Source organism: Acinetobacter sp. ESBL14 (assembly GCF_036668815.1).
Classification (GTDB): domain Bacteria; phylum Pseudomonadota; class Gammaproteobacteria; order Pseudomonadales; family Moraxellaceae; genus Acinetobacter; species Acinetobacter gyllenbergii.
This window is the reverse complement of sequence record NZ_JAZEVS010000002.1, coordinates 288,358-346,028: the sequence shown is the minus strand read 5'-3', so window position 1 is coordinate 346,028 and position 57,671 is coordinate 288,358. Positions and strand designations below refer to the sequence as shown.

53 protein-coding genes, 4 tRNA genes and 1 pseudogene (2 of these 58 only partly in view) are annotated in these 57,671 nt (G+C 41.6%); 34 read left to right on the top strand and 24 right to left on the bottom strand.

Annotated elements, in window-relative coordinates:
- Nucleotides 1-1,765: the 3' portion of a penicillin-binding protein PBP1a gene (ponA, locus tag V6E90_RS09770; RefSeq protein WP_332605233.1), read on the top strand. Its footprint begins 836 nt before the window's first position; only the last 1,765 of its 2,601 coding nucleotides appear in the window; the start codon falls outside the window, past its left edge; it ends in the stop codon at nucleotides 1,763-1,765.
- 15 nt (nucleotides 1,766-1,780) lie between these two features.
- Here ponA and V6E90_RS09765 read toward each other — a convergent pair whose 3' ends face one another.
- From V6E90_RS09765 to V6E90_RS09730, 8 genes and pseudogenes are all read right to left on the bottom strand, one after another.
- Nucleotides 1,781-2,599, bottom strand: coding sequence for a putative RNA methyltransferase (locus tag V6E90_RS09765; protein WP_332605232.1), 819 nt, complete (start codon nucleotides 2,597-2,599; stop codon nucleotides 1,781-1,783).
- A 58-nt stretch (nucleotides 2,600-2,657) separates the two neighbouring features.
- Nucleotides 2,658-3,776, bottom strand: coding sequence for a phospho-N-acetylmuramoyl-pentapeptide-transferase (gene mraY, locus V6E90_RS09760; protein ID WP_016542718.1), 1,119 nt, complete (start codon nucleotides 3,774-3,776; stop codon nucleotides 2,658-2,660).
- Nucleotides 3,777-5,174 carry a UDP-N-acetylmuramoyl-tripeptide--D-alanyl-D-alanine ligase gene (locus V6E90_RS09755; protein WP_262756346.1) on the bottom strand — a complete coding sequence of 466 codons (1,398 nt, stop codon included), beginning with the start codon at nucleotides 5,172-5,174 and terminating at the stop codon, nucleotides 3,777-3,779.
- Between the two features lie 22 nt (nucleotides 5,175-5,196).
- Entirely contained in the window at nucleotides 5,197-6,696 is a 1,500-nt protein-coding gene (locus tag V6E90_RS09750) for a UDP-N-acetylmuramoyl-L-alanyl-D-glutamate--2,6-diaminopimelate ligase (protein ID WP_332605231.1), read from the bottom strand.
- A 3-nt stretch (nucleotides 6,697-6,699) separates the two neighbouring features.
- Nucleotides 6,700-8,533: pseudogene (gene ftsI, locus V6E90_RS09745) on the bottom strand (penicillin-binding protein PBP3).
- A gap of 10 nt (nucleotides 8,534-8,543) precedes the next feature.
- On the bottom strand, nucleotides 8,544-8,882 hold the full coding sequence (ftsL, locus tag V6E90_RS09740) for a cell division protein FtsL (protein WP_004657403.1): 339 nt from the start codon (nucleotides 8,880-8,882) through the stop codon (nucleotides 8,544-8,546).
- Nucleotides 8,883-8,884: 2 nt separating this feature from the next.
- Nucleotides 8,885-9,805, bottom strand: a complete 921-nt coding sequence (gene rsmH, locus V6E90_RS09735) for a 16S rRNA (cytosine(1402)-N(4))-methyltransferase RsmH (protein ID WP_016542714.1) — start codon at nucleotides 9,803-9,805, stop codon at nucleotides 8,885-8,887.
- Nucleotides 9,806-10,002: 197 nt separating this feature from the next.
- Nucleotides 10,003-10,998: a sulfate ABC transporter substrate-binding protein gene (locus tag V6E90_RS09730; protein ID WP_016542713.1), complete on the bottom strand. Its 996-nt coding sequence runs from the start codon at nucleotides 10,996-10,998 to the stop codon at nucleotides 10,003-10,005.
- Nucleotides 10,999-11,407: 409 nt separating this feature from the next.
- Between V6E90_RS09730 and V6E90_RS09725 the strand changes: the two genes are divergently transcribed.
- The 20 genes from V6E90_RS09725 to V6E90_RS09630 all read left to right on the top strand — a co-directional run bounded on the left by V6E90_RS09725 (nucleotide 11,408) and on the right by V6E90_RS09630 (nucleotide 24,626).
- Nucleotides 11,408-11,713: a hypothetical protein gene (locus V6E90_RS09725; RefSeq protein WP_016660116.1), complete on the top strand. Its 306-nt coding sequence runs from the start codon at nucleotides 11,408-11,410 to the stop codon at nucleotides 11,711-11,713.
- Between the two features lie 105 nt (nucleotides 11,714-11,818).
- Entirely contained in the window at nucleotides 11,819-13,327 is a 1,509-nt protein-coding gene (gltX, locus tag V6E90_RS09720) for a glutamate--tRNA ligase (protein WP_332605230.1), read from the top strand.
- 58 nt (nucleotides 13,328-13,385) lie between these two features.
- Nucleotides 13,386-13,461: transfer RNA gene (locus V6E90_RS09715), tRNA-Ala, on the top strand.
- A gap of 69 nt (nucleotides 13,462-13,530) precedes the next feature.
- A tRNA-Glu gene (locus V6E90_RS09710) sits at nucleotides 13,531-13,606 on the top strand.
- 108 nt (nucleotides 13,607-13,714) lie between these two features.
- Nucleotides 13,715-15,121 (top strand): amino acid permease, encoded by a 1,407-nt coding sequence (locus V6E90_RS09705; RefSeq protein WP_016542710.1) that lies wholly within the window; start codon nucleotides 13,715-13,717, stop codon nucleotides 15,119-15,121.
- Nucleotides 15,122-15,333: 212 nt separating this feature from the next.
- A tRNA-Glu gene (locus V6E90_RS09700) sits at nucleotides 15,334-15,409 on the top strand.
- A 100-nt stretch (nucleotides 15,410-15,509) separates the two neighbouring features.
- Nucleotides 15,510-15,585 (top strand) — tRNA-Glu (locus V6E90_RS09695).
- 353 nt (nucleotides 15,586-15,938) lie between these two features.
- Nucleotides 15,939-16,187 carry a hypothetical protein gene (locus V6E90_RS09690; protein WP_004909666.1) on the top strand — a complete coding sequence of 83 codons (249 nt, stop codon included), beginning with the start codon at nucleotides 15,939-15,941 and terminating at the stop codon, nucleotides 16,185-16,187.
- Nucleotides 16,177-17,490 carry a replication initiation factor domain-containing protein gene (locus tag V6E90_RS09685; RefSeq protein WP_332605229.1) on the top strand — a complete coding sequence of 438 codons (1,314 nt, stop codon included), beginning with the start codon at nucleotides 16,177-16,179 and terminating at the stop codon, nucleotides 17,488-17,490. Before V6E90_RS09690 ends, V6E90_RS09685 begins: the two co-directional genes overlap by 11 nt.
- A gap of 38 nt (nucleotides 17,491-17,528) precedes the next feature.
- Entirely contained in the window at nucleotides 17,529-17,813 is a 285-nt protein-coding gene (locus tag V6E90_RS09680; RefSeq protein ID WP_332605228.1) for a hypothetical protein, read from the top strand.
- Nucleotides 17,814-17,910: 97 nt separating this feature from the next.
- Nucleotides 17,911-18,156: a hypothetical protein gene (locus V6E90_RS09675; protein ID WP_332605227.1), complete on the top strand. Its 246-nt coding sequence runs from the start codon at nucleotides 17,911-17,913 to the stop codon at nucleotides 18,154-18,156.
- Nucleotides 18,157-18,339: 183 nt separating this feature from the next.
- Nucleotides 18,340-18,489: a hypothetical protein gene (locus V6E90_RS09670; RefSeq protein WP_332605226.1), complete on the top strand. Its 150-nt coding sequence runs from the start codon at nucleotides 18,340-18,342 to the stop codon at nucleotides 18,487-18,489.
- Between the two features lie 17 nt (nucleotides 18,490-18,506).
- Nucleotides 18,507-18,779 carry a major capsid protein gene (locus V6E90_RS09665; RefSeq protein WP_332605225.1) on the top strand — a complete coding sequence of 91 codons (273 nt, stop codon included), beginning with the start codon at nucleotides 18,507-18,509 and terminating at the stop codon, nucleotides 18,777-18,779.
- A 123-nt stretch (nucleotides 18,780-18,902) separates the two neighbouring features.
- A complete protein-coding gene (locus V6E90_RS09660; RefSeq protein ID WP_332605224.1) occupies nucleotides 18,903-20,312 on the top strand; it encodes a virulence factor TspB C-terminal domain-related protein in 1,410 nt (469 codons plus the stop codon).
- Nucleotides 20,305-20,580: a DUF2523 family protein gene (locus V6E90_RS09655; RefSeq protein WP_332605223.1), complete on the top strand. Its 276-nt coding sequence runs from the start codon at nucleotides 20,305-20,307 to the stop codon at nucleotides 20,578-20,580. The genes V6E90_RS09660 and V6E90_RS09655 overlap by 8 nt, the downstream gene beginning before the upstream one ends.
- Before the next feature lie 69 nt (nucleotides 20,581-20,649).
- Complete coding sequence (locus V6E90_RS09650; RefSeq protein ID WP_332605222.1) at nucleotides 20,650-21,906, top strand: zonular occludens toxin domain-containing protein; 1,257 nt, start codon at nucleotides 20,650-20,652, stop codon at nucleotides 21,904-21,906.
- A gap of 30 nt (nucleotides 21,907-21,936) precedes the next feature.
- Entirely contained in the window at nucleotides 21,937-22,086 is a 150-nt protein-coding gene (locus tag V6E90_RS09645) for a hypothetical protein (RefSeq protein ID WP_332605221.1), read from the top strand.
- Nucleotides 22,073-22,810, top strand: coding sequence for a hypothetical protein (locus V6E90_RS09640; RefSeq protein ID WP_332605220.1), 738 nt, complete (start codon nucleotides 22,073-22,075; stop codon nucleotides 22,808-22,810). Before V6E90_RS09645 ends, V6E90_RS09640 begins: the two co-directional genes overlap by 14 nt.
- A 258-nt stretch (nucleotides 22,811-23,068) precedes the next feature.
- On the top strand, nucleotides 23,069-23,698 hold the full coding sequence (locus tag V6E90_RS09635) for a hypothetical protein (RefSeq protein ID WP_332605219.1): 630 nt from the start codon (nucleotides 23,069-23,071) through the stop codon (nucleotides 23,696-23,698).
- Between the two features lie 85 nt (nucleotides 23,699-23,783).
- Complete coding sequence (locus V6E90_RS09630) at nucleotides 23,784-24,626, top strand: tyrosine-type recombinase/integrase (protein ID WP_288399231.1); 843 nt, start codon at nucleotides 23,784-23,786, stop codon at nucleotides 24,624-24,626.
- Between the two features lie 116 nt (nucleotides 24,627-24,742).
- On the opposite strand, the gene V6E90_RS09625 is transcribed toward V6E90_RS09630, so the two are convergent.
- Together V6E90_RS09625 and V6E90_RS09620 are read right to left on the bottom strand one after the other, a co-directional pair.
- Complete coding sequence (locus V6E90_RS09625; protein WP_442881255.1) at nucleotides 24,743-25,678, bottom strand: hypothetical protein; 936 nt, start codon at nucleotides 25,676-25,678, stop codon at nucleotides 24,743-24,745.
- Nucleotides 25,679-25,855: 177 nt separating this feature from the next.
- On the bottom strand, nucleotides 25,856-27,466 hold the full coding sequence (locus V6E90_RS09620; protein WP_332605218.1) for a hypothetical protein: 1,611 nt from the start codon (nucleotides 27,464-27,466) through the stop codon (nucleotides 25,856-25,858).
- 228 nt (nucleotides 27,467-27,694) lie between these two features.
- Here V6E90_RS09620 and V6E90_RS09615 point away from each other — a divergent pair, with 228 nt between their 5' ends.
- Nucleotides 27,695-28,033: a hypothetical protein gene (locus tag V6E90_RS09615; protein WP_005317624.1), complete on the top strand. Its 339-nt coding sequence runs from the start codon at nucleotides 27,695-27,697 to the stop codon at nucleotides 28,031-28,033.
- Nucleotides 28,034-28,064: 31 nt separating this feature from the next.
- Here the strand turns inward: V6E90_RS09615 and V6E90_RS09610 are convergent, their stop codons facing one another.
- The 5 genes from V6E90_RS09610 to V6E90_RS09590 all read right to left on the bottom strand — a co-directional run bounded on the left by V6E90_RS09610 (nucleotide 28,065) and on the right by V6E90_RS09590 (nucleotide 35,396).
- The gene (locus tag V6E90_RS09610) at nucleotides 28,065-29,009 is read right to left on the bottom strand and encodes a cation diffusion facilitator family transporter (protein WP_016542707.1); all 945 of its coding nucleotides are present in this window, start codon (nucleotides 29,007-29,009) and stop codon (nucleotides 28,065-28,067) included.
- Between the two features lie 126 nt (nucleotides 29,010-29,135).
- The gene (locus V6E90_RS09605) at nucleotides 29,136-32,303 is read right to left on the bottom strand and encodes an efflux RND transporter permease subunit (protein ID WP_332605217.1); all 3,168 of its coding nucleotides are present in this window, start codon (nucleotides 32,301-32,303) and stop codon (nucleotides 29,136-29,138) included.
- Nucleotides 32,293-33,525: an efflux RND transporter periplasmic adaptor subunit gene (locus V6E90_RS09600; protein ID WP_332605216.1), complete on the bottom strand. Its 1,233-nt coding sequence runs from the start codon at nucleotides 33,523-33,525 to the stop codon at nucleotides 32,293-32,295. Before V6E90_RS09600 ends, V6E90_RS09605 begins: the two co-directional genes overlap by 11 nt.
- Nucleotides 33,525-34,946, bottom strand: a complete 1,422-nt coding sequence (locus tag V6E90_RS09595) for a TolC family protein (RefSeq protein WP_023271192.1) — start codon at nucleotides 34,944-34,946, stop codon at nucleotides 33,525-33,527. The genes V6E90_RS09600 and V6E90_RS09595 overlap by 1 nt, the downstream gene beginning before the upstream one ends.
- A 54-nt stretch (nucleotides 34,947-35,000) precedes the next feature.
- Nucleotides 35,001-35,396 (bottom strand): cation efflux protein, CzcI-like, encoded by a 396-nt coding sequence (locus V6E90_RS09590; RefSeq protein WP_212749890.1) that lies wholly within the window; start codon nucleotides 35,394-35,396, stop codon nucleotides 35,001-35,003.
- A 153-nt stretch (nucleotides 35,397-35,549) separates the two neighbouring features.
- Between V6E90_RS09590 and V6E90_RS09585 the strand changes: the two genes are divergently transcribed.
- Nucleotides 35,550-36,236 carry a hypothetical protein gene (locus tag V6E90_RS09585; protein ID WP_332605215.1) on the top strand — a complete coding sequence of 229 codons (687 nt, stop codon included), beginning with the start codon at nucleotides 35,550-35,552 and terminating at the stop codon, nucleotides 36,234-36,236.
- Nucleotides 36,237-36,535: 299 nt separating this feature from the next.
- Nucleotides 36,536-36,913: a tetratricopeptide repeat protein gene (locus V6E90_RS09580; protein ID WP_016542701.1), complete on the top strand. Its 378-nt coding sequence runs from the start codon at nucleotides 36,536-36,538 to the stop codon at nucleotides 36,911-36,913.
- 44 nt (nucleotides 36,914-36,957) lie between these two features.
- On the opposite strand, the gene ettA is transcribed toward V6E90_RS09580, so the two are convergent.
- The gene (gene ettA, locus V6E90_RS09575; protein WP_332605214.1) at nucleotides 36,958-38,619 is read right to left on the bottom strand and encodes an energy-dependent translational throttle protein EttA; all 1,662 of its coding nucleotides are present in this window, start codon (nucleotides 38,617-38,619) and stop codon (nucleotides 36,958-36,960) included.
- Between the two features lie 301 nt (nucleotides 38,620-38,920).
- Here ettA and V6E90_RS09570 point away from each other — a divergent pair, with 301 nt between their 5' ends.
- Nucleotides 38,921-40,198: an O-acetylhomoserine aminocarboxypropyltransferase/cysteine synthase family protein gene (locus V6E90_RS09570; RefSeq protein WP_016542699.1), complete on the top strand. Its 1,278-nt coding sequence runs from the start codon at nucleotides 38,921-38,923 to the stop codon at nucleotides 40,196-40,198.
- Nucleotides 40,199-40,447: 249 nt separating this feature from the next.
- Entirely contained in the window at nucleotides 40,448-41,335 is an 888-nt protein-coding gene (locus tag V6E90_RS09565) for an SDR family NAD(P)-dependent oxidoreductase (RefSeq protein ID WP_004657366.1), read from the top strand.
- Nucleotides 41,336-41,397: 62 nt separating this feature from the next.
- Here V6E90_RS09565 and V6E90_RS09560 read toward each other — a convergent pair whose 3' ends face one another.
- Nucleotides 41,398-42,495, bottom strand: coding sequence for an SDR family oxidoreductase (locus tag V6E90_RS09560; protein WP_332605213.1), 1,098 nt, complete (start codon nucleotides 42,493-42,495; stop codon nucleotides 41,398-41,400).
- A gap of 109 nt (nucleotides 42,496-42,604) precedes the next feature.
- Here V6E90_RS09560 and V6E90_RS09555 point away from each other — a divergent pair, with 109 nt between their 5' ends.
- Both V6E90_RS09555 and V6E90_RS09550 read left to right on the top strand, forming a co-directional pair.
- Nucleotides 42,605-42,982, top strand: coding sequence for a MerR family DNA-binding protein (locus tag V6E90_RS09555; protein ID WP_332605212.1), 378 nt, complete (start codon nucleotides 42,605-42,607; stop codon nucleotides 42,980-42,982).
- Nucleotides 42,983-43,608: 626 nt separating this feature from the next.
- Entirely contained in the window at nucleotides 43,609-44,901 is a 1,293-nt protein-coding gene (locus tag V6E90_RS09550) for an MFS transporter (RefSeq protein WP_016542696.1), read from the top strand.
- A gap of 64 nt (nucleotides 44,902-44,965) precedes the next feature.
- On the opposite strand, the gene V6E90_RS09545 is transcribed toward V6E90_RS09550, so the two are convergent.
- Nucleotides 44,966-45,730, bottom strand: coding sequence for an HD domain-containing protein (locus tag V6E90_RS09545; protein ID WP_262756334.1), 765 nt, complete (start codon nucleotides 45,728-45,730; stop codon nucleotides 44,966-44,968).
- Between the two features lie 383 nt (nucleotides 45,731-46,113).
- On the opposite strand from V6E90_RS09545, the gene V6E90_RS09540 reads away from it, so the two are divergent.
- Nucleotides 46,114-47,421, top strand: coding sequence for a CitMHS family transporter (locus tag V6E90_RS09540; RefSeq protein ID WP_065343189.1), 1,308 nt, complete (start codon nucleotides 46,114-46,116; stop codon nucleotides 47,419-47,421).
- Nucleotides 47,422-47,508: 87 nt separating this feature from the next.
- On the opposite strand, the gene V6E90_RS09535 is transcribed toward V6E90_RS09540, so the two are convergent.
- Nucleotides 47,509-48,393, bottom strand: coding sequence for a LysR family transcriptional regulator (locus tag V6E90_RS09535; RefSeq protein ID WP_332605211.1), 885 nt, complete (start codon nucleotides 48,391-48,393; stop codon nucleotides 47,509-47,511).
- 106 nt (nucleotides 48,394-48,499) lie between these two features.
- On the opposite strand from V6E90_RS09535, the gene V6E90_RS09530 reads away from it, so the two are divergent.
- The gene (locus tag V6E90_RS09530; RefSeq protein ID WP_016542692.1) at nucleotides 48,500-49,255 is read left to right on the top strand and encodes an SDR family oxidoreductase; all 756 of its coding nucleotides are present in this window, start codon (nucleotides 48,500-48,502) and stop codon (nucleotides 49,253-49,255) included.
- Between the two features lie 48 nt (nucleotides 49,256-49,303).
- Here the strand turns inward: V6E90_RS09530 and V6E90_RS09525 are convergent, their stop codons facing one another.
- From V6E90_RS09525 to V6E90_RS09515, 3 genes are all read right to left on the bottom strand, one after another.
- On the bottom strand, nucleotides 49,304-49,621 hold the full coding sequence (locus V6E90_RS09525) for an AzlD domain-containing protein (protein ID WP_332605210.1): 318 nt from the start codon (nucleotides 49,619-49,621) through the stop codon (nucleotides 49,304-49,306).
- Nucleotides 49,618-50,331, bottom strand: coding sequence for an AzlC family ABC transporter permease (locus V6E90_RS09520; protein ID WP_032865923.1), 714 nt, complete (start codon nucleotides 50,329-50,331; stop codon nucleotides 49,618-49,620). Before V6E90_RS09520 ends, V6E90_RS09525 begins: the two co-directional genes overlap by 4 nt.
- A 77-nt stretch (nucleotides 50,332-50,408) precedes the next feature.
- Nucleotides 50,409-51,239: an AraC family transcriptional regulator gene (locus V6E90_RS09515; RefSeq protein ID WP_016542689.1), complete on the bottom strand. Its 831-nt coding sequence runs from the start codon at nucleotides 51,237-51,239 to the stop codon at nucleotides 50,409-50,411.
- A 313-nt stretch (nucleotides 51,240-51,552) separates the two neighbouring features.
- Between V6E90_RS09515 and V6E90_RS09510 the strand changes: the two genes are divergently transcribed.
- Together V6E90_RS09510 and V6E90_RS09505 are read left to right on the top strand one after the other, a co-directional pair.
- Entirely contained in the window at nucleotides 51,553-52,476 is a 924-nt protein-coding gene (locus V6E90_RS09510; protein ID WP_332605209.1) for a DUF2167 domain-containing protein, read from the top strand.
- Nucleotides 52,477-53,220 (top strand): hypothetical protein, encoded by a 744-nt coding sequence (locus V6E90_RS09505; RefSeq protein ID WP_332605208.1) that lies wholly within the window; start codon nucleotides 52,477-52,479, stop codon nucleotides 53,218-53,220.
- 31 nt (nucleotides 53,221-53,251) lie between these two features.
- Here V6E90_RS09505 and V6E90_RS09500 read toward each other — a convergent pair whose 3' ends face one another.
- Nucleotides 53,252-53,740, bottom strand: a complete 489-nt coding sequence (locus V6E90_RS09500) for a hypothetical protein (protein WP_332605207.1) — start codon at nucleotides 53,738-53,740, stop codon at nucleotides 53,252-53,254.
- 108 nt (nucleotides 53,741-53,848) lie between these two features.
- The gene (locus tag V6E90_RS09495; RefSeq protein ID WP_332605206.1) at nucleotides 53,849-56,203 is read right to left on the bottom strand and encodes a Tex family protein; all 2,355 of its coding nucleotides are present in this window, start codon (nucleotides 56,201-56,203) and stop codon (nucleotides 53,849-53,851) included.
- A gap of 339 nt (nucleotides 56,204-56,542) precedes the next feature.
- On the opposite strand from V6E90_RS09495, the gene ompR reads away from it, so the two are divergent.
- Nucleotides 56,543-57,307, top strand: coding sequence for an osmolarity response regulator transcription factor OmpR (gene ompR / locus V6E90_RS09490; RefSeq protein ID WP_004657337.1), 765 nt, complete (start codon nucleotides 56,543-56,545; stop codon nucleotides 57,305-57,307).
- Nucleotides 57,308-57,324: 17 nt separating this feature from the next.
- Nucleotides 57,325-57,671: the start of an ATP-binding protein gene (locus V6E90_RS09485; RefSeq protein WP_016542936.1), read on the top strand. Its footprint extends 1,108 nt past the window's final position; the window shows 347 of its 1,455 coding nt (coding positions 1-347); its start codon is at nucleotides 57,325-57,327; the stop codon falls past the right edge of the window.

Sequence of the window (57,671 nt, the reverse complement as noted above, 5' to 3'; positions counted from 1 at the left end):
CGAACATTTTGGTGAACAAGCGGTTGACTCAGGCTACAAGGTTTACACGACTATTGATAGCAAACGTCAACGTTATGCTGAACAAGCGATTCAAAATGGTCTAGAGGCTTATGACCGTCGTCATGGCTGGCGTGGCCCTGAAGCACACGATAAACCATTGAAGCAATTTATGGCTTATGCCAACACCTACCCTGCGCAAGTGGTCAAGGTCAATAAAAACTCTTTTGATGCCTTGATGCAAGATGGCTCAACAGTGACCGTGAATTGGTCTGGTATGTCTTGGGTTCGTCCTTATCGCAACGCCAATAGCGTCGGTGGTGCACCATCGAATGCCTCACAGATTGTCAAAGTCAAAGACATTATTCGCTTGCGTCCAAATGAAGGTAAAACCGTTTGGTCTTTGGTTCAAGTGCCGAAAGTTCAAGGACAACTGATTGCCATTAATCCCAATGACGGTGCAATCGAAGCTGTTGTCGGAGGCTATAACTTTTATCAATCGAAGTTTAACCGTGCTATACAAGGTTGGAGACAACCAGGTTCCACCATTAAGCCTTTTGTCTATGCATTGGCTTTAGAGCGTGGCATGACACCTTATAGCATGGTCAATGACAGTCCTATTACCATTGGCAAATGGTCTCCAAGAAACTCAGATGGTCGCTATCTGGGCATGATTCCTTTACGTCGTGCCTTATATTTATCTCGAAATACCGTTTCTGTACGTTTATTACAAAACGTTGGGATTGAGCGTACTCGTCAATTGTTTATGGATTTTGGTCTACAAGATGATCAAATTCCACGTAACTATACCATTGCCCTTGGTACACCACAGGTACTACCAATTCAAATGGCAACAGGCTATGCCACTTTTGCCAATGGCGGTTACCGTATTCAGCCACACTTCATTAAGCGTATTGAAGATGCAGCTGGTAAGGTCATTTACGAAGCGAAACCTGACTACGCCTGTATCCCGTGTATTAGTAGCGCCAATGTAGATTCAAAACAGCAAGCAGCTGATAAAGATCAATCCAAGGACCAAGTCACCGATGTGACCAATCAAAGCTTAGATGAATCCACTGCTGCTTCCGAAGCACAAATGCTCACAGCGGATACGGCACCAACTACCAAAACCAACAGTGATTACCGTCAAGCCCAACGCATCTTAAAATCGAGCTCTGCCTATGACATGGCCAACATTTTGCGTGATGTGATCCAGCACGGTACAGGTCGAGCGGCACTTAAAATTGGTCGTGATGATTTAGGGGGCAAAACAGGGACAACCAATGATGCCAAAGATGCATGGTTCGCTGGCTTTAATGGCAAGTTGGTCGCGATTGCTTGGGTTGGTTTTGACCAACCGCGTACACTCGGTCGCCGCGAATACGGTGGCGTTGCCGCACTTCCAATCTGGACCAACTTTATGGGGAACTCATTAAAAGATACCCCATCTGCATGGGTTCGTTTGGATAAAGAAGCAAAAGATCCGATCTCTCGTGATAAATTGCAGATTCAGCAAAGCGAAGATAAAAAAGAATATCGTGCTTCTCCACCACTGGCTCGTCCACTGTATCGTCCAGCGCCACCAGCGCCAACACGTTCAGTACAAAATGATTTTTCAGACTTACCTGGAACAAGCTCATCAACTGACGAACAACCAATTGTACCTGCTAAAAAGCAACCACCAGCAATGGGCTCGAATTCATCAAACCCAGCACCTCCACCGAAAGAAAAGGATGGGATTGAGCATTTGATCAATCAAATCCAGTAAATAAAAAAGAAGCCATCACATTGATGGCTTCTTTCTTTTCTGAAACAAATAAATTTGAAAGGCTGCAGTCGCTGTAAAGCCCTGTACCTGCTCTAAGGCGTTACGGCGCTCAGGATTGGCTTTGTAGGCATATGGCGTCATCGCAATTAAGTTCTTTAATGCTTGCTGATCCAATTGCATGGGTGCTTCAACGATCTGTGCTTGCATTAACTCAAACTGAGCATCCAACTGTTGCACAAACTTCTCTGGCTCATGTAAATTAACTTGCTCAAATAAGGCTTCACGCAAATCATAGAGATGTTTTGGTGCAGGGGTCACCACAATTAAATAACCATCATCACGCAATACTCTTACGATTTCATCTTGCGGTATTGGACTAAACAAACTGGTACAAAGATCCAGCACATGATCCCGAACTGGCAATGTTGCCCCCGTTCCCACCACCCAAGTTACCTTGTTATTTAACTTCGCTGCACGTTGTACCGCTGTTTTGGCAATATCGACCCCAATACATTGCTGTGTATAAGCTTGCATAGCACTGGTGTAATAACCTTCACCACAACCAATGTCCAAGACAGCCTTGGGCTGCAATTGTTGTAACAATGCCACAACTGCGTGTTGTAAGGGTTGATAAAAACCTGCCTGCAAAAACTCACGACGTGCCAATACCGACTCTGGCGTGTCTCCTGGGCTTTTACTATGCTTATGCTGGACCACATGCAAATTGACATAGCCCTGTTTGGCTACATCATAATGATGCCCTTTTTCACACTGCCAAGAATTCGCAACCAAATTCAATGATTGGCGACAAACAGGACACATCAACAAACTCATCTATTTTCTCCAAACATAAAAAAAGCTGGTGATCACCAGCTTCTTTTTGAATCTTGGTTTAACGTAATTTTAGCGTCATTAAGCCCAATACCACGAGGAAAATAGTAATGATCCAGAAACGAATCACGACTTGGGTTTCCTTCCAACCTTGCTTTTCATAATGATGATGCAAAGGGGCCATCAAGAATACGCGCTTATTGCGCATCCGCAATGAACCGATCTGCAAAAACACCGAAACCGCTTCCATCACAAACACACCGCCCATAATGGCAAATACGATTTCCTGACGAACCATCACCGCAATCGTACCAAGCATTGCACCAAGCGCCAAGGCACCAACATCACCCATAAAGACTTGGGCTGGGTGCGCATTGTACCAAAGGAAAGCCAAACCCGCACCGACCATAGCTGAACAGATCACTACCAGCTCAGAGGTATATTTAACATAAGGAATGTGCAAATAATTGGCAAAACGGATATCACCAGATAAATAAGCAAATACCCCTAAACCTGCGGCCACCATCACAATCGGCATAATCGCCAAGCCATCCAGACCATCGGTCAAATTGACCGCATTAGATGCGCCATTAATCACCAGATAGGTGAATCCAATAAATGCCAAACCTAATGGGATCGCTGAAAGTGGAATAGAGAGATTTTTAAAGAATGGAATCAACAAATCCAGCATATTCGCGGTATGAACCACGCTATCTTGCTGTTTTGCAATGACATATAGTGCAATACCTGCACCAAGCGAAGCCACTGAGGTCCAGAAAAATTTCTTACGTGCAGGCAAACCCGCATTGTCTTTATAACGAACTTTAATCCAGTCATCCGCCCAACCCACAGCACCGAACACCACCATGACGCCCAGCACAATCCAGACATAAGGATTGGATAAATCCGCCCACAATAGCGTACTGATTCCAATAGAAAGCAGGATTAAAATCCCGCCCATGGTTGGGGTCCCCATTTTTTTGGCATGGTTTTCAGGGGCAAAAGAGCTCACCGCCTGACCATATTTTAATGCTTGTAATTTACGAATCATGACAGGGCCTAGCACCAGTCCGATCGTCAAGGCCGTCAGCAAACTCAATAAAGAGCGTAATGTTAAATAACGAACAACTTGAAACGAACTGTTATAGTCCGCCAATTGTTCAAATAACCATAACAACATTTAAATTTTCTCCATCAAGTCAGCCATCAACGTTTCCATATGGGTATAACGAGACCCTTTGAAGAGGAAACTCATTGACTGGGGTTGATGTGTTTGGACTAAATTAATTAAAAACGGTAATGCTTCTGTTTGAGAGGCAAAGGCATGTAACTTTGCTGCATTGGCTGAGCCCTGTTGTGCAGCGGTTGCAAACTCCCCGACCACAACCAATTGATCCAGCGGCAACATTGCTAAGTCGTGCCCTAAATCATGATGTTCTTGCCAACTGCTGTCACCGAGTTCCCCAATATCTCCCATCACCATGACTTTTAAGCCTTGCTGCTGCAACAAAACCTGTGCTGCTGCACGCATCGAAGTTGGATTGGCATTATAGGTATCATCAATAAATAAATGATTTTGGTGTTGAATAAAGTTCAACCGACCTTTCGCCCCTTGCGCTTGCTCCAGACCTTGTACAATATCATCCAGTGCAATACCAAGCGCGAGTGCAAAAGCAGTCGCTGCAGCGGCATTCTGGACATTATGCGCGCCTGCAAATGGCAAATTCACTGCACGCATCCCCTGTGGTGTATGCAAATTAAATTGCGCCGATTGAGGATGCAGCTGAACTTCGGTTGCAAATACATCGCCACCTTCACCAAAACTCAAGCTTGAATGTGCTTGTGCATTTTGGCGAATGGTCTCACTAAAATCATCCTGCGCAGGGACGATCGCAATCCCTTCAGGCAAGATATGCGCATAAATTTCAGACTTGGCACGGCAAATGCCCTCGCGTCCACCAAACTCACCCAGATGTGCGGTACCAATATTCAAAATGCCTGCCACATGCGGCTGCACCAAATTCGAGGTGTAATCAATTTCACCTTGATGACTCGCGCCCAACTCCATCACAGCATATTGATGCTCAGGACGTAGCTCAAGCAACATCATCGGCACGCCCAAATCATTATTCAGGTTGCCACGGGTAATTAAGGTCGGTGCCAAACCAGATAAAATACTGCCCAACATTTCTTTGGTGGTGGTTTTGCCACTACTACCTGTCAAAGCAATCACTTTGAGCTGTGAATTCTGTTGACGGCGATAAGCACCGAGCTGCCCCAACGCCAGACGGGTATCTTTTACGATCAACTGTGCAATATCTGCATCAACAGGATGTTCGACAATGGCAATTTGACAACCTTGCTTCGCAACTTGCGCGACAAAAGTATGCGCATCAAAACGCTCACCTTTTAAGGCAAGAAAAGCATCACCAGCTTCGGCATGACGTGAGTCGGTTAAAATACGTTTAATTTCACCTTGTGGAATATTGTGCTGAAACCACTCGCCTTGGGTCGCTTGTTGTAATTGTTCTGCGGTCCAAGCTTGTAATGGAACGGTACTGGTCGTTGAAGTATGCATATGCTTTATTTACCTTTTAAGCTTATTGCGCAGAATATGCTGAATCGACAGAATGTGGCTGTGCAGCAATCGCAGACTGCACCTCAACCACATCATCAAACCAGTGACGAACCCCATCAATCTCTTGATAGTTTTCATGTCCCTTACCTGCAATCACCACAATATCACCCGCTTGAGCTTGTGCGACTACAAATTTAATCGCTTCACGACGATCATGGATTTCATGCATCACATGTTCTGTAAAGTGAATCCCTTGTTTCATGTCTGCAAAAATCTGTTCAGGATTTTCAGTACGCGGATTGTCTGAGGTGAGAATCACAGGATTCGCATGATCTAGTGCAGCCTGTGTCATCAATGGACGCTTGCCACGATCCCGGTCGCCACCACAACCAAATACCACCCAAAGCTGCCCCGTGACATGACGCTTTAATGTCGTCAATACCTGAATCAAGGCATCAGGGGTATGTGCATAATCCACCACAAATAAACGCTCTGCATCCTGAATCACCTGCATACGCCCCGGTGCACCTTGGAGCTGCGGTACAAACTGGACTAAATCCGCCAAGCTAAAACCGGCATACTCTGCCGCAATCAGGCTGGCCAATAAATTCTCAACATTAAACTGCCCAAGTAATGGACTTTGCACCACATAGTGACCTGTCGGAGCAATTAACGTAAAACTAGCTCCACTCAAACGATATTGCAAATCCGCAATATAATAATCCGCTGTCGTCTGAGTCAAAGAATAAGTCAGAATTTTAGGTTGTGCTGGATTGGCTTTCGCAGCATTCAACATCAGATGTGCATATGCATCATCAAGATTAATGACCACAGCCTTTAAAGTTGTGAATTTGAATAACAAAGCTTTAGCTTCGGCATACGCCTCCAAAGTCCCGTGATAATCCAAATGATCACGGCTTAAATTGCTATACACCGCGATTTCAAGTTCACAGCCATTCAGGCGGCCTTGCTCCAAACCATGAGAGCTGGCTTCCAATGCCACAAAACTTGCCCCCTGTTTAGCATAATCATGCAGGGCGAGTTGTAATTGTAAAGCATCCAAAGTGGTATGTGTTGATGGGGTTAAATTCGGCAAAATCCCATTACCCGTGGTGCCCATGACTGCGCAACCCTTGCCTTGTGAACTCACCAACTCTGCGATTAGACGTGAAATCGTGGTTTTACCATTGGTTCCTGTAACTGCAATTCCACGCAATGTGGTTACAGGATCAACTGCTTGCAAATATTGCTTTTGCCACTCACCCATCAAATAGCGCACATCTGGACAAACCCACTCATTCGCAAAACCTAAAGCAGTCTCGCTAATGATCGCCAATGCACCTGCATCCAAAGCATTTTGTGCAAATTGGCGGGTTTTTTCAGGTTGGCTATAACTACTCAGTGCAATAAAAATCTGCCCTTGTTCAACCTTGCGACTGTCTAGACAAAAGCCTTGAAAAGGCTGTGTATACCAAGCCGCATCGATGTTGATCGGATGTATCTGTTGAAAACGAATCGACATAATCTACCTACGGATTGGATTTTATAGAAGTATCAAGGGGCTTATCTAAAGGTACGTTCAGTAAACGTAAGGACTCTTGCATAATACGTGCAAATACGGGTGCTGCCACCAAACCACCGTAGTAGCGACCTTGTGGATTTTCAACCACCACAATCATGGCTAAACGAGGATCACTGATCGGCGCAACCCCTGCAAATAAAGCACGATATTCGCTGTTTGAATAGCCTTTACGGTCGGCACGTAATTTATGTGCCGTCCCTGTTTTACCGCCGACACGATAACCAGGGATTACCGCTTGTTTCGCGGTTCCGCCTGGCATGGTTACTTGTTCAAGCATGGTCAGTACTTGATCCGCAATTTTAGGGGCTAAGACTTGCGTACCTTCAGGGGCTTTGTCTAACTTACGCAAGCTCAAGGGCATTTGCACACCATGATTCGCCAACATGGCATAACCTTGTGCGACCTGCAAAATGGTCGCATTCAAGCCATAACCATAGGCCATGGTCCCTAATTGAGACGGATTCAGCTTATCGCCTGAATAAAGTAAACCAGCACTTTCACCCGGGAACTTCACCGCCGAACGATGCCCAAAGCCCGCACGCCTAAAGAAAGACGGTACCGTATCTTTAGGTAAAGAGAGTGCAATCTTGGCCGAACCGACGTTCGAAGATTTAATAATCACGCCAGAAACTGTTAAGGCACCATAGTTATGCGTATCACGAATGGTATGCCAACCTAAACGCATTGAACCTGGTGAAGTGTTGACGATGGTATTTGGGGTATATTTACCACTTTCCAACGCCGCAGCCACGGTAAAAGGTTTCATGGTTGAGCCTGGCTCAAACATATCAATCGCGCCACGGTTACGCATCGCATCTTTGTTGCTAAGACCATTTTTATCGTTCGGGTTATACGATGGCCAACTGGTCATCGCCAAAATTTCACCCGTTTTGACATCCACCGCAATCGCCGTTGCTGAGCGGGCATTATTGGCCACACCTGCCGCAGTCAATTCACGGTACATAATATATTGCAAACGCGAGTCGATACTCAGGGTGACATTTTCACCCGACTCGACTTCTTTAATGACTTCAGAAACTTTGAGGCGGTTGCCCTTTTTATCCCGAATAATTTTTTGCTCGCCATCAACACCTGACAACTGTTTATTCAGCTGCATTTCCAAACCTTCAATCCCCACCCCTTCACTATTGGTCAACCCAATAATCTGAGCATTCGGTTGTGGCTGCGGATAGTAGCGCTTATAGCTTTTCTCTGCATAAACACCTTGGAAATTACGCTTAGTGATCAAGTCCGCTTGTTGCGGTGGAATTTCTTTTTGTAAGACCAAATAGCGTGAGCGTGGACGCGCCTGCATTTGTTTTTTCAAATCTGCACGATCAACCCCAACAGCATCTGCCAACTCATCAAGATTCAAGTTTTTATCAGGCAATTGGCGTTTTAATTTACGGTTATTCGGATCTTTTTTCAGCTCCGCGGTAATTTCATCAAATTGCTGTTTCGTGTCCCAATAATCTCTCGGGTCAATCACAATTTTCATGATCGGCGTACTAATCGCCAAAGGTACGCCGTGACGATCACTGATCACGCCACGCATCGCCTCCAATCGCTCCGTCCGCAGAATATTGGCATTGGCTTTATTTTGCAGAAAGTCTTTATTGACCACCTGCACATAGAAAGCACGCGCAATCAGCACCACAAAGCACAGCAGCACAGTGCCCCAAAGCAAGTAAAATCGCCACATATCTAAAGTAAGGGTCGGTCTTTCAGAAATGGACTGCTGTTTTTTTCGTATTGGTTTGCTTCGCTTATCTGCCATACAGCATGCCTTATTTATCTTGCTTTGAAGTCATAGGTAAAGAAATCACAACCGTCTGTGTCGCTGGTGGTGAGAACATACGGAGTTGCGTCACTGCGCGTGAACCGATCTGGGCGGTTGCCCCAAAGGTTTGCTGCTCAATCAATAAACGCCCCCATTCTGCGTTTAAATCATCTCGTTCACGCATATATGCACTCAAGTCACGATAATCATGACGATATTCAAATACCTGAAATACCACCATCATTGCACTGGTGAACACCAGTGCAACGAGTACAGCATAAACAGCAACCTTTTTCAGTCCCTTTCTGCTACTTGATATCACGTCATCATCATTGTTGTTGTTCATTCTCAGCCTTTTTGCTCTAAACGCTCTGCCACACGTAGCCACGCACTACGTGAACGAGGATTTGCTTTTACTTCTGCTTCACTCGCACGAATACGAGAGACTTTCTTTAAACGTCGAGTATCCACCTGTGCTTGAGGCATGCCCCAACCCGAATCTTCAGGTAAGCTCGATTCTTTTTGGATAAACTGCTTAATTAAACGATCTTCCAAAGAATGAAAGCTAATCACGGCCAATTGCCCCGTTGCTTTTAACAAACTGACAGCTTGCGGTAAAAAGCTCTCGATATCATCAAGTTCTTTGTTAATGGCAATACGAATCGCTTGGAAGGTTCGTGTGGCAGGATGCTTATGCTTTTCCCACTTTGGATGTGCTGTTTTGACCACCTCTGCCAGTTGTGCCGTTGTGGTCATTTCCCCTGCCAGTTTAATCGCTTTGGCAATACGGCGGCTATAACGTTCTTCACCATATTGGTAAATAATATTTGCGAGTTTTTCTTCTTCGATTTCAAGTAACCATTGTGCAGCTGTTGGGCCTTGCGAATTGTCCATACGCATATCCAGTGGCCCGTTTTGCATAAAGCTAAAACCACGTTCTGCCTGATCGAGTTGTGGTGATGAAACCCCAAGATCAGCCATGATCCCATCCACTTCAGTAATGCCAATGTTGGCAAGTTCTGTTTGAATATCGGCAAAACTGGCATGAATGATTTTAAAGCGCGAGTCTTCTTGTTCTAATTGTGCAGCAACTTCAAGGGCTTGTGGATCTTTATCGAAAGCATAGACACGCGCATTGGCATCTAATTTGGACAGTAATAGCTGGGTGTGTCCGCCACGACCAAAAGTCGCATCAACAAAAATACCAGTATCGCGACCTGCCAATACGCCATCAACGGTTTCATGAAGTAAGACAGAAATATGCGACATAAGAAAAGAATCAACAGCTGAAAATGTAACTGCACATTATCACCTTGTTTTATGCCAGTACCAAACGACTTTTTGTAGAGAATTCTTAACTTTTCATAGATAAAACCGTTTTCTTATCATTTTTCAGTCAATAAAAAAGCAAATACAGTTGGTATTTGCTTTTTCAATTTTTGCAATATGTTGAGTACGGATTTGGTTTATGGTTTTTCCGCATAGATTTGGTCAAATATCGCACCATTTACAAAATGGGTTTTTTGCGCCTTTGCCCACCCACCAAACACGTCATTAATTTTGAACAATTGAATCTTTGGAAATTGTTGTGCATATTTTGCCGCAACTTGAGGATTACGTGGGCGGAAATAATATTTCGCAGCCAAATCTTGTCCTAATGGTGAATAAAGGAAATTCAAGTAACCACGCGCTAGCTGACGGTTGCCATTTTTATCGACGGTTTTATCAACAATCGCAACTGAAGGCTCTGCCAAAATCGAAATTGATGGATACACAATTTCATACTTATCTTTACCTAAGCCTTGAGTTGCCAATAAAGCCTCATTTTCCCAAGACAACAGCACATCACCAATACCTCGCTCAGCAAAAGTGGTTAAGGAGCCGCGCGCACCTGAATCCAAGACTTTGACATTTTGATAGAGCTTTTTCACCAATTCACGAGCTTTCGCATCGTTACCACCCGGTTGTTTAAGTGCATAACCCCATGCCGCCAAATAAATCCAGCGTGGCGCTCCACCTGTTTTCGGGTTCGGGGTAATGATTTCAACACCTGGCTTGGTCAAGTCATTCCAATCACGAATATTCTTTGGGTTGCCTTTACGCACCAAAAACACCACTGTTGAAGTGTATGGTGCTGAGTTGTCTTTAAATTGTTTTTGCCAATCTTTACGAATTAAACCTGCATTGGCAATTTCATCAATATCATTGGCCAAGGCCAAGGTCACCACATCCGCTTGCAAGCCATCGATGACTGAACGGGCTTGTTTACCCGAACCACCATGCGACTGCTTGAAATCAACCTCTTGCCCTGTTCTTTTTTTCCAGTACTGACCAAATGCCTGATTATATTCTTGATAAAATTCACGTGTCGGATCATAAGACACGTTTAAAAAAGTGGTTGCCGCTTGCGCCACACTATTTAGACCCAGCGCCAGCAATGCCGCTGCAATAACTGTTTTCATTTATTCTTTCTCATTTCGCCCCGTTTGTCACCACTATATTTCTTTAAAAATAATTTACAATCATATAGTTATATCAATTAATTTATTACTATTCTGTTTTTAAGATATAGCCACAGCCTGTATTTCCTGCATTAAAAAAAATACTCAAGCAGTTATTTTTATGTCAAAATGAGAAAAATTATCATTCTCCACTTTTTCTACACATTTGCTTGCTAAATTCCACTTGTATACAAAGTAGTCGTTTTGCTATAAATACATGGCAGCATGTGTCAAATTTTAATATTTTTGTAAAAAGTGTGACGTAGTTATACTTTTTTATTAAGATTTATGTTTAAATCGTATTATTAAAGCAATACTATAGTTGTTTGGTTAGTCTTGTAGACTCAAAATCATGAAGGGGATGTGAGCAATGCGAGCATTAAAATTGAAAAAAGCACTGAGCCTAAGCATATTTCTAGCAGCGTCTGTTCAAATGGGACATGCAGCGGCAATTAAAGAAACGAATAACATAAAAACCATTGATAAATCTTCTTCGAGCCTGATCGTAAAAGCGCTTGATCAGCAAAAACGCAATACCAGCATGTTGCCATCGACAGATGATGAATTAAAAATGCTGAATACGATTCGTACCACACCGACACAAACCTTCTTTGCAAGTCAGCATGAACGTTTTTCCCGTTTCGTTCAAACTATATTCCAACCGCATACCTCTTAAATTTTAAATATGTGCCCCTTCACATATTTAAATCAAGCCTAGTCATGCCGTGACTAGGCTTTTTCGTTATAATCATTTCAATTTAAATTTAAGCTCCGATCATTTATGAAAGTTCGTACCCGTATTGCGCCGTCTCCTACTGGTTTTCCACACGTAGGCACAGCTTATATTGCGTTATTTAATCTATGTTTTGCCAAGCAGCACGGCGGTGAGTTTATTTTACGTATTGAAGATACGGATCAACTTCGCTCAACACCTGAATCTGAAAAAATGATTTTAGATTCTTTACGCTGGTTGGGTTTGAATTGGTCAGAAGGTCCAGATGTGGGTGGTCCACATGCCCCTTATCGCCAATCTGAACGTATGGGAATTTATAAACAGTACGCTTTGGAATTAGTTGAAAAAGGTCATGCTTTCTATTGTTTTGCAACCGCAGAAGAACTGGACCAAATGCGTGCTGAACAACAAGCGCGTGGTGAAACACCGAAATACGACGGTCGTGGATTAAAACTCTCACAAGAAGAAGTACAACGCCGTCTTGCTGCTGCTGAACCGCATGTGATTCGTATGAAAGTGCCTGAAGAAGGGATTTGCAAAATCAATGACCTACTGCGTGGTGAAGTGGAAATCCCTTGGGCACAAGTGGATATGCAAGTGCTGCTCAAAACGGATGGTTTACCGACCTATCACCTTGCCAATGTGGTCGATGACCACTTAATGGAAATCACCCATGTCTTGCGTGGTGAGGAGTGGTTACCCTCTGCACCGAAGCATCAATTACTGTATCAATATTTCGGTTGGGACATGCCAACGCTGTGTCACATGCCACTATTGCGTAACCCAGACAAATCGAAACTGTCTAAACGTAAGAACCCGACCTCAATCAATTACTACCGCGATATCGGTGTTCTACCAGAAGCCTTGTTGAACTATCTCGGTCGTATGGGCTGGTCAATGCCAGATGAGCGTGAAGTGTTCACCCTAGAAGACATGATTGAAAACTTTGATGTGCAACGTGTTTCACTAGGCGGACCAATTTTTGATGTTGAAAAACTCAACTGGCTCAATGGTCAGTGGATCAAAGGATTGACACCAGGACAGCTTTTAGACCGTTTATTGACATGGAAAAGTGATCGTCAAACGCTTGAAGATATTGCGGCTGCGATTCAGCCTCGTATCAACTTACTCTCTGAAGCCGTCAATTGGGCAGGTTTTTACTTCAACCATATGCCACAAATCAGCAAAGAACAGTTTGAAAGCAAAAAATTGACCGAAGAGCAAGTGCGTCAAAGCTTGCAATTTGCGATTTGGCGTTTAGAAAGTCAGTTTAGTTGGAATAATGACACAGTTAGCCAAACCTTGATCGACTTGGCTAATCAAATGGAAATCAAATTACGTGATTTCATGCCAGCCTTCTTTATTGCGATTGCAGGTTCGACCAGTTCAACGCCTGTGATGCAAGCGATGGTCTCTCTCGGCCCTGATTTGACTTTTGCACGTTTACGTCATGCCCTAGAACTTGTGGGTGGACCAAGCAAGAAAGAGCTGAAAGTTTGGGAAAAGCTAAATGAATCACTAAAATTGCCGAAAAATGATGCAAATAGTGAGACTTAATCCAGTTTAGTGATTGACGTGTGAGCGCATTCCCCCTAATATTGCGCTCACACATTCTGGGGTCATAGCTCAGTTGGTAGAGCGCTACAATGGCATTGTAGAGGTCAGCAGTTCGATCCTGCTTGGCTCCACCAGATTCTCGAAATCACAACACGTGACCGAGATGAAGTTAGACTTTTAGTCATTTGTGTGTTGCCTCATCTGTCCCTATCGTCTAGAGGCCTAGGACATCGCCCTTTCACGGCGGTAACCGGGGTTCGAATCCCCGTAGGGACGCCATATTCTTATCTAATAATTATATTTTTCTCACAATCTTTCTCAATCAGATTGCACATTTTCGAATTTTCCATAAAATAGCCGCTTCTCTATGCTTGGACAAATTGTCGTATGCAATCTTCCAACTCGAATACGCATTCAGAATCAAAAACATTAAAACGTGCCATGAGCACTCGCCATTTAGTTATGCTTTCTTTAGGCGGTGCAATCGGTACAGGTTTATTTTTAGGTTCTGGTGAAGTTATCGCTCAAACTGGCCCTGTGGGCGCAATTATCGCCTATGTGTTAGGTGGTTTAATTGCCTATATGGTCATGCTCTGCTTAGGTGAGCTTGCTGTACACATGCCTGTTGCTGGATCTTTTGGTGCATACGCTCAAAAATATATTGGTCCAGGCACAGGTTATATGATTTCTTGGGTCTACTGGCTCACGTGGACCGCAACCCTCGGCACAGAATTTACTGCCGCTGCCTTGCTGATGCAGGAATGGTTTCCACATATTTCGATGTGGATTTGGACCATTATCTTTGCAGTCACCATTTTAGGACTCAACCTCACTTCAACCCGAATGTTTGCCGAATCCGAATTCTGGCTGGCACTGGTTAAAGTCGTGACCGTGATTGCCTTTATCATTTTAGGTTTGTTGGCAATTTTCGGTTTGATTTCATTCAATGGTTATGAGTCAGCACCGTTATTCCATAACTTGACCGCACACGGCTGGTTCCCGCAAGGGCTAATCCCCATCTTTACCACCATGCTGATTGTTAACTTCGCCTTTTCAGGTACAGAGTTAATTGGTGTGGCTGCAGGTGAAACCAAAGATCCAGCTGAAAATGTGCCAAAGGCCATCAATGCCGCAATCTGGCGTTTATTGATTTTCTTTGTGGGGACCATTATTGTGATCAGCGCCCTATTGCCATTCCAAGTCGCTGGCTTAGGGGGAGAAGGGGTAAGTAGCAGTCCTTTCGTCACGGTATTTAACTACATTGGTATTCCTTATGCCGATGATATTATCCGTTTCGTGATTATTACCGCACTCCTTTCTGCTGCCAATTCAGGTCTCTATGCGGCATCACGCATGATGTGGTCTTTGTCAGATCAACGCCAGCTCCCAAGTGTTTTCTCACGCTTATCAAAAAGTGGTACACCGATTATTGCATTGGTCGTGACCATGTTTGGCGCGATTCCAGGTCTGTTATCAGAGCATTTTGCGCCTGAGACGATTTTTAAGAACTTATTGGGCGTTGCGGCATTTACCATGGTCATCGTGTGGATGAGTATTTGCTGGAGTCAATTTAACTTCAGACGCCAATGGTATAAAGCGGGTCATACAGCAAAAGATTTAAAATTTGCTGCTCCCCTTTATCCGATTGTACCGATCTTAGGCTTTATCTTCTGTTTTATTACAGGTTTAAGTATGGCAGCAGACCCTGAAATGCAAGCGGGCTTTATTGGCTGCTTATTATTTATCGCAGCTTGCTATTTAAGCCATTACGTTTTTTATCGTCATCGTAAATAAGCAATACGCAAAAAAATGCAGCTTAGACTGCATTTTTTTATGTCTGTTAAAACCCACATTTTCTCGGTATTTTTTGCTTAACTGCTTATTTTTGATTATTTATTCCGCAACATGTTTTATTTTTAGACACTTATCCGCTTTTTTTAGATTTTATTGAGAAAAGTGTTTGACACCCTATCTAATTCACCCTAATATACGCCCACCTCTGAAACGTCCCTATCGTCTAGAGGCCTAGGACATCGCCCTTTCACGGCGGTAACCGGGGTTCGAATCCCCGTAGGGACGCCACTAAATTCGAGGAAAAGCAAAGACAAAATCTTTGCCGAGAATTTAGGCCTAGCGATCAATATGTTTTACATACGACGCTCAGGTAAATTTCCTCAAATATGTCCCTATCGTCTAGAGGCCTAGGACATCGCCCTTTCACGGCGGTAACCGGGGTTCGAATCCCCGTAGGGACGCCATTTTCTCCAAAGCTCTGCGTTATTCTTGTCGATTTCTTCCATGACTAAGCAGAGTGTTTGGTACTGATCAAACCCAGCATATTCAGCCATTTGCATGACTTGAACTGTGTTGGGTTTTCTTCTTTTTGCTCTCCAGTCAGAAATTACTGATGGTGTTAGTTCTAACTCCCAAGCTAGCTTCTCATAACTTCCAAAGCGTTCTTTACACTTCTCTATAAGCTCGTTCAGCATTTTACACCTCTTGATTTTTCGCATTTATGCGAAGTATATTCACTTCGCATAATTGTAAAGATTTTTTTTGCCATTATCTTCGCATTTTTGCGAAGTTAAACAAAAAGAATAAGGGACAGTACATGACTGAACAAGAAATTAAGTGTTACGAAAACATATCACGACATATTCACGGCAAAGGCGTTGAAATGCTTCAAGGTGGAAATCCTTGTTCTTCTGTTGTATCTGTCCTCTTCTATGTTGAGGACATACTCCGCCATCAGGGAATTGAATCTGCTGTTGTATCAGCATTATGTGATGATCTAGAAAAACACAATCGAGAATCAATCGAAGCATTACGTGAATTAGGAGATTCGACCTATGGCTACTAATTCACTGCATACAAATGGCACTTTCTCCACATTCCCATTGTGGGGGAAGTTATTTGCAGAGGCTGGTGTTAGCCCCCTTAGTAATACGGGGGAAAAGTTGGAGCTGGCTCAACAAGCATTAACCAATCTACGAAAAGCAAAATTAGAACAAATGGTAGCTATTGATGATGACAGAGAAAAAGCTGTACTCATTGCAAAATTTGACCATGAGATGGCATTAGTCAAAGAAGCCATCAAAACAGGATACCGTGATTACCCATTACTTGATACCAAAATGGTGTTAACTGATGATGGTGAAAAACCAATTTTATTTCGTAGGCCTGCAAATAATGAATTAGCTGTCATTGATTGGCTTAATTTTACTATTCATAAAAGTACGTTTGATTCAATGAAACGTGAAAAGCTTCAAGGCTACCGCCATTTAGCAATAGATAACTGTTTAGTGACAAATTCAGATTATGTATATGCCTGTGGTGAAGTCATACAAGACATTTTCGGTTTTGGTATTGAATGCAAAATGAAAAACGGCATCAACTACTACAATGAAGCTTACAAGCTTGAAAATGGTTGTGGAACAATCTGCATCGGTGGTCAAAACGATACCATCATGATCACTATTACTGGTGTCGGTTGCACACTTGGTAAATATGGCTGGGAACAAGACTTACATGCATGGCTAAATCTTTTTGCTCATCGTCCAAAGATCACACGTATAGATTTTGCTTTCGATGACCTAGAGTCAAAAGTCGCTTCAATCCAATGGGGTTATGAACAAAAAGATTTAGGTGGCTATAAGTCAGGTGGACGTCCACCTGCATTTAATATTATCGGTGATTACTGGTCACCTGATGGCTCTGGAACCACGATATACATTGGTAAACGTACCTCTTCCAAGTTTTGCCGTATTTATGAAAAAGGTAAGCAACTCGGTGATAAAGAATCTGACTGGACACGTGTTGAAGTCGAATACAAAGCCCATGACTTTCATATTCCATTGGATGCCCTATTACATCCCACTCAGCATTTTCTAGCAGCTTATCCATGCTTTCATGCATTTGACCATGAAACAGCACCAGTCAAATTTGAAATGATTAAAAAAGCTGCTGAAATCACTTGGGAAAAAGCTATATCAATTACTCGTCATCAGTTCGGAAAATATCTATCTGCATTCCGCTCATTCTATGAAGATGACAGCTTTTTACTCGACATCCTCACTGAAGAAAAATTTGATTACCCAACTCGGTTAAAACCACTTTATCTCGATTATTCACAATCCATGCCCCCTACGCCATTGCCAGCGTAGGACACGGCTCTAACTTAGGCTATTTAAGGAAAAATAATATGAAATTCACAACTGAAAGTTTAATCACGGGTGCAAAAGCCTACAACAACACAATTGATGGTGTACAGCATAACTTTACTAAGTTATTTGTTATGACAGACCTAGCAGATCAGTCAGGTGTAGGGGCTGCTACTGTTGAGTACAAATGGGGTTCTGCGGACAACATTAAAAAGATTATTGATCTTGATTTTCCATTAAAGGCAAAACTTTCAATGGAAATTGTGACCACTGGAACTCGTCAAACAACAATTATTCATGACGTTACACCACTGATTCAAAAGTGAGTTTTTTAGTTTATTGCTGTGACAAATGTGGTGCTTACTTCTTCTATGAAGAGGTACTAAAACAGCATGAAATACAATGTGATGGATGATCTTAATAATGACTCAATGTGAATTAGCTTTAGAGCTATCTAACACTATAAGTTATGTATATCTAACTCTTGGTTTCTTCGGTGGTTTTTTATTTTCAATGTTTTTGGTTTCTAAAGTTAAAAAGAAACCAAAGTTTATTGATTTTTGTACAGGTCAAGGCATCAAACGTCTTTATCGAATAGGTCCACACTATTACACGAAAGATGATTACGACAAAAATTTAGATGCTAGAAAAACATACGGGGAAATTTAAGTGATGAAAATTTACTACGGTTATAAGTTTTCAAAACTTACTCGTGTTTATAAAAAAACTCCATTTAAACCTTTGAATTTGGTTCGGATAGAAACTTATCTCAAGCCAATTAATGATGGAATTTAAGAAATGCACGTTTGCAAGACTTTATCACAGCCAAATGAATCGGGTCTGCAAACATGCGTGGAATGGGCAACCTTTACTTACCTTGACCTTTTCGAATCGCTAGCGATTACGAAAAGTGAAATGGTAATGATTGGTAGCTCATTAATCGGTATAGCTGCTGTTTTCATTGCCTATGCAGTGATTGCAAAAGCTGTAAAACAATTCTAACCAACGGGAATAATACCATGGAAAAATTAACAGTCATCAAAAAACGTGGTGCTTTACAAGTAGCACATCAACCAACGCTTGCTACGCATATTAAGCAGGCACTAATCATTGCTACTGGTTCAGCTTTAGCATTTCATGCCAATGCAGCAAGTTCTATTGATGCACAAGGTCTAACAGATGAGATTGAAGGGGCAAAAGCAATTGTACAAGCGTTGTTCGGTGCTGCATTAGTAGTTCTTGGCGTGTTTGCAGGCTGGCGTTACTTAAAGCGTGGTGCAAACTCAGCTTAATCTAAAACTAAACAATTACCGCAACTTTCAAGCAGTTGCGGTATCTCAATTATTTAAAGGTGACGTGATGGAAGAAGCAAGCGTTGTTAACTGGATACCAATTGTTATTGTTTTGGTGGCATCATGGATTGTAATAAGAAATTTTTAAGAAGAATTCTTAAACGCTCATATATTTGTTTTTTATCTTTGGTAGTTGCAATATCTCCAGCATTCGCATCAGCATCTGCGTCTTATACCTACAATTCTCGCCACAAGATTGATCAAGGCTGGAAATTTGTACGTTCGATTGCCTCATCAAATCTTGTAAAACGTAATGTTTATGGCTTAGTTATAAGTACAGCAGTTGTTTATTCGGGAGATAAGTTAATTACTGAATATAAAGCGGGTACCTTTGATGCTTCTATTGAAAATTTAAAACATGCAGTAGCCTCTATGTACGTTGCAGGTATAACTGCAACAGGTAAATTAAAAGAGTTATTTGATACTCTTGCTACAAAATATACCTGTGATACCAATAACAACTGCCAAACTGCAACTAATATTTATAGTGCTAAATTTACTGATGGTACATTCTTCAAAACTCAAAATGGCACTAAAAAGTATTACTCTGTTAATGATTTTGCAAAACAAGAAATATTTGATGCTTCGGCTCATACATCATTTAGTATCGTTGGTTTTCAAGAAGGCGCTAATGCTTTAGAAAACTTACTTGCCATGCCTACTAACGGTGGTTCTCTAACACTACTTGTTCAAGTGAATTGTAAAATAGATGGAGCTTGGTGTGGTCTCGATACTCAAGGCAACCCCAAAACTGAAGATGTTATTTCAAGTACTGTTTTAATTATAAAACCAAACGATAAACCATCATCTATTCCTACTTCAGGCTCTCAAGTTACATCCACTGAAATTGCACAAGATGTGATTCTTGACAATTCTCAGGATCAAGCACAAAACATTGTAAATACCTGCTTTGCAACGAATTGCTCTGAAATTCCAATTATTGCCAATCCTCCTTCAAACGTTCCTATTTCGACTACGGTTGGAGGTGTGCTTGTTCCCAACTATCCAGCACCAGATATTATTTATAATCCTAAAACAGGTGAATGGATCGACTCAAAAACAGGTGAAAATATTACAGATGTGGTTGCTGATCCAAATAACAATACATCTGTTAATCCTGTTGAATACTCTTTATTTTGTGAATGGGCTTCATCTGCATGTGAGTTTTTTGATTACGTTAAAACAAAAGTAAATTCAGCTGAAAACTACTTCAAAGATGTACCTGAAAATAATACAGAGTTAGATATAGGGGCTGTCCCTCCTGTTGATATTGATACTAATATTAAATTTAACGGTCAATGCCCTACACCACTGACGTACGATTTTACCTACGGTGGGCAAACACAGTCTTTTGGTATACAAGACTTCACCCCTTTTTGTTCAATGCTAAATGACATATTTAAACCAATATCCATAGCTGTTTCCTCATTTGTGGCAGTACTTATCATCGCTGGAGTACGAACCAATGAGTAGCCTAGCGACATTATTTTCATCTTTGCAAAAAGGCTTTTTAAAAAATGTGCTTACTGGTGCAGGTATTACTCTAGGCACAAGTGCAGCATTGTTGATTGTTCTTAATACAGCGGTTACTACGTTTAAAAGCTCATTGGGTGGTATTCCTGTGACTGTCCTTAATCTTGCTGGATTAGCAGGCTTTGACTATGCCTTTTCCATCATCTTAGGAGCAATTGTCACCAAATACGTTCAAAACTCATCAAAACTAACTCTAAGAAAAATGTAGGTGCAGTATGAGGACGACGAGGAGCTTCGACGAGGAGGACGATTGCTGCACCAAAGGAATTATTGAACTATGGCATTAAATCTAGTGACTGGTGTTCCAGGTGCAAGCAAAACCGCCTACGTTGTGACACAGCTTGATAACATTGAACGCCATAATAAAATCAACTTGCAAAAAAATCAGTTAATCTTTCAACATAATGAAAAGCTCTTTAAAAAATATAGCGATGATTTTTCTTACTATGAAATTGAAGTCGGTTCAGGTCATGAATTAAAAAATGAAATTGAATTTTTACCTGATAATTATTTTGATTTTTTGAATCAAGACTTTGATGACTTACGCCCTGATTACTATTTTCTTCGTTCTATTCGATACAATGAGATTATAGAAAGGATTGAAGATCGGGAAGGTGAGCAAGGGTTTAAAGCATTTCAGCCTGTTCGAACGATTTACAGTAATATTAAGGCTTTAAAAATTGATTATGTTAGAGCCAATGTCTATGACTGGCGGGACTGCCCTGATGGTTCAATTATCGTTATTGATGAGGTACAGCTTGTAGAACCATATTCAAATACCAAAGTTAAAGATGAAATCGTTATGGAATTGACGACACATCGACATCGTGGTTTTGACTTCTATTTTATTACTCAAGCCCCAAGCTTATTACACCCAACAATTAAAGAACTTATTGGCTGTCATTTCCACATTACACGTCCATACGGACGTACACCAAAGATATATCGTTTTGGATCTTGTAGACAATATCCCAATACATTAGTTAATAAGCTGAATTTTGAAGCCAAATTTGATTTCAAGCCCCAACAGCGAATTTTTAAACTCTATAAATCAACCACGATTGATACCCACAAACCAAGACACCCTAAAGGTTTGATTCTCTGGGGTTTATTTATTCTTGGTGCCTGCTGTTTATCTCTATATTCATGTTCAGGTGTTACTAAATCATCATTATCGCCTTTCAAGAGTGATAAGCCCTCTTCTACTTATGAAAATAAACAAAATGTTGATACGTTGGATTTAAAAAAACCGTCAGATTCAATTCAGCCTATTTCTGATCCACAAATAGTTGAACACAACAGAGTTGCTATAGTCGTGGAGTCTTCTGATGATTGTATTGCCAAAAATTCGTTCGGCGATAGAATAGATATAACAGTTGAATCATGTAGAAATTTATCAAGAAAAAATAGTTTGATGTCTTTTTCTAAGTTACCACGCCAGATGCCTTATGACCCATCAGAAAACAATTTAGATTATAGTCAACAAACTCAGATAGAATATCGAAAAGATACTATTTCTACCCCTAATATATAAATTTGCCGATCGGCAACTTTTGGAGCTTTCATGAAAGATGATCACTTTCTAACAGAACAAGAAATAAGTGAGTTGAGAGCAGATGCAAAGAAAGCATCAGAACTAGCTAGAATCTTATTTAAAGAGGCTACTAAATTTGAGAATTCAGAAGAAAAAGTAAATGATCATGAAATTAAATAATTTTATACCTGTTGTATTGTTGATGACATCTGGATTTTCATCTGCTGAACAACCTATTAGCTTGGAACAGTATAGAAAAAGTATTGAATTTAAATTAAGTACTTTTGATGATTATCAGAAAAAAATGGATCAATTTGAAAAAGAAAAAAGAAACTTAACAAGGCAAGAAATTTATGATCATTCTTGTTATATTCGTGATTTTTATGAATCGACATCATCATATATAAATAAATTTCCAGAATATAAAATTCAAAGTAACAACTATGAATTTAAAAATGGTTCTAATTTCTCTCAACTTGAATCTGCTTATTCTAAATATCAAGATTTAATCACTACCAACAATATTAAATGCTCTGATGGGTTTGTTCCACCACCCTATGCTTATAATCTAGCAAAGTGGAAAGAACTTCCCAAAGTCACAGGTGCAAGCAATTTAACACTTAATTATATTGATAGCGAAGATATAAGTATAATATCTTGGAAGCCATTAATTAAATCAGTAAAGACTCGTGAGATTTTTAAAAAATATCCCGATGATATTTATATAGAAAATGACTACATCTTTTATTGTGAGACTAAAGAATTCTCTACAACCCGCTTTAAAATTTATAGGCATGTCAAAGGCGAACCATTAATCAACAATGAAACAAAGTATCCATCTCCTTACAAAAAAGAATCTGTTACGGGTACTATTACCCCAGTTTTTGATTTTACATGTAAGTAAATTACAAAAAGGATCACCTGTGGTGATCCTTTAAAAACTGAATTATTTTGTTACAATACTGAATTTTTCATTTGTGGTATATATTATAAAAAAACATAAATAATATAATTTACAACTCGTTATTATTGAAGAAATTTAAAATATAAAATCAAATAAAAGTATTGCAAATATCTACATAACACTCCAACAAACAACAATATTGTCAATAATTTAGAGTGGTATTACGATAATTTAAATTCATCCAAATGGGCATTCAACATGAAAAAATTGAAATATGATTTATTCTTATCTGAGAAAAACTGGAATTTAACTCACTGTGAAATAACTTATCATGACGAACTTAATAATTCTTTTTATGGCTATGCACATATACAATCAGATTCTCATATGTTCATTAATGTAGATTTCTTAATTAGAAAGCAAAATATTGATTTTAATGAAATACGGCTATATGACAGCGAAAAAAATGAAGTGCAACTAGTAGATTATGATCAATCAGATTATCACATTTACAGCTTGGTTGAAGATGCAGTTGAATCGACCAATATTCGTTCAAATATTTCAAGATTAAAATATGAAAGAAGCACTAGAAAAATAAAAAGTATTAGTTTTAATAAAACCCAAGAAGCTAATTTATTAAAATTTGTAGAATCTTTACCAGATTTCTCCTCATTTGTTAAAGAAAAAATTTTAATAGAAATAAAAATAGAGAACTCTTATTCCAACAATTTATGCTTAGATTTGATTGATGCAATTGATTATCTTAACCTAATTCATGAATGTCTACAGAGTGAAGATGTTTTACTTAGAAAAAATTTTGAAAATTTAAAAGATAATTTAGAGCTTATTTTAATAAAAGCTAGAGCTCAAAATCTACCAACACCATAATCTTTACTTAAGAATCCAACCATCAACCTACTAATGAATAGCGATAACACGCTATTCATTTAGTCCGACTTTTTTAAAATTTACTATGAATATTCAAGAAATTATGATTTTTTATTTGAGAAATGGTTTGTTCCAATCAAAACATGAATATCTCGAAAAGTTTAAAAATTTAGAATGGTTTTATCAATTTGATGAAATAACAATTGATATTGTTCATGATTACTGTACGTACAGACAACTTGATGGAGTTAAAAATTCAACGATTAATAGAGAGCTACATGTTATAAGATCAGCTCTAAACTATTATTTAAAACATAAGCATAATGCTAATTTTAAAAATCCATTCAATAGATTCAAATTATTTGAACAAGATTTCATACCTCGATTTTTAAATGCAAATGAATGTGTACAGATTTTACAAAGTACTAAAAAATATAATAATCATAGATTACATGACTATGTACTTCTCCTTTTAAATACAGGCTGCCGTTCTGGAGAATTATTATCGTTGACTTGGGATAATGTCTTTATTAATGAAAAATATTTTATTGTTCGAAACTCATTATCCAAGAATAAAAAAACAGTCTACAAACCATTAAATGATGCTTCTATTTATGCCCTACTCCGACTGAAAAAGCATAAGAAGTACGTATTTTATAATGAAAATACCAATCACCATGTTAAGAGTTTCCGAAGAGGTTGGAAATGTGCAGTGGATCGAGCAGAGATTGGACATGTACGTATACATGATCTAAGACATACATTTGCGAGCTTTCTAATTAAACAAGGCATTCCGCTTTATCATGTTTCTCAACTTTTGGGACATTCCGATACGAGGATTACACAACGTTATGCGCATTTGGCACCTGAGAATTTGCATGAATGCTTAAATGTTTTGCCACAATTGACGCAAGATTACAAATCTTAACAATTATATTTTTAATATGGTGCCATCCCCTTTCACGGCGGTAACCGGGGTTCGAATCCCCGTAGGGACGCCAAATTCTGAAAAAGCCACTGCATTGACAGTGGCTTTTTTATTGCCTATTCAGTTCCAATCCCGACCTGAACTTCTAGTCGTCCAGACTGTACTCGTAGGCCACGGATCTCGAATTGATCAACCAGTTGTTGTACCAATTCACGGCTTTCTTGCAAGATATTTAAACCTGGTAAAATACTAAAATCGGTCAGGTTTAATAACTTATCTACCATCCACGAACGGTTATTAATGAAATCAATAAAGCCCGCTTCTTCCAAGTCGATATACCATAAGCGATGCCCTTCTTTTTGAATACCAGGCACATCACGAATCAGATGATTGATTAAGAATGGAATCGGTAAAGAATTAATTAACTCGAAGCTCACATTCCCAACACGACGTGCCGCCCAATTAGTTAAAGTGCCGCCATGGCGAATTTGTAGATCAAGATGTTCATCAACTTGGCGCAAACGTAAATACTTTTCCTGTCCAATACGACACTCTAAGACATTAAATTCGAGTGAAAGACGATACAGAAAACGCCGATAGTGCCCATCCAGTTCGATATGGAAGCGGTCATTACCACACTCAATTTTAATATCGTCAATTTCGCTACGATCCATGCGTTTGCGAATCTGATTATTCAGCAAGATCTCAGGTAAATATAGGGTCAGACTGCTTTTTCCCAAAGAAGCTCTGGCCATGGCTAAAGCAACCTGACGTGCCGCTTCACTGGTCTCCGAGACCATATCACGTACAGTATTGCGCACCCCTTCGACACCGCGTTTGGTGTGATGCGTGACATGATCCAAGGCATCTAGTGCTGCATCTGCCACCCCCGCAATATTACGTGAAGTATCGCTGGCAAATTCCACCGCATCCTGTGCATGCTGCAATGTTTTATTAATCAGTCGACGTGATAATGATGGTTTCTCAGCAGAGACTTCCGCATCCGCTGGCATAATATCGAACATCGCCTTTTTATCATCTTGTCGATTCAAGATGCTCTCCCTCTTCCCTTTCTTACCAGCTCATTTCTTATGAGCATCAATCTGCTTTCTGAACTTATTAGATGTTTTTCTGTAGATTAGCATGCTCTGCACTGCGATTTGCGTCTTTTTGTTGCATCGCTTCAAATTATTTACTACTTCAGAGCAACATCACTTTTACATACAATTCTATGGCTCATCAGCTTCACTAGGTATTGATCGATCTTCAGCACTCAGCGTCTGCATCTGACTCAAACGCAGCGCTTTATAGTGTGCCAATGCTGATTCAAGCTGCTGTACTTTCTCTTGTCCAATACCAAAATTAGGGAGTTCACGTAATGCCACCCATGCGGCTTGCATCTGCTCAAACTCACTGCCTTTCACCAGTTTTAGCGCCATCCAATCAGCGAGATCCTGCACGCGTTTTTGCATTTCAAACTGCAAGGCAAATAATCCACTGCTTAAGGCCGATACATCCAATAATCTTAATCCATTCCGCACTTGCTCAAACTGCTGGCTTTGTTGTTGCAAATATGCAGCTAAAACCTCTTGATTGAACCAGACGGCAAAAGCAATCATATTCTGAACAACCACATCACGTTGCTCATAGAGTGCATTCCGTTCAGGATGCTGTTTATTCAAACGGATATCACCTAAATATGCCATCAAGCCTTGTTGCAAGATGATCTGAATATAGCTCAGATCAAAATCATAGTTTGACTTCGATTCAATTGGAGTCAGTTGAGTAAGTAACACTTCATACTGAACAGGTTGCTGTAATAAGCACAAAATCTCTGCATTCTGTTGGATGGCTTGCCATAAACAAGTCAGCGGTAGATCAACTTGCTCTGTACTGCTCGTACCCTGTTCCAGAAAACGCTGCCATGCGGCTTGCATCGTGTTCTGTTGAACTAAACTTGTGAGTACACGCTGTGCTGTTAAAAGCTGTGGTGCAGTTGCAATCACGTCCCGACTATAAGGAATATGCGATGGCTTAGCGCCAAAAATGCCATTTAAGGATTTCCCCAGCGAATTTAGACCACGTCCCATATCTGCCAATAAATTGGTATTTGAAGCTCGTGTCCGCAGTATCGACTCGGGTAACAACAAACTGACCGCATGCTGTAATCGTTGGGCCTGGTTGTTCTGGTCAATCGGTTTCAGATGATGGAGCAACAGATGCAACGCATATTCAACATCACTCAGCTGCGACAGATATTCAGGCTGATTGCGACTTAACAGACAATCAATATAAGCATAAAAAGCAGTTTCATTGCGTTGCGGTGATTGTTGTGCCGCCCATTCATAGTATTCAATTGCTTGGCTATATTGTGCAGCCCCTGCGTAGGCTTTGGCCAGTGCAATCGCATGTTGCGCACTTGGATAATGTTGTTGGAAATAATGCAAAAGATCAATTTTCGGTTGTTGATCGAGACAGCGATCCAACTGACGTAGATAACCATTGATATGCTGCTGATTTGGCTGTTTCACAATGAAATTCAATCGATAGACCAAACACTGCTCATACCATGCATACTTGCGCGCATGCGACTCGTAGACGCTCAGCAGCTCATCTTCAATTAACTGAATTAATTGGCTGGCATAAAGAATGTCTTCATCATTCTCATGTCTGAATTGCCATTGCTTGGGTAAGGTCACCTTAAATAAACGCAGCAGAAAATGCGCACTGAGATCAGGACTTTGCATCGTCACCAACATTAACTTATCTTGGCTGGATAAATGCTCTTTGCCCTTCTGAATGCGGGATAATCGCAATTTTAGAATCTTGGTGTTTAACATGCGTTTCCTTTCGCATTATTCAACCCACTCATGTTGCAACTTAACAGACTGTCCTGACTTTTGCGAATGGCTTTAGACGAGCTGTCGCAAGGTTTTTAGGCAAATCTAAACGTCGGCTTGGGGACAGGATAAACAATAAAATAAGTAAATTTATGTATTTGAAAGGCTCAAGATTTTTGCTTTTGCATAATTTTCGCTAAAATGGACAAAACAGAATAGGAATCCTCTATGCAATACCGCTGCCCTAAATGTCAAAGCGTGAAAATTATGCCTGCCAGTCAGGGTGCTAACAGCCCTCGTCCGAATGTACCTAAAAGTTTAGTGCTTCTGGTTCCTGCCATTTTTATTTTATTAATTTTGGTCTTGATTAGTGTTGCAATGTGGATTTTTGGTAATGGTGCGGGTCAAGGTCTGCAAATCGCAACCGTTGTGGTGTTTGCGATCTGTGTGATTGCAGGGGTTCTGTTCTGGCGTGATCTACCTGATTTTAAAATTTCAATGCAAGCCTTTATGCAGGCACAAAAACATTGGAAATGCCGTGACTGCAACAATGAATGGCAGAATTAATTATTATTCCAAAACAAATCTTCACATCAGCTTAATGCTGATGTGAAGGATCTTGTTCAGCTTTCTCATCATGTTGATGGGTATGCTGGCAATTCATTTCTTCATCATCTTCAATTTGCAAGGTCACCTCAGCAATACCATGCTCATGCGATAACATTTCAATCGCAGCACGGTGCAATTGATTACGATCAACCTTCGGTGCAAACAGATGCACAGTCAAATGAATATTCTTCGAGGTAATCGCCCAAACCTTCAACTGATGGATACTCTCAACGCCATCCAATCCGAGTAAATCATTGCGCAGCTTTTCAATGTCGACCTCTTCTGGAACACCTTCCAGCAAGATATTGATACTTTGCTTGAGCAGAATCCATGTTCTCGGCAATACCCAGAAACCAATCGCAACCGCAAGAATAGTATCAACCCAATACCAATTGGTGAAATAGATCACCACAGCGCCCACGATGACGGCCACTGAACCGAGTGCATCACTCAACACTTCTAAGTATGCACCTTTCATATTCAGGCTTTCAGCAGCACTGGACATTAACAGCTTCATGGAAATGAGATTAATAATCAGACCCAAGCTCGCCACAATCAGCATGCCAACACTCTGAATTTCAGGTGGCTGAGTGAAACGTTGGTAGGCTTCGTACAGAATGTACATTGCTACAAAAAACAGCATCGAGGCATTAAATAAGGCGGCAAGAATTTCAAAACGCTGATAACCAAAAGTCCGTTTGTTATCTGCTGGACGTTTGGCAATTTTAATCGCCACTAAAGCAATCGCCAATGCAGCAGCATCGGTAAACATATGTGCTGCATCAGACAGTAACGCTAAACTCTGGGTGATTAAACCCGCAACCACTTCGACCACTAAGAAAGTTGAAGTCAGTATCAGCGCAATGGTGAGTTTTTTGATATTACCTTCAGTGACCGCTGCATGACTATGGTCATGCCCTTGATGTCCACCCATGTTGGACTCCTTATCATCATTAAATAAGACCTGTTGCAGTCTTAAAGTCAGCCAAAGCGAAAATCGCTTTGGCTGGTTCAGATTCTTCTTAATAAAGTGCTTCATTAAGAAGATAGCATAAACAGATTAAATTGCACTTTCCTGACGTTTACTTTGTTTCGCTTCATTCATCCAACGATACACCACTGGCAAAATCAGCAAGGTCAGTAAGGTGGATGAAATAATCCCGCCAATCACTACAGTGGCCAGTGGACGCTGAACTTCTGCCCCTGTACCAGTGGCAATCGCCATTGGGATAAAGCCAAGCGATGCGACAAAAGCGGTCATCAAGACAGGGCGCAAACGTAATACCGCACCATGCCATGTGGCGTAATGGACATCATATTGCTCTCGCAATTCTTTAATGAAGCTCAGCATCACCAGACCATTCAGCACTGCAACACCAGAGAGCGCAATAAAACCGACACCTGCTGACATCGACAAGGGGATATCGCGTAACCACAGCGCCACCAAACCGCCTGATAGGGCAAATGGCACGCCACTAAACACCAGCAAGCTTTCTTTAAAGTTATTAAACACCGCCATCAACAGAATGAAGATCATCAGCAATGCCAATGGCACCACAATCTGCATTCTGGCTTTTGCTGAGGCCAGATTTTCAAACTGACCGCCATAACCGAGCCAATAACCACTTGGTAATTTTTGCTGAGATAATTTCTGCTGCATCTCCCCCACAAATGAACCTAAATCACGGTCGCGTACGTTGGTGGTGACCACAACACGGCGCTTGCCATTTTCACGACTGACTTGCGCCAAGCCTAAAATATTCTCCACTTTTGCCACATCTTGCAGTTTAATCAAACCACCATTTGGCAGTTGAATTGGCAGCATGGCCAATTGCTGCGGCGTACGCATCACATCATCCAAACGCACCACAAAATCAAAACGACGGTCACCTTGCAAAATCTGTCCAACACTTTGTCCACCAATACTGGCAGCGACCAAGTCCTGAATGGATTTCACTGATAAACCGTATTGCGCCGCCAAAGCATGATCGATATCCACATTGAGTAAAGGTAAGCCATCGGTCTGCTCGACCTTGACTTCACTTGCACCCGTGATGGTTCTCAGAGTTTGAGCAACTTTTTCAGCCTCTTGGTTCAGAACCTGCATATCGTCACCAAAGATCTTGACCCCAATATCACTACGGACACCTGAAATCAGTTCGTTAAAACGCAATTCAATCGGTTGTGAAAACTCACTATTGTTGCCTGGGATTTTCTCTACATAGGCCAACATTCGAGTCCGAAGTTCATCGATGGTTTCCGACTTATCTGGCCATTGATCACGCGGTTTTAATAACACCACGGCATCTGAAATATTGGGTGGCATCACATCTGTTGCCACTTCGGCTGTACCCGTACGTGCAAAGATTGCTTTGATTTCAGGGAACTCTGCTAACAATTGTTTTTCAACACTTTCCTGAATTTTCAGTGACTCTTCAATTCCGGTACTTGGAGCACGCATTAACTGTAAAGCAAAGTCGCCTTCACTCAGTTGTGGCGCAAACTCACTACCGACACGCGAACCAATCGCAGCCGTTAAGACCAGAATGGTAATCGCACCGGCCACGACCACATAACGGAATGCATAAGCTTTATCCAGTAGGCTTTCATAACTGCTTTTTAACGTCGCCATCCAGCGACTTTCTTTCTCTTTGACCTCACCAGTAACAAATAGCGCCACTGCTGCTGGAACGAAAGTCACCGATAAAATAATCGCACCAATCAAGGCCAAGACCACCGTCATCGCCATTGGATGGAACATTTTCGCTTCCACACCCGCTAAGGCAAAGATAGGCAAATACACCACCATAATGATGATTTGACCAAAAATAAGTGGACGTCGTGCTTGCTTGGCCGCCAAGAAGACTTCGGTAAAACGTTCTGAACGGGTCAGGAGTCGACCTTTATGGTGCTGTGCCTCTGCCAGCCGTCGGATACAGTTTTCGACAATCACGACCGCACCATCGACGATAATCCCGAAGTCCAATGCCCCTAAACTCATCAGGTTGGCACTGATTTTCTGCTCCGCCATACCAGTTAAAGTGAACAACATGGATAAGGGAATAATACAGGCGGTAATCAATGCCGCACGGAAGTTCCCTAAGAATACAAACAGGATCACAATCACCAAGATTGCGCCTTCAATCAGGTTCTTCGCCACCGTTTTAATGGCTTTGTCGACCAAATTACTACGGTTATATACCGTTTCGACCACCACCCCTTCAGGCAATGAACGTTTGATTTCCTGCATTTTGCTGTCGAGTGCTTGAGCGATGGATTTACTGTTCTCACCCATCATCATCATGGCAATACCCAGTACGGTTTCTTCACCGTTATAGGTGGCACCGCCTGTTCTCAGATCATGTCCAATCGAAACCGTTGCAACGTCGGCAACACGGATTGGCAAACCATTCTTGGTGCTGACCGTGACATTCTCAATATCTTGTACAGTTTTCAACATCCCCGGAATACGCACCGTAAGTTGCTGACCATTTTCTTCAATAAAACCCGCACCGCGGTTTTCATTATTTTCAGTGAGTACGGTTTGTAAATCGGTTAACGGAATTTGCAGTTGTTGCAAACGTTTCAGATCAGGAGAAACCACGTAGGTCTTGTTATAACCGCCAATGGTGTTGATTTCTGCAACACCTGGCACACGTTGTAATTGAGGACGAACAATCCAGTCCTGAATTTCACGTAGGTCCATGGCCTGATAAGGCGTCCCATCTGCTTTTTTGGCATTCGGTTCAGCCTTGATCACCCATTGATAAATCTCGCCTAGACCAGTTGAAATCGGTGACATTTGTGGATCAATATCATCAGGCAAGGCGCTCTTGGCTTCCTGTAAGCGCTGGTTAATCAGCTGGCGCGCCCAATAGATATCAGTCCCATCTTTAAAAATCACCGTGACTTGCGATAAGCCATAACGGGAGATCGAGCGGGTTTGCTCCAAATTTGGAATACCCGACATGGCATTTTCAATCGGATAGGTAATCCGTTGTTCAACTTCAGGTGCGGTGAATCCACCCGCTTGGCTGTTAATTTGTACCTGTACGTTGGTAATGTCAGGTACTGCATCAATCGACAATTTTTGGTAGCTATAAATCCCGACCCCGATCCATGCCACTACAAACAGCATGACCCAAATCGCATTGCGGATTGAAAACTGAATAATCCGATCAAACAGACCTTCCGCGGGAGGAAGCTGCAGCTTATCGTTAGTGTCCATGCTCAGCCTCTCCCTTCTCGATCTCTGATTTCAAAAGGAAACTACCTTGACTGACATATTGTTGCTTTTCAGTCAGACCCGATTGGATTTCAACCCACAACCCATCACTTGAGTAATTACCCAGTTGTACTGGCGTTGGCGTGAAATGCATTTGGTCTTTTTCTTGCTTAGCAACAAAAACTGTGGCTTTGCCCTCGATCTGCTGAATCGCCGCTTTGGCAACACGGAGTACAGGCTTGTTGTCCGTGCCATCTAATAGTACATTCACCATCAAATTCGGTCGTAATTCTTTGGCTGGGGTTAACACTTTGGCACGTACCTGTAAACGACCCGTTTGTGTATCTGCTGCTGTGGTTAAAGTCTGGATTTGTGCTTTAAAGCTATTATTGGTTTGCAACGACTTAAACTCGATCTGTTGATCGGGTTGGACATTGATGTTATTCACACTTGGTAAAATAAATTCAATCCAAAGTTGATCTAGCTGATCAATCACAAATAACTGCTTATCTGCCGTAATTTGCTCACCCACCACAATATCTTTCAGACTCACCACACCGCTTAAAGGCGCGGTCAAGACATAGCGGCCCTGACTACCATTGGATGCACCCAAGGCAGATAAACGGCTACGCGCAGCTTGTACCTGAATCTGCGCCTGACGATAGGCATTGTAAGCACGTTGATAATCCTGACGTGCAGAAACCCCTTGCTCCCAAAGTTGCTTTTCACGTTGATAATCTTGCTGAGCGAGGGTTAACGCTTCCTGAGCAATACTTAAATTGGCTTGCTGATCCACCAAATCAGGAATAAATAGCGTGGCTAACACTTGTCCCTTCTTGACTTGTTGACCGAGTACCGCATTGACACTTTCCACACGTCCAGCAAAGGTCGCTGAAACATGCGCTTGCTGATCGGTATTGGTGACCAACTTGGCAGGATAGGCGAATTGCTGTCCGACTTCGCCCACACCGACCTGAGCCAGTTTAACCCCGTATTCAGTCATCTGTTTTGGACTAAGATTTAAACTGCCTTCCTCACTTTCCTCAGCATGCCCTGCTTCACCCTCAGCATGCCCTGCCTCACCTTCGCCATGGCTATCAGCCGTAGCAGCATCACTACTGGTTTTGTTCTTGCCTGTGAAAAATAATAATGCGCTGAGGACTAAGCCAACAGCAACAACCAGAATGACCCAAAACCACTGCTTTTTAGATTTATTTGTCGACATTATTCTGCTCCTACTACAGCGGGAAGGCTATTGGTATCTTTCCAAAGGGTTTGATTAATCTGATTTAATGCGTCACTCGAGCTCACCATGCTCGGCTCAATGCCCAGTGCTAAACTCTCTGCATCAATTTGTTTTTGCCATGCACTTTTAAGTAACTGCACTTTATTTAAACGTTGATCTTGCAATTGCATAGTGGCTTGCTGCACATCGGTAATGGCATATTTACCGACTTTAAAACCAAGCAGCATTTTCTCTTGTACCGTTTCAGACAGTGGAATTTGTCGTTGATTGACTAAATCGAACTGTTGTTTTAACCCTGCCAACTCTGCCGTTAAGGTCTGAATCGCATTTAGGTTTTGTTGCTTATAAAACTGTTGCTGCTTGACCAATAAATCTTGTTTGGCATTGGCAATTCGCAATGAATACTGTTGACGATTAAAAATATTCAAAGGGATATCGATGCCCACCCTGAACTTGTTATCGGTCGAATTGGTTTCGGCGCTTTTACTTTGCACCATGCCTAAATTCACGGTTGGATTCGGTCGATTAGATACTTTTAAATAATCGATATTGGCTTTTTGACGCACGATATCGAGTTGAATAGCACGCTCAAATAAGTTGTTCTGCAAATAATCTTGCAAATCTTTTTGTTGAGGCCAGACATTGCTTGCTTGGGTAGAGAAGCGATTATCGGTACTGCCCCACAGATTTGCCAACTGACGCTTTGCTGTGGCTAAAGCCAACTCGGTCTGCTGGAATAAACGCTGATTTTCAATATGTGCCATCAAAGTACGATCTAAATCGACTTGCGCAATACTGCCCGCTTTGAGTCTTAAACGTGTCGCGTCTAAAGTGGCTTGACTGGTTTTTAACTGCGCCTGAACCACATCATGTTCCAGCTCTAACACGACTACCTGCGACCACAGATATTTCACTGCCAACTCAAGTTGCGCATTGTATAGCTCTTGGTTGAGACCGACTTGAGAGGCTTGTACATTGGCAAGCTTCACCGCAGCACGGCGTTCCCCAAAAATATCAAGCTTCTGCGAAACACCAAACTCCAATTCCTTGTCTTTACCTGACCTGAAATCAGTTTGCTGAATCGAGATACTTGGATTCGCCCATAAACCCGCCTGTTTGACATTGGCCTCAGCAATTCCTTGCTGTGTTTGCCACACCCCCGTGCCAGCCTGATATCGTTTCACATCCTGCAAGATTTGCTCAAAATTCACATTGCGTTGTGCAGCCTGAGTTACAGGCTGCTGATTGGCATCCAGTAAAGATTCTGCGGCAATGGATGGACTCAAAATAGCAGTGCTCAAGGCAAGAGCCAAGACTGACCACGGCAATGACAATTGAGTAGGATTTTTTCGCGTACGCTGCTCAACTGCATGGATACGCTGATTTAAACTAGAAGACATATAAAGCCCCGCAAAGTAATAAGATTGCGGTGGGCTATTTTTCGGCTACCCCACCTATAGCGGGGTCAATACAGGGGGCGGATTGAGTCCTGTGAGATGTGGTGACTGGTAGGAATTAGACCAGTAATATTTTTGTTCTATGTCTTGGCTATGCAACATCGGTTCATTCACACGTTGCTGAACTTCAGCCACCACCACATGAAAACAAGATGGCAGATGATCATGATGATCTTGCAAGCTTAAGGGCATCGGCAAATCTGCTGCCACTTTATCAAATGCTGCACGATGTTCCGCTATTGGTTTCTTTTCAGAAGCATGATGCCCAAAATGATTCAAACTACTGTACTCACTGACCGTTTCATGCGCACAAAAAGCTGCCGCCACATTCCAGAAACTTTGGAACATGAACAAACTCAGCAAGACGGTCACGAAAACAGTTGAGCGTTGCAACAGCACACCCTTACAGTAAATTGCACAAAGGCACTATAGCAGGCTATGCCAATGTAATAAAATTACAAAACAATTTTCAGTGAGTTTCTCACTGATTTAAAACGTTTTTTGATTTTGATTCATGACAATAATGTTCTCTCTTACGGGTATCTTATGTATAAAACCTTCTCCCTTCTGGTCTTAGCCATTGCTTTAAGTGGATGCGCAACCACGCTACTTTCCACAGCCCTGCCCAATGAAAGTACTCAGGTTCAAACCACCATACTAAAAACCGATCAAATTCTGGCGCTGGGACAAGCCATTCATAATGAGAAAAACCAAGGGTTGGTCTTTATAGGCCAAGATTTTAACTATTTAATGACTGATGGTAGCACCGAACTCCTCAAGCTTTTACATGCCATTCCAACGGAACAACGCAGTCTAACCAGCCCTTCACCCTTGGTGTTGACCATGGATGACCCAAATCATTTTCACGGCGTATTACAAATTCGCTACCACACCCGTATGGTGGATCTCAATCCAAAGCAAAAAGAATTATTAAAATCTCTAGGTTTTAGACAAAATTTTGATTTGATTCAAAATCAAGAAACTGCGCCATATCCTTATATGAATGTGTTTTTTAAAGGACAACTCTATCAAGCGCTTGATCAACAAAAAATCCAACAGAAATTGGCACACCCCTATCCAATTACCCTACAACAAGAAACCACCCTCACCACCAAACATCCAGTCAAACGAGCAACCCGCATGGTACTCTACCCTTTGGCGATGGTCTTCGATGTGGTCACTGTTACACCACTCCTGATGTGGTCTGATTTACGGGGTGACTTTAATAAATAAATTCATCTTTAAAGCAGACGAGCACTCTGGAATAGTTAACTTTGCAAATCATCATTTAATCTTTATTCATTCTTATTACATAGCGCCTTGGTTATTTAAATCGCCCCGAAAAGGCCAAACGATATGAATAGAATAGAGGTTAAATACCTAAATTCATTTAAAATCTGATATACAAATAAAATCTTTACATAAATTACATTTAAATCTGATTTTATCTATAAATAAATCAACACAAGCTAATAAAAAAGATTTATATTCAAATCACAATAAAGAAAAAGCTTAAATGAAAGGAGACGGCTATGAACATCAATATCGTAAAACAACAATTGCGCTCATGTTTCCTGAGTTTTAGGAATAATGACCTTCTTTCTGAATCAAAACAAGAAATTAGTAAAGCTCAGTTTTTTGAAAATTTGGCTATTAATGAACATATTAAAGAGGATCATTACACCATTTCCTCAAATGACCGCAATGCTGTTTGGTATTTTCTACGTGCAGCCCTACGTGGTAATGCAGATGCAGCCTTTAAACTAGGCGAGAGCTATTTACATGGCGAGTTTGGTTTAGATAAAAATTATGGTAAAGCACAATATTGGCTAGAACGCGCAGCCCATTTAGGACATCCTGAAGCCAAAGGCTATTTATATAGCGCCTTTAGTGAATTAGCGTTTTCATAAGCATAAAAAAACCAGCTCGAAAGCTGGTTTTTTTATATCAGGACTTAACCTGTAATTTTTTTGTACTTGGTACGTTTTTGAGCCGCATCATCACCTAGACGTGATTGGCGGTAAGCTTCGTATTCTGCATAGTTACCTGTGTAGAACTCTGGCTGTTCATTCTCAAAAGACAAAATGTGCGTTGCAATACGATCCAGGAACCAACGGTCATGCGATACCACCATGACCGTACCTGGGAAGACAAGAATTGCATCTTCAAGTGCACGCAAAGTCTCGATATCCAAGTCGTTCGATGGCTCATCCAGCAAGATCACGTTTGCACCCAACTGTAAGATCTTGGCAAGCTGTAAGCGGTTACGCTCACCACCAGACAATTCACCTACACGTTTTTGCTGATCTTGGCCTTTAAAGTTAAAGCGACCAATATAAGCACGTGATGCAATTTCGTAATCACCAATTTTTAAGATATCCAAACCACCAGAAACTTCTTCCCAAACGGTTTTATTGTTATCTAAGGTGTCACGGATCTGACCGACGTAAGCCACTTTAACTGATTCACCCAACGTCACCGTACCTGTATCTGGTTGTTGTTCGCCAGTCATCATACGGAATAACGTGGTTTTACCTGCACCGTTTGGCCCTACGATACCAACAATCGCTGTAGGCGGTACAGTAAACGTTAAGTTTTCGTAAAGTAAGCGACCATCAAATGATTTGCTGATGCCTTCAACTTCTACAACTTTATTTCCTAGGCGTGGACCAGGTGGAATGTAGATTTCAGAGGTTTCATTACGCTGTTGGAACTCACGAGAGTTAAGCTCTTCAAAACGCTCCATACGCGCTTTGTTTTTCTTTTGCTGACCTTTGGCATTTGAACGAACCCATTCAAGTTCTTTCTTCAATGCTTTGGCAAAAGATTCTTCTTGTTTGTTCTCTTGCTCTAGGCGGGCATTCTTTTGTTCCAACCAAGAAGAATAGTTACCTTGATAAGGAATCCCCATGCCACGGTCAAGTTCAAGAATCCACTCAGCCACGTTATCCAAGAAATAACGGTCATGCGTAATCGCAACGATCGTACCCGGGAAATCTTTCAAGAAACGCTCTAACCAAGACACTGATTCAGCATCTAAATGGTTCGTTGGTTCATCAAGAAGTAACATGTCTGGCTTAGACAGCAATAAACGGCACAATGCAACACGGCGACGTTCACCACCTGAAAGCAATGATACATCCGCATCCCAAGCTGGGAGATTCAATGCATCAGCAGCAATTTCAAGCTGGTTATTCAGGTTATGTGCATCCCATGCATGGATGATTGATTCTAATTTTTCTTGCTCTTTCGCAAGTGCATCAAAATCTGCATCTGGTTCAGCATATTCAGCAAAAACTTGATCAAGACGCGCTAAAGCATCCAGTGCTTCGCGTACACCATCTTCAACGTTACCACGAACGTCTTTGCTTGGATCAAGTGGCGGCTCTTGTTCTAAATAGCCGATTTTGATTCCTGGTTGTGCACGAGCTTCACCTGAGAAATCTTTATCTACGCCAGCCATAATACGGAGTAAGGTTGACTTACCTGCACCGTTCAAACCAAGCACACCAATTTTTGCGCCTGGGAAAAATGATAAAGAGATGTCTTTTAAGATTTCGCGCTTCGGCGGAACCATTTTCGACACTCGGTTCATCGTATAAATATATTGGGCCACGCAGGACTCCTCAATTGAAAAACCAATACATCGCAAATAAGCGAATAAAATAATCGGGCGTATTATACGCTGAAAACCCAATTGACTTGAAGTTATGTTGGGATTTGTTTGCCTCGAACAAAGGATTTTCTTTTTCAAGACATTACAAGCTTGAATGATTTCACTTTTCCTAAAACCGCGACCAGAGCGAAAGCATGGTCTATATCACCCAAAATGCTATACAGCGCAAAAAATATGCACCATTTTGAATAAAATATGCGCTAGACTCGATCAGTATTTAACTCACGTAGATGATGTAATCATGACCTATAAAGATGAAACTTTAGCCATTCATGCGGGATATTCACCAGAAGCAACCACCAAAGCCGTGGCGGTACCCATTTACCAAACCACGTCTTATGCCTTTGATAATACCCAACATGGTGCAGACTTATTTGACCTCAAAGTGCAAGGTAATATCTATACACGGATCATGAACCCGACCACAGCCGTACTTGAACAACGTATTGCGGCACTTGAAGGTGGAATTGGTGCATTGGCTTTAGCCTCTGGTATGGCTGCAATCACTTACGCGATTCAAACCATTGCTGAAGCGGGCGACAATATTGCCTCAGTTTCGACCTTATATGGCGGAACGTATAATCTGTTTGCTCACACTTTACCAAAGCAAGGCATTGAAGTGCGTTTCTTTGATTATCAAAATCCAGAAGCACTGCGTCAGATTATTGATGACAAAACCAAATTGGTGTTTGTTGAATCCATTGGTAATCCGCTTGGCAATATTATCGATTTAGAAGTGATCGCCAAAATTGCGCATGAATATGGTGTGCCTGTGATCGTGGATAATACCGTAGCAACCCCTGCACTGCTGAAACCTTTTGAATTTGGTGCCGACATTGTGATTCACTCACTCACCAAGTATATCGGCGGGCATGGCAATAGCATCGGTGGCGTGATTGTCGACAGCGGCAAGTTTCCTTGGGGCAAATATCCTGAACGCTTCAAAGCTTTAAATACACCTGACCCAAGCTATCATGGCGTGAATTATGTCGAAGTATTGGGTGAAGCCGCTTTTATTGCGCGTGCGCGCGTGGTGCCTTTACGTAATACTGGTGCAGCAATTAGTCCATTAAGCGTATTCTTGATCCTACAAGGACTGGAAACCTTGAATCTGCGAATGGAGCGTCATACCGAAAATGCCATCAAAATTGCTGAATATTTAAAACAACATGCAAAAGTAAAATGGGTCAATTACGCAGGTCTATCTGATCATCCACAGCATCATTTGGCACAAAAATATGTGAAAGGTAAACCTTCTGCCATCCTTTCTTTTGGTGTTCAGGACGGTTTAGCCGGCGGAACACGGTTTATTGATGCATTACAGCTATTTACCCGTTTAGTAAATATTGGGGATGCCAAAAGTTTGGCTTGTCACCCTGCCACCACCACACACCGCCAACTCAATGCCGAAGAGCTGAAATCAGCAGGCGTCAGTGAAGACTTAGTGCGCTTGTCGATTGGTATTGAGCATGTAGATGACTTAATTGCGGACCTTGAACAGGCCCTTGCACACGTTTAATTTAAATGAAATCAATAAGCCCCTCTTTAGGGGCTTATTTTTTGTGCAAAAGCTAAAAAATATAATTGCTTTTTCAACTATTACAAGATCTTGTTTTAGAGCTTTTACTCTAAAAAAGACATTATTTTTCAAATATTTACACTGGACAAACAAAAAATATCGGTTAATATTACAGCAAAATAAAGTGCAGTGTTTAATCGTAATAAGAAGGCATTGCAAACAACAGCGTGATTAATGTAGGACACTTACATGAATGCAAAACTCAAAAAACTTTTTCAGCAAAAAGTCGACGGTAAAACGATCATTGTCACTGGTGCGTCAAGTGGTATTGGTTTAACGGTTTCAAAATACCTCGCACAAGCAGGTGCTCATGTGCTCTTGCTTGCTCGTACCAAGGAGAAGTTAGATGAGGTAAAAGCAGAGATCGAAGCGGAAGGTGGAACAGCCTCTGTTTTCCCATGCGATCTCAACGATATGGAATCAATCGATGCGGTTTCAAAAGAAATCTTAGCGGCGGTTGATCACATTGATATTCTTGTAAATAATGCAGGACGTTCAATTCGTCGTGCGGTACATGAGTCGGTTGATCGTTTCCATGACTTCGAGCGTACCATGCAGTTAAATTACTTTGGTGCAGTACGTTTAGTCTTGAATGTTTTACCACACATGATGCAGCGTAAAGACGGGCAAATTATTAACATCAGCTCGATTGGTGTACTTGCCAATGCAACGCGCTTCTCAGCTTATGTGGCCTCTAAAGCTGCGTTGGATGCATTTAGCCGCTGTTTGTCTGCTGAAGTTCATTCACACAAGATTGCGATTACCTCTATTTATATGCCTTTGGTCCGTACACCAATGATCGCGCCGACCAAGATCTATAAATATGTACCAACACTTTCTCCTGAAGAAGCGGCAGACCTGATTGCTTATGCTATCGTGAAGCGTCCGAAAAAGATCGCGACGAACTTAGGTCGCCTTGCTTCGATTACTTATGCCATTGCACCAGACATCAACAATATTTTAATGTCGATTGGTTTCAACTTGTTCCCAAGCTCTACCGCCTCTGTCGGTGAACAAGAGAAGTTGAATCTGATTCAACGTGCTTATGCGCGTTTGTTCCCAGGTGAACACTGGTAATCTTGTAAATTCAGAAAAGCAGCCCATCTTTTGATGGGCTGCTTTTTTATTTGAAATCGGTTCTAGCTGGTTTGATTGATCCAGTCAGTGCTTTTCCGAATCGCTGCATCAAGATCGCCCATTGAGATCTGCCAGCGCTGTTGAAATTGCGTCAATCGTTCTCGATCCAACTGTTCTGTTCTTAGAAAGCTCAGCATTTCCGTAGACATTTCTAATTTTTTCGCCAACCATTGCCATTTTAAAATAAACCTCAATACAGCAAGTGGCACATGTCGTGTAGGCGCTTTGACCTGCAATTGATCTGCAATCATACGGGTCAGTTGATGCAAAGCCAGATTGTCTTCACTCATAACCAACATTGCTTGATTCGACAAAGCCATATCAGCAGAAGCACTGACCATTATCCGACATAGGTCATCGACACGCACTAAAGGTAGATAGTGCTGAGCCGTTGCAGGGATTGCACTCATTTTTCCTCGCTTGAGTAAATCAATCATCTGCGCGATCGGTTGATTGATTGGAATTTCACCAGATTCCTCATCGCCAACAACTGTTGCTGGATGAATAATGGTCCAATCGACTGATAACTGTTGCGCCTGCTGTATCCATGCAAAATGCGCTTCTATTTTCGATGCCTCATAAGCACCTAAATGTTGGTATACAGCTGGCCAGTCGGTATTGTCCGGCTGCTCAAGGCAGACTCCCGCTTGCTTTAAATGACTTAAAATCGTCAACATATAACCCGAAACGTGCACAGCGCGTTTTAAATCACACCGCCGATGCACACAATCTAATAAATTCAATGCACCTTCAACATTGACTGCCCGTGCTTGCTGCAAACTCAGGTTCCATGCAAATAATGCACTGCTATTATATAAAGTGTTGACGGACTTTAATTTTTCCCAATCCCCACTGCTAATAGCTAAATTAGCTTGTGTTACATCTGCTTGAATAAACGTCAGTTGATTCAAGGCAACACCCTTTTGACCGAGCCAATCACTGAGTATTACTTGTTGTTTCGCTTGATTTCGAACCAAGGCAAAGACCGCGTGGCCCTGCCTCAAGAGTTCTAAAATTAAATAACGACCAATAAATCCCGTTGCACCTGCCACCAATGCGACTGGTTGATCTGGCTGTGTTTTTAAGTTGTTATGCTCCATCTGATACGCCCTTTTTAATGCATGTAGGCAGAGGCTAAAGGATGGAGTACACTCAATGGTCAAGTGATTTATGCACTACTTTTTTATAAAATAATAAAGGATACCGACCATGTTGATTGGACAATTAGCAAAACAGGCCGATCTGAGCCGAGACACCATTCGCTTTTATGAAAAAATGCAGTTGATCCAATCCATCACCTGTAATAATGGCTATAAAGATTACCCAGAACAGACACTGCAACAACTGCAATTGATTCGTACTGCCAAAAATCTAGGTTTTGCCTTGAGTGAGATTAAGCAGATTTTAGCAATGACAGCACAGGATGAAATTCCCGCACCACAAGTCCAAACCATCCTCCAAGAAAAGCTCAACATGATCGATGAAAAAATTGCACAGCTTCATCAAATCAGAACAATGCTGAACAAGCTCACGCAAGGAGAAGCATGTCCATTAAGAGCAGACTGCCCTATTCCAGCATTCAATTAATTACTTTGAAAACAGGCATAAATCGCAACAACTGCTCATGTGTATAAACTAGAACTTATCCACAGCTTTGCTGTTTTAATCAACGAACTAAGCTCTGATGACTTGTATGACCGAGATGTTCATTCTAGCCATTAACAATATCTAAGGTCGATTACTTTCATTCTATTCTCGAATTCAACTGCTTCTTGGAGCAAACCCGATCAATTCGATCTGAGCAAATAGACACAAATCCTCTTTTTCTCTAATTTCAAAATCGGTCTTTTGAATAGTTTGTTTGAGAATATAAAATTCATCATTTCATCTTGATGATGTAGGATGCACCTCTTCAAGCAACTTACAAAAAGCAACTTAGCCTTTTCAAAAAGAGTGTCATCGTTAATAAATCAATTAATTACTTTTCTAAATATTCAATTTACTGCTTTTAAAAACATTAAATTCTCAACATTGACTATTTTGACATGCTTTATCTGTCAAAGGGTTAGCAAAAAATAAGGGGTTTTCTCCCAATCTAAAAATGCATTCATAAAAAACATACAAAATAGTGCCATTTTCATGCTTTTTTAGCGGTATATAACATTCTGTAAAGATTCAGTTACAGAATCTTGCTTGGTTGAAAAGGAACATATATGAGTCAGACATATAGCAAGGAAGAAAAAAGAAGTCGCATCAAAGGTATTGTGGGTGCGGCATCAGGGAATTTAGTTGAGTGGTTTGATTTCTATATTTATGCTGTGTTTGCTGCCTATTTTACGCATGCATTGACTGCCCCAGATATGGAACCAACCACGAAAGCCATTTATGTGTGGGGTGTGTTTGGTGCCAGCTTTTTCATGCGCCCAATCGGCAGTTGGCTGTTCGGGCGTATTGCTGACCGTCAGGGCCGTAAGCAATCGATGGTCATTTCGATATGCTTAATGGCACTCAGTTCATTCCTCTTTGCGGCCTTACCCACTTATGATCAAGTCGGCATGTGGGCACCCTTTTTACTGCTCATGGTACGTTTACTACAAGGTCTTTCCGTTGGTGGTGAATATGGTGCCGTTGCCACCTACATGAGTGAACTGGGTCTAAAAGGACAACGTGGCTTCTTTGCCTCCTTCCAATACGTCACCTTATCAGGCGGGCAACTACTTGCCAGTTTACTTGGGGTGATCTTGCTGGGCTTTATGAGCGAACAACAACTGAATGATGGTGGATGGCGTATTCCATTTGTGATCGGTGGTGTTGCTGCATTATTGTCTTTACTCGCACGTAGTCGTTTAGAAGAAACTTTGTCACATGAAGATGCTGAGCGTGAAGAATCAGGCAGTTTAATTGCCTTACTGAAGCAGCACTGGAAAACCTTCTTATTGGTGGTGGGCTATACCTCAGCAGGTTCACTCACCTTCTATGTAGTGACCGTCTATTCAAAAACCTATCTCACCAACATCGGTATGGATGGTAAAACGGTTGGCTTTATCATGACCACGGCGCTATTTGTCTTTATGCTGGCACAACCGTTGTTCGGTATGCTTTCCGATAGGATTGGTCGTCGTGCGTCCATGTTGGCATTCAGTTTACTCAGCGCCATCTTTATTTATCCTGTCATGGTCACAGGCATGCGTAGCTTTGCTGACTCCCCTGTCATCATCACCCTGTTACTGATCTTCTTGATGATGTTGCTGAGCTTCTATACCTCGATCAGTGGTCTAGTTAAAGCTGAAATGTTCCCACCGCATGTCCGTGCTTTAGGTGTCGGCTTTTCTTATGCTGTGGGTAATGCCTTATTTGGGGGTTCCGCGCCATCGGTAGCGTTATTATTTAAAGATGCAGGCATTGAAAATACCTTCTTCGTATACGTCATTATCATGCTGTTAATCTGTTTCATGTGTAGCTGGGCCTTACCGAAAAAGCCTGAATATCTGGAACATGACCACTAAATAAATTGTGTCCTAAATCTAAACCACTTTTGTAAAAGCAAAGGTGGTTTTTTTATTTTGAGCGTTATTGCAAATAAGGATTGAAGTGCACCAACTGCTTAAGTCCACTCTGTACCAGCATGGCGGTACGGGAGCGAGGACGCTGCTGTGCTTCTTGTTGAATAAATTCAATCATACTTTGGCTGAAATCCAGACGGGGATATTGCTGCTGTAATTGCTGTCTAAACTGTTTAGAAAACTCAAAACCTCGACTGCCGATCACATCACAACTGGCCGCTTGTTGCAGCAAATGCGCTTCTACTCCCTCATCGAGTCCAACATAAGGATTCATATGCAGACTGATCACATCAAACAGTTGATCTGCACGAGGCAATTGCCACCCCTGTTCAAGCGACCAATCTCTTGCCGCATAAGCGCCTTGACCAGCAAAGCAGCGGCACTGTGCATGATGCTGATAATGTTGTTCTGTCATGCCTAAATCATGCAATAAACAGGAAACCGCTAATAATTCATCATCTGGTTTTAAATGCTGCATTTGGGCAAATGCTGTGGCATAGCACCATGTTCTGAGACAATGATTCTGTAAAGTCTGCGAACTGCAATCCTGCATTTTCTCCAAGGCCTGTCGCACATCTGAACTGTCTGGCAGGCTCAGATCATCCACCTCAAGTTCATGCTGCGTAGCAGGTTTATCCCGATAAGCCAAACTGTACATTTTGATGCTTTGCTTAAGCACAGGTAAAAGACTATCGCTCAAGAGTGCCATACGATCTTTTAAGGATAAATCCCCCGAAGTCTGCGCCATCCAAGCTTGTCGACCGATCTGCATTTTCATTCAACCTTAAAATTAGAGCAATTACTCTAATTTATCTTTTACTGCAAAAAAACACAGAAGTCAAAATCAAGTCACGTCCTTCAGATTGTTCTCGGCACAGCATTTTTAGAAAGTTGGTGATTAAATCTACCCCGCTCATCTTCAGATATCACTCCAAAATCTGGCTACTTTTTCGGCAATTCATTATTTCGCTCTGACCTATTTTCCGAAGAAATTAAACAGAATGTTCATTTATTGGTCTAATCGTTTAGTTTTTCTTCTTAAATTTAAGAACAAATTAAGTTTTTATGCATAATGGTCGGCGCTTTATTTTTTATTTTTGGTGTATTTTTAACACTTTTTTTATGGCAAGAGGTTACAACTTTAGGGAGTAAATAATGCTGACGCTGATAGGTATTCTAATTATTGTGACAATTGTTGCGCTACTGATGTCTGGTAAAACCAGTCCAATTGTTGCAATGTCGATTGTTCCTCTTATTGGCGCGCTCATTGCTGGTTTTTCGATTAGCGAGATTTCTGGTTTCTTTGAAGCCGGTCTAGCCAAAGTGACCAAAGTGGCGACCATGTTTTTATTCGCCATTTTGTTTTTTAGCATTTTAAAAGAATTACATGTCTTTGACCCCATGATTAAACGCATGGTGCAAATGACCCGTGGCAATGTCGTGATCGTTGCCGTGATGACCACCCTGATTGCTGCGATTGTACATTTAGATGGATCAGGCGCTGCCACTTTTTTAATTATTATTCCTGCTTTATTACCACTTTACCGTAAATTGGGTATGAGTCCCTATCTGATGCTATTACTGATGGCAGGCAGTATGGGCGTAATGAATATGGTGCCATGGGGCGGACCTTTGGGACGTGCTTCAGCCGCAACAGGTTTAGATGCTGCCACACTCTGGCATAGTCTGATTCCCGTTCAAGTGGTGGGTGTTGCAGGGATGATGGTATTTGCCGTATTCATGGGATTACGTGAGAAAAAACGTATTCTCGCGGCCCAAGCCCTTGGCACTACACCATTTGAACAAGACTGTATGGCCAAAGATCTGGCAGAAGACCTGCAAGAAGATGCCAAACCAAAAAATCTATGGTTTAACTTGGGGCTAATCGTTGCTGCCATTGTATGTTTGGCTTTTGGTCTGTTCTCTGCCCCTTACGTATTTATGATTGCCCTTGCCTTGGTCTTGATCGTCAATTTCCCACAGCCGAAAACACAGATTGAAGTGATTGGTCGTCATGCACCGCAAGCATTGAGCATGGTTGCCATTATTTTTGCAGCAGGTGCTTTCCTTGGGATCTTGTCTGAATCTGGTATGCTGCAATCGATTGCTTTGGACCTCATTAAAATTCTGCCAAGTACATGGATTGCGAGTCTGCACATTCTGGTCGGAATTTTGGGTGTCCCGATGGACATCTTTACCAGTACGGATGCCTATTACTTTGCCTTACTACCAATTGTGCAGGAAGTCACTGCCACAGCTGGGGTGAATGCCGATTCAGTAGTGTACGCCATGGCGATTGGCAACAATGCAGGAACCTTTGTCAGCCCATTCTCACCTGCAACTTGGCTTGCAGTCGGATTGACTGGCACCGACATGGGGCGCCATCTACGCTATTCGTTTGGCTGGATTTGGCTATTTAGCTTCTTTACCTTAGGCGCTGGTTTCTTGCTGGGCCTCTACTGATCTTTAAAATAGGAAAAAGCATACTCAGGTATGCTTTTTTTATTGACTATTTGCTTTGCCCACATACATTGGGTCTTTCCCTTCCCATTACAATTTGGTTTTTAATAGCCTATCTAACCAGTCAACAAAGTCCTGAAAATATTGCGGACGGTACTGACGATCTGTCAATAAAAGACTCACAGCTAATTGCAAACATGGTGTATCGGTAAATAAACGCTGTAACCGTCCTTGCTCAACATAAGGCGCTGCATCAAATTCAGGAATCTGAATGATACCAAGACCTGCTAAACCCGCCTGAATATAAGCCTCAGTATTCTCAACCAATAAACGATACGGCATTTTAATCCGATGCGCTTGGAATTCCAGCTCACTCCATTCCCGATAATGTTTGGCCACATGATAATCCACCGCAAAATGCTGTTGTAATTGATCAAACTGTGTCGGTTCTCCAAATTCAGCCAGATAATGGGGCGCCACCACTGTCCAGATTTCGGTCTGGCAAATCGGTCGAATGAGTAGATATTCATCCTGTACCTGCCCAACACGCACGACACAATCCAATTGTTGTTCAATCAAATTAGAAAAATCATCACTGCCATTGATCAATACTTTGACCTTGGGATAGCGTTGATAAAAGGAGGATAAATGTGGAATCAGAACTTGAGTCGCTAAGCGTTTTGGCAGACCAATACTGATCTTGCCTTCTTGACTGCGTACTTGGCTTTTAAAACGATTGAGTTCTTTAAGCTGAGTAACCAAGCGCGTGGCTTCTTGGTAAAACAAGCTGCCCTCATGAGTTAAAGCCACTTTACGTGTAGTGCGATAAAACAATAATACTTCATATTCTTTTTCAAGCGTTTGGATCGCATAAGTGACATTGGAACGTGGTAGCCCCAATTGCAATGCAGCTTGGGCAAAAGATTGTTTCTCTGCGACCAAGCAAAAGATTCTTAAACGATCGATCTTGTCCATTTTATTGTTCAACTTTTTTGTACAATCAATTCAATACTAACAACTATTTCAAACAAATAAATTCCACTAGGATGATTTTTATGCAAAACAACCCAAGGGAAATCCCATGTCACAGCATAATCTCAATGGAAAAACCGTATTGATCACGGGCGGTGCAAAAAACTTAGGTGGTCTAATTTCACGTAAATTTGCAGAACAAGGCGCAAATCTACTCATTCATTACAATAGTGCTGCCACCCAAGCCGATGCTGAACAAACCTTAAAGGATGTACAAGCACTCGGAGCAAAAGCGATCTTGGTACAAGCCGATTTATCCGATATTCAAAATATCGAGCAACTATTTCTCACTGCCAAAGAAAACTTTGGTGGTGTCGATATTGCGATTAACACGGTAGGCCGTGTGCTGAAAAAACCCTATTTAGACACCACCGAACAAGAGTTCGATGGCATGAATGACATCAACAATAAAATTGCCTATTTCTTTATTCAATCAGCAGGTCGTCATCTGAATGACAATGGCAAGATCTGCACCATCGTAACCAGTTTACTTGCAGCGTATACGGGACTTTATTCAACCTATGAAGGCTTAAAAGCACCCGTCGAACATTATACCCGTGCCGCATCTAAAGAATTTGGTCAACGTGGCATCTCCGTTACTGCCGTTGCACCAGGCCCAATGGATACGCCATTTTTCTACGGTCAGGAGGCACCTGAAGCGGTGGCCTATCATAAATCAGCATCTGCTTTAGGTGGCTTAACCAAAATCGAAGATATTGAACCTTTGGTTCGCTTCTTGGTAACTGATGGTTGGTGGATTACAGGGCAAACCATTTTTGCCAATGGCGGTTATACCACCCGTTAATATTTGATACCTCATCAACTTGGGATACAACGGCTTATCCCGAGTTGACTAATTTAATCCATAAACCAAAGCATAAAAACAAAGCAAACTCAAAATAATGGTCAGCAAGGTATGTTTGACCTTATATGCAATCACAATGGTTAAAACTGTGGCCAAAAAATACGGATTCAATAAAGTCGAACGAAATGCACCCTGCTCATCCATAAACACAATCGGCGTTGCAATCGCTGTAAGCAAACATGGCGCTGAATACTGTAAAGATTGTTGAAACCATTTCGGTAAGCGCAATGGAATATTCGGTTCTAGCAAAATATAGCGGTTCATAAACACCACCACAGCCAGAATAATCAAGAGAAACCAAGTCATGCCACACGCTCCCGCAGATTCTGCAAACAAGTGGCGGTTAACATACCAATCACCCCTGCCAAAATCGCGGCACTTTTAATGCCTAGACTCAGAAAAACTAAGGTTAACAGCACGGAAACCAATACCCCAACGAGCGTATTTAAGTTCTTAATAAAAGGAATCACAATCGCAATAAAAGTTGCAACAATGGAAAAGTCCAAATGATACTGATCGAGATTCGGTACTGAAGAGGCAAGTAATATCCCACACACACTAAACAAGACCCAACACAGATAAAAACAACTGCCCGCACCCAATAAATAATAAATATAGTGCTGCTGCTTTTTAATGCTCACTGCAAATAATTCATCCGTGAGCAAGAAACCCAACATCAGCCGATGTTTGAGAGGTTGCTTGGAAATATCTTCACGTAAATACAGTGCATATAAATAATGCTGCGTGGTAATCAAGAAGACTGAAATAATAATGGTCAGTGCTGGCGTACCTGCCATCACCAGGCCCAAGGTCATCAACTGTGCAGCACCCGCAAAGACCAAGGCTGACATAGCAATCGCCTGCCCAGTGCTCAACCCAGCTTGCACAGCCATAGAACCCGCCAATAATCCCCACGGTAATACAGCGAAACAGAGCGGCAGTATTTTGACGACCCCATTGAGAAATGCCCGCGATATGCTCATTGGCGTATCATCGGTTATGGCTTCGCTTAACATCGACATCACAATTTTTCATACAAGATTGGCTCACTATGCCAAACTTTACTCGGCCTGAATTGTACAAAATTGCTATTTTATTTGAGATAAGCCACATAGCCGCCTGGGGTAATCCCAAAAGTCTGACGAAAATGTCGACTGAAATGGCTCTGATCCGAAAAACCACATTGTTGCGACACTTCAGATAACAGCAGCCCCTGTCTTAACAATTTTTGTGATTTTTGCAGTCGTGCTTGCACCAGCCATGCATGCGGTGAAAGCCCCACATGTTTTTTAAATTGACGTAAAAAATGCCATTGGCTGAAATTGGCCATTGCTGCAAGTTCAGCCAAGGAAAACTCTTGCTCTGGCATACTCGCCATCAGCTCCTTGATATTAAGGATACGTTGTTTGGCATTACTCAGATCGGCAATCTGCGGTTTCACCTGACTGTATTTCGAGACCAGCCAAGCAATGGTCGACAGAAACAAGGTCTGTTTTAATAAGGTATTATTGGGTTGTTCCAATAAATCGAATAACAGACGGAATTGCTGTGCCAACCCTTCATCATGCAATACCGCCTCTCTAAACCAGGGTGCTGTCCCATGTACAGTGGTCAAATCACGGGTCAATTCATAAAAGACTTCAGGAGTTGGGTACATAGCACGATAACGCCAACCTGTTTCGACCGCCGCAGAGCCCGTATGTACTTCATCGGCATTGACCAAAATAATATCACCTTGTGGTGCAACATGGTTGCCCCCTGTGCGATAGAAGCGTTGCGCCCCTTCTTCAATCACGCCAATGCAAAATCCTTCATGAACATGTCGTGAAAATTCCTGCTGATAATAACTTGCTTTCAGCATTTCCAAACCACCCAGCTCTGCTAGGTGTAAGTAATCGACTTGCTCACGAGGTCTACGCGACATCACGACCTCCTTTGAAGTTTTTGCATTGTGTCAGATTAACGCGATTCAGAGAGATGTATAGAACAAAATTGCTATTTGTTCAAAACAAAGATGAATCTTAGTTGTGCAGTCAAAATAGATGAATAAGCTTTTATTCAACCATTTAAATGATTAATTAAAATAAAGAATATTTTTTATCTACTCTGATGCAAAGAAAATAAAAAAGATAATCATCTAGACATATTTAATTTTTATTTAAAATCTTTTAAAATCCGCACATAATTTATGCAATAAATTGTAATAAAACCAAAAGCAAAAAAATTGAGAGAACACTATGTTAAATCCACTGCACCCTAAAAAATTAATCCCTTTAAGTTATGCAATCGCACTCAGTCTTTCTGTATTAGGAACCACCACAATTCCAAGTTATGTACATGCATCGGCATCTACGGAAGAAACTGCAGCCAATAATACGACCACTCAAAATGCTGCAGAAAACCCAATGGCAACATTAGATTGGCATTTAGGGCCGAAAAAAGAAAATGTCGCCAATGTGGCAACTTTAAATACCCTCAAAGATGAAGGATTTTTAGACCCAAAGAATGCTGATAAATTTCTAGAACTCACGGGAAATTTAACCACAGGCACGACCAATATTTTAGTCGCTCCAGATGATTCATGGTGGGCGACCTTTGATTTTGATCCCTCAGGATATGTTAAAGATGATGAGAAAATCGATGCTGATGCCCTATTAAAACAACTCAAGGCATCTGATGAACCGTCTAATGAAGAACGCACGCGTTTAGGTTATCCAAAACTGTATACCATTGGCTGGGCTGTTCCTCCTCATTATGACAATCAAACCAAACGTTTAGAATGGGCACTTAAAATCCGTGATGAAGAGAATAATGAAGCTATTAACTACACCATCCGTATTCTAGGTCGTACTGGTGTAACCAGTGCAACACTGGTATCTGACGAAGAACATTTAACCCAGAATATTAATGCGTTTAAAACCAGCTTAAAGGGCTTTGATTATAATTTTGGTGAGAAATACGCAGAATACCGTGAAGGCGATAAAGTCGCTGAATACGGCCTAGCTGCCTTAATTGCAGGGGGCGCAGCAGTCGTTGCAACCAAAAAGGGTTTCTGGGCTGCGATTGCCGCATTCTTCGCAGCAGCATGGAAATTCATTGCTGTAGGTGTGATTGCCGTAGGCGGGTGGCTTCGCTCCCTATTTAATAAAAATAAGTCATAAATGTCGTTATCCTTCGACATACTGATCATACTAGGCATAGTCGGGTTCTATATTTATGACTCGGCTCATCTCTATTTTTATAATGAATTTAATATTCAAAAAGGACTGGGCTCTACCTTTAAATCGCAATTGATTTCCAGACAACTAAATGTCTTCCGTAAATATTTATTTATTCCCAACCTATGCTTGTCTCATCAACTCCTTTTTAAATGTGCATGGAAAATCAAAGATCCTGACCCCACGATTCACCACCATGATATTATCCATCTCAAAAATATCAGCCAAACCCTAAAACCTCTGCAATGGCTTAATATTTTGGTCTTTGTGCTGACCTTAGCGGTTTTACCCTTTTTAATTGTATTTAAAGCAGGCTATCTTGCTGTTGCAATCATCTTAGTCATTATTTATAGCTTAAATCTTATTTCAATCTTATTTGTGATCGCCAAAAGGAAAAAACTCCAGCTTTCTTGGCTTAAAATCATGCAGCTATTATTAGATGCATTCCTCTGCCCACCTTTTGCATTAAATCTCTTACGAAAAATTAGTTTAAATTATCAGGCTAAAACGGATGGTATTTTACTGGCTGCTCAAATACTCGATCCACAACAATATCAACGCCTATTGGAGAACATTTTGCTGGATATCCAAGTCTTAAAAATGGCTTCTACTGAGCAGAACATCGCTCAACTCGAATTAAGAGAGCAACAACTCCTTACTTTAAAAATAGCAATTGAGTCTAAATAACAGCCCCAAAAGGAGGCGATTAAAATCTTGATCAGTTTAATGACATTGGAATATCCATACGTCTGATGGCTTGACCATATTTAAGCCCTGCGTCTTTTTCCATGCGATAACAGACTTTGACATTATCATAGGCATCTCGATAGGCATAGACACTGCCCTGAATACACAATTGCGGCTGTTTAAGTGAAAATTGAATCAAGGCAGGCTGACCATTTAATCCACCTTTCTCATCTTTAAAGCCTAAGATTTCATCACGTAATGGAAACACAACTCCAATTTCAGTATCAATCACCACATAACGAATCGCTTGAGCCGATCCGACATTGAGCAAAATTTTTGTTGCATCATAGTTTGGCAATTGTTTTGCCAATGCCGCTTTATATTGAGCAATACTCTGTTTGGAACAAAAGTCAAAATCATCATAATCAAAACGACAATCTGCTGTTGCGCTATAAGGAACTTTCGCCAGCGCAGCAAAACTTAAACTTGAAATCGCCAATAGAAACAGTATTTTTTTCATTCTTTCATCCTTGATCTTTTTATGGGTATTGTCATCTCTAAGCTCAAAAATCTAGATTATATGACTTAAAATAAAAGCCTCCGAAGAGGCTTTTATTTAATTTCTCAATTACTTAGAACCTTTAATCCCAGCTTGTAATAACAACGCACCTAAACCACCAATTTTTTGCTCTTGTGGTTTTTCAGATTTTGGTTTGTGATGTTGCGGACGTTTATCACCATCTTTACGTGGTGGACGTTGACCCTGAGGTTTACGCTCAGAACGTTCGGCACGATCTTGTTGTGGACGTTGTTGAGAACGTGCCGCTTTGGCTGGCGCAGAACCTTCTGCACGCATACTCAAATTCACACGATTTCGCTCTACATCCACTTGCATCACACGCACTTGTACGATTTGGCCTGGTTTCACCACTTTATGTGGATCAGACACAAATTCATTAGCAAGTTCAGAAATATGTACTAAACCATCTTGGTGTACACCCACATCGACGAAGGCACCAAAGTTGGTCACATTGGTCACAACACCTTCTAGCTGCATGCCTTCGGTGAGTTGAGCAACCTCAGTAATGTCTTCACGGAATTTTGCAGTGCGGAACTCAGGACGTGGATCACGACCTGGCTTTTCCAATTCAGCGAGCACGTCTTGAATGGTGGGTAGACCAAATTTATCATCGACAAATTCATCGGCTTTAACTTGGCGAATAATTTCAGTGTTGCCGATAATGTCTTTCACAGTTGTCGCTTTTGCTGCAACAATTTTTTCTACCAAACCATAACTTTCAGGGTGAACAGCAGAAGCATCTAATGGCTCTGAACCATTTTGTACACGCAAGAAGCCCGCAGACTGTTCAAAAGTACGCTCGCCTAAACGTGGCACTTTTTTCAATGATTGACGGTTGTCGAAACGACCATTTTCTTTACGATATTCCACAATCTGCTGTGCAATCGACTTATTCAGACCCGCAATATAGGCCAAGATCGCTGGTGACGCTGTATTTACATCGACACCCACCGCGTTCACACAGTCTTCCACCACGGCATCCAGTGTTTTTGCTAAGCCCGTTTGGTTGACGTCGTGTTGATATTGACCTACACCAATCGATTTTGGATCGATTTTCACAAGTTCAGCCAATGGATCTTGTAAACGGCGGGCAATTGATACTGCACCACGAATTGAGACATCAAGTTCAGGAAGCTCTTGTGAAGCCAATTCACTTGCCGAGTAAACAGAAGCACCTGCTTCACTGACAGTGATACGGGTCAGTTTTAAATCGGTATTTTCTGCCATCATTTCAGCAACAACCGCTTCTGTTTCACGGCTTGCTGTTCCGTTGCCAATCGCAATAAGTTCCACGTGGAACTCGCGACATAAACGCGCAAGTTCTGCAATAGAGCCCGCTTTATCTTCTTTCGGAGCAAATGGATAAATGGTGCTATGTGCCAATACATCACCTGCATCACTGACCACAGCAAGCTTCACACCGGTACGGATACCAGGGTCAACCCCTAATGTGGTACGGCTGCCTGCAGGTGCAGAAAGCAATAAATGACGTAGATTTTCAGCAAATACATCCATTGCTTCAGCTTCAGCAGCCAAACGCTTGTCTGTTAATAATGAATGTTCGATCTGCGGACGAATCTTGCCTAACCAGAACAATTTAGCCGTTTGCTTTAAATAATCCTGACGGCTTTGTGGTTGAATTTGTTCAAGATTATATTCTGTCTCAATACGAGCTAAGGGCACATCATCTTCGCCATCTACTTTCAAGCCCAATACATTTTCTTGACGACCGCGTAGCATCGCCAATAAACGATGTGATGGTACCTTATTGAGATTTTCAGAAAACTCAAAATAATCACGGAACTTTTTGCCAACTTCTTTTTTCTCATCAGAAGCAACCGCACTTTTCAATACGGCAGTTTTAGCAAAAGTTTGTTTTAATTCAGTGGTTAATCCGATATTTTGTGCCCAGTCATCAATCAAGATATGCTGAATCGCATCCAGCTGGCTTTCTACATCTGGGTAGTCTTCATGACTAAAGCCCGCTAAAGCTTCAGTTGGGTCCACTTGATCAGCAATAATTTTTTCAGCAACAACCCCGAGGCCTGCTTCTTTTGCTTTAAATGATTTGCTGGTCCGTTTTGGACGGTATGGCGCGTAAATTTCTTCTAATGCATTCTTGGTGTCTGCTGCATTAACGCGTGCTAATAAATCATCGCTTAATTTATCTTGTTCTTGTAAAGATTGGATCACCTTCTCACGACGCTCGTATAAATCACGTAAATAAGTTAAACGTGTATCGAGTTGACGTAATTGCGTATCGTCTAAGCCTTGCGTGACTTCTTTACGGTAACGTGCAATAAAAGGAACGCTAGCACCTTCATCAATTAAACGAATAGCAGCTTCTACTTGGTTTGGACGTACGGCAAGTTCATTTGCCAACTGCTGAACTAAGTCAGTCATCGTGATTGATTCCACAAGGGTTAAGTCTAAAAGCACTGATTATAAAGTTCATGGCTATAAAATCCACCATTGTTTTTTTGAATATTGTGAGAGTAGTTTATGCAAATCTCGAAATGTTTCTAAAATACCAAGATTTTTTCGCCTAAATATTGAAAAATAGATTGATTGTCATCATTTTGCCTGTATATATTTGGTATCTATCTCTTGATTTTATTGGCAATATTTGTTGCTTTATAACATAGCCAAAACTGTGCAATGAATCGTATACTCAAAGTTGTATTGATATTTCACAATCGCATTGCATAAAGACGATGACAATAAACGATAAAGGAGCACATCATGAGTTTAGTTGTACCTGCCGAATCGACGGAAACTGTGCACCATGAGACAGACCGAGTCGAACGCATCTTAGTGGTCGATGACGATGTGCGCTTGCGTACGCTATTACAACGCTTTTTGGAAGACAAAGGCTTTGTGGTAAAAACTGCCCATGATGCAACCCAAATGGACCGTTTACTGCAACGCGAACTGTTCTCGCTTATCGTGCTTGATTTTATGCTTCCAGTTGAAGACGGTTTAAGCATTTGCCGTCGTCTACGTCAATCCAATATTGATACACCAATTATCATGTTGACTGCACGTGGTAGTGACTCTGACCGTATTGCGGGTCTGGAAGCGGGTGCCGATGACTATTTACCAAAACCATTTAACCCAAATGAATTACTGGCGCGTATTCGCGCAGTATTACGTCGTCAAGTACGTGAAGTGCCAGGCGCTCCAAGTCAGCAAGTGGAAGTGGTCAGCTTTGGTCCATGGTCTTTAGATCTTTCTACCCGCACCTTAACCCGTGAAGGTCAAGTCGTTACTTTAACGACAGGTGAATTTGCCGTATTAAAAGCACTGGTTCAACATCCACGTGAACCATTAACACGAGACAAGCTAATGAATTTAGCACGTGGACGTGAATGGGGTGCAATGGAACGTTCGATTGATGTACAAGTCTCTCGTTTGCGCCGTTTAATTGAGGATAACCCTGCCCGTGCCCGCTATATCCAAACGGTATGGGGTGTGGGCTACGTTTTTGTTCCAGATGGCGCTGAATAAGCTTAGGAAATAAAACGTTGAAACTTGAACCAATTGATCCACAAGAGTTTACGGACTTTTCGACTTATTCAGAAAGGCCTAGAACCAAATGGGAACGTTTTTTAGATAAAATTAAACCGCGTTCCGCCGCTATGCGCACCACCATTCTGGTGCTGTTCATGGTGTTCTTTAGCCTGTTTATGTCCTTGTGGTTCTTTTGGCGAACACTTTATCTACCTGAATTACAACAACATGCCCGCTATCTCGCGATTGAATTAGAACTGGTCAACAATCCAGATATCCGTATTCTGCATCGCGATAGTGAAGTTGATGTCGATACATGGTTAAAAAATCGTATTGGCATCGAATATGTAACCGATCCAAA

Excerpts from the sequence above, each read along its gene's own strand:
- V6E90_RS09505 (WP_332605208.1), top strand. The coding sequence starts at position 52,477 with ATGTCGTTATCCTTCGACATACTGATCATACTAGGCATAGTCGGGTTC.
- V6E90_RS09525 (WP_332605210.1), bottom strand. The coding sequence starts at position 49,621 with ATGACTTGGTTTCTCTTGATTATTCTGGCTGTGGTGGTGTTTATGAAC.
- V6E90_RS09585 (WP_332605215.1), top strand. The coding sequence starts at position 35,550 with ATGTATAAAACCTTCTCCCTTCTGGTCTTAGCCATTGCTTTAAGTGGA.
- V6E90_RS09730 (WP_016542713.1), bottom strand. The coding sequence starts at position 10,998 with ATGAAAACAGTTATTGCAGCGGCATTGCTGGCGCTGGGTCTAAATAGT.
- V6E90_RS09705 (WP_016542710.1), top strand. The coding sequence starts at position 13,715 with ATGCAATCTTCCAACTCGAATACGCATTCAGAATCAAAAACATTAAAA.
- V6E90_RS09755 (WP_262756346.1), bottom strand. The coding sequence starts at position 5,174 with ATGCATACTTCAACGACCAGTACCGTTCCATTACAAGCTTGGACCGCA.
- V6E90_RS09675 (WP_332605227.1), top strand. The coding sequence starts at position 17,911 with ATGACTCAATGTGAATTAGCTTTAGAGCTATCTAACACTATAAGTTAT.
- V6E90_RS09640 (WP_332605220.1), top strand. The coding sequence starts at position 22,073 with ATGAAATTAAATAATTTTATACCTGTTGTATTGTTGATGACATCTGGA.
- V6E90_RS09515 (WP_016542689.1), bottom strand. The coding sequence starts at position 51,239 with ATGTCGCGTAGACCTCGTGAGCAAGTCGATTACTTACACCTAGCAGAG.
- V6E90_RS09560 (WP_332605213.1), bottom strand. The coding sequence starts at position 42,495 with ATGGAGCATAACAACTTAAAAACACAGCCAGATCAACCAGTCGCATTG.
- V6E90_RS09630 (WP_288399231.1), top strand. The coding sequence starts at position 23,784 with ATGAATATTCAAGAAATTATGATTTTTTATTTGAGAAATGGTTTGTTC.
- V6E90_RS09550 (WP_016542696.1), top strand. The coding sequence starts at position 43,609 with ATGAGTCAGACATATAGCAAGGAAGAAAAAAGAAGTCGCATCAAAGGT.
- rsmH (WP_016542714.1), bottom strand. The coding sequence starts at position 9,805 with ATGTCGCATATTTCTGTCTTACTTCATGAAACCGTTGATGGCGTATTG.
- V6E90_RS09570 (WP_016542699.1), top strand. The coding sequence starts at position 38,921 with ATGACCTATAAAGATGAAACTTTAGCCATTCATGCGGGATATTCACCA.
- V6E90_RS09605 (WP_332605217.1), bottom strand. The coding sequence starts at position 32,303 with ATGGACACTAACGATAAGCTGCAGCTTCCTCCCGCGGAAGGTCTGTTT.
- V6E90_RS09650 (WP_332605222.1), top strand. The coding sequence starts at position 20,650 with ATGGCATTAAATCTAGTGACTGGTGTTCCAGGTGCAAGCAAAACCGCC.
- V6E90_RS09595 (WP_023271192.1), bottom strand. The coding sequence starts at position 34,946 with ATGTCTTCTAGTTTAAATCAGCGTATCCATGCAGTTGAGCAGCGTACG.
- ompR (WP_004657337.1), top strand. The coding sequence starts at position 56,543 with ATGAGTTTAGTTGTACCTGCCGAATCGACGGAAACTGTGCACCATGAG.
- V6E90_RS09610 (WP_016542707.1), bottom strand. The coding sequence starts at position 29,009 with ATGGGTGGACATCAAGGGCATGACCATAGTCATGCAGCGGTCACTGAA.
- V6E90_RS09615 (WP_005317624.1), top strand. The coding sequence starts at position 27,695 with ATGCAATACCGCTGCCCTAAATGTCAAAGCGTGAAAATTATGCCTGCC.
- V6E90_RS09660 (WP_332605224.1), top strand. The coding sequence starts at position 18,903 with ATGGATTGTAATAAGAAATTTTTAAGAAGAATTCTTAAACGCTCATAT.
- V6E90_RS09635 (WP_332605219.1), top strand. The coding sequence starts at position 23,069 with ATGAAAAAATTGAAATATGATTTATTCTTATCTGAGAAAAACTGGAAT.
- V6E90_RS09580 (WP_016542701.1), top strand. The coding sequence starts at position 36,536 with ATGAACATCAATATCGTAAAACAACAATTGCGCTCATGTTTCCTGAGT.
- V6E90_RS09555 (WP_332605212.1), top strand. The coding sequence starts at position 42,605 with ATGTTGATTGGACAATTAGCAAAACAGGCCGATCTGAGCCGAGACACC.
- ftsL (WP_004657403.1), bottom strand. The coding sequence starts at position 8,882 with ATGAACAACAACAATGATGATGACGTGATATCAAGTAGCAGAAAGGGA.
- gltX (WP_332605230.1), top strand. The coding sequence starts at position 11,819 with ATGAAAGTTCGTACCCGTATTGCGCCGTCTCCTACTGGTTTTCCACAC.
- V6E90_RS09500 (WP_332605207.1), bottom strand. The coding sequence starts at position 53,740 with ATGAAAAAAATACTGTTTCTATTGGCGATTTCAAGTTTAAGTTTTGCT.
- V6E90_RS09545 (WP_262756334.1), bottom strand. The coding sequence starts at position 45,730 with ATGCAGATCGGTCGACAAGCTTGGATGGCGCAGACTTCGGGGGATTTA.
- V6E90_RS09655 (WP_332605223.1), top strand. The coding sequence starts at position 20,305 with ATGAGTAGCCTAGCGACATTATTTTCATCTTTGCAAAAAGGCTTTTTA.
- V6E90_RS09530 (WP_016542692.1), top strand. The coding sequence starts at position 48,500 with ATGTCACAGCATAATCTCAATGGAAAAACCGTATTGATCACGGGCGGT.
- V6E90_RS09680 (WP_332605228.1), top strand. The coding sequence starts at position 17,529 with ATGAAATTCACAACTGAAAGTTTAATCACGGGTGCAAAAGCCTACAAC.
- V6E90_RS09690 (WP_004909666.1), top strand. The coding sequence starts at position 15,939 with ATGACTGAACAAGAAATTAAGTGTTACGAAAACATATCACGACATATT.
- V6E90_RS09750 (WP_332605231.1), bottom strand. The coding sequence starts at position 6,696 with ATGTCGATTCGTTTTCAACAGATACATCCGATCAACATCGATGCGGCT.
- V6E90_RS09565 (WP_004657366.1), top strand. The coding sequence starts at position 40,448 with ATGAATGCAAAACTCAAAAAACTTTTTCAGCAAAAAGTCGACGGTAAA.
- V6E90_RS09665 (WP_332605225.1), top strand. The coding sequence starts at position 18,507 with ATGGAAAAATTAACAGTCATCAAAAAACGTGGTGCTTTACAAGTAGCA.
- V6E90_RS09535 (WP_332605211.1), bottom strand. The coding sequence starts at position 48,393 with ATGGACAAGATCGATCGTTTAAGAATCTTTTGCTTGGTCGCAGAGAAA.
- V6E90_RS09765 (WP_332605232.1), bottom strand. The coding sequence starts at position 2,599 with ATGAGTTTGTTGATGTGTCCTGTTTGTCGCCAATCATTGAATTTGGTT.
- V6E90_RS09620 (WP_332605218.1), bottom strand. The coding sequence starts at position 27,466 with ATGTTAAACACCAAGATTCTAAAATTGCGATTATCCCGCATTCAGAAG.
- V6E90_RS09495 (WP_332605206.1), bottom strand. The coding sequence starts at position 56,203 with ATGACTGACTTAGTTCAGCAGTTGGCAAATGAACTTGCCGTACGTCCA.
- V6E90_RS09725 (WP_016660116.1), top strand. The coding sequence starts at position 11,408 with ATGCGAGCATTAAAATTGAAAAAAGCACTGAGCCTAAGCATATTTCTA.
- V6E90_RS09520 (WP_032865923.1), bottom strand. The coding sequence starts at position 50,331 with ATGTTAAGCGAAGCCATAACCGATGATACGCCAATGAGCATATCGCGG.
- V6E90_RS09645 (WP_332605221.1), top strand. The coding sequence starts at position 21,937 with ATGAAAGATGATCACTTTCTAACAGAACAAGAAATAAGTGAGTTGAGA.
- V6E90_RS09685 (WP_332605229.1), top strand. The coding sequence starts at position 16,177 with ATGGCTACTAATTCACTGCATACAAATGGCACTTTCTCCACATTCCCA.
- V6E90_RS09600 (WP_332605216.1), bottom strand. The coding sequence starts at position 33,525 with ATGTCGACAAATAAATCTAAAAAGCAGTGGTTTTGGGTCATTCTGGTT.
- V6E90_RS09540 (WP_065343189.1), top strand. The coding sequence starts at position 46,114 with ATGCTGACGCTGATAGGTATTCTAATTATTGTGACAATTGTTGCGCTA.
- V6E90_RS09510 (WP_332605209.1), top strand. The coding sequence starts at position 51,553 with ATGTTAAATCCACTGCACCCTAAAAAATTAATCCCTTTAAGTTATGCA.
- mraY (WP_016542718.1), bottom strand. The coding sequence starts at position 3,776 with ATGTTGTTATGGTTATTTGAACAATTGGCGGACTATAACAGTTCGTTT.